General features: G+C 45.9%; 40 protein-coding genes and 3 pseudogenes (1 of these 43 running past the window's edge). 21 read left to right on the forward strand and 22 right to left on the reverse strand.

Features of this window, described 5'->3' with window-relative positions; all coding sequences use genetic code 11:
• The 6 genes from QUA57_RS08700 to QUA57_RS08725 form a co-directional block, all read right to left on the reverse strand.
• Positions 1-1662, reverse strand: the 5' portion of a protein-coding gene (locus QUA57_RS08700; RefSeq protein ID WP_333060325.1) for a PAS domain S-box protein. It extends 1647 nt beyond the left edge of the window; 1662 of the gene's 3309 nt are visible here — the first part of the coding sequence; its start codon is at positions 1660-1662; the stop codon falls past the left edge of the window.
• Positions 1663-2039: 377 nt separating this feature from the next.
• Positions 2040-5159 (reverse strand): AAA family ATPase, encoded by a 3120-nt coding sequence (locus QUA57_RS08705; RefSeq protein ID WP_333060326.1) that lies wholly within the window; start codon positions 5157-5159, stop codon positions 2040-2042.
• Positions 5160-5223: 64 nt separating this feature from the next.
• The gene (locus tag QUA57_RS08710; protein ID WP_333060327.1) at positions 5224-5565 is read right to left on the reverse strand and encodes a type II toxin-antitoxin system PemK/MazF family toxin; all 342 of its coding nucleotides are present in this window, start codon (positions 5563-5565) and stop codon (positions 5224-5226) included.
• Positions 5558-5833 carry a hypothetical protein gene (locus tag QUA57_RS08715; RefSeq protein WP_333060328.1) on the reverse strand — a complete coding sequence of 92 codons (276 nt, stop codon included), beginning with the start codon at positions 5831-5833 and terminating at the stop codon, positions 5558-5560. Before QUA57_RS08715 ends, QUA57_RS08710 begins: the two co-directional genes overlap by 8 nt.
• 232 nt (positions 5834-6065) lie before the next feature.
• Positions 6066-7175: a hypothetical protein gene (locus QUA57_RS08720; protein ID WP_333060329.1), complete on the reverse strand. Its 1110-nt coding sequence runs from the start codon at positions 7173-7175 to the stop codon at positions 6066-6068.
• Between the two features lie 213 nt (positions 7176-7388).
• Positions 7389-7685, reverse strand: a complete 297-nt coding sequence (locus QUA57_RS08725; protein ID WP_333060330.1) for a hypothetical protein — start codon at positions 7683-7685, stop codon at positions 7389-7391.
• A gap of 148 nt (positions 7686-7833) precedes the next feature.
• Between QUA57_RS08725 and QUA57_RS08730 the strand changes: the two genes are divergently transcribed.
• Entirely contained in the window at positions 7834-8373 is a 540-nt protein-coding gene (locus tag QUA57_RS08730) for a cyclic nucleotide-binding domain-containing protein (RefSeq protein ID WP_333060331.1), read from the forward strand.
• A gap of 80 nt (positions 8374-8453) precedes the next feature.
• Here the strand turns inward: QUA57_RS08730 and QUA57_RS08735 are convergent, their stop codons facing one another.
• Both QUA57_RS08735 and QUA57_RS08740 read right to left on the reverse strand, forming a co-directional pair.
• The gene (locus QUA57_RS08735; protein WP_333060332.1) at positions 8454-8867 is read right to left on the reverse strand and encodes a hypothetical protein; all 414 of its coding nucleotides are present in this window, start codon (positions 8865-8867) and stop codon (positions 8454-8456) included.
• Between the two features lie 90 nt (positions 8868-8957).
• On the reverse strand, positions 8958-9818 hold the full coding sequence (locus QUA57_RS08740) for an FAD-binding domain-containing protein (RefSeq protein WP_333060333.1): 861 nt from the start codon (positions 9816-9818) through the stop codon (positions 8958-8960).
• Between the two features lie 193 nt (positions 9819-10011).
• Between QUA57_RS08740 and ribD the strand changes: the two genes are divergently transcribed.
• Together ribD and QUA57_RS08750 are read left to right on the forward strand one after the other, a co-directional pair.
• A complete protein-coding gene (gene ribD / locus QUA57_RS08745) occupies positions 10012-11187 on the forward strand; it encodes a bifunctional diaminohydroxyphosphoribosylaminopyrimidine deaminase/5-amino-6-(5-phosphoribosylamino)uracil reductase RibD (RefSeq protein ID WP_333060334.1) in 1176 nt (391 codons plus the stop codon).
• A 52-nt stretch (positions 11188-11239) separates the two neighbouring features.
• Positions 11240-11851 (forward strand): hypothetical protein, encoded by a 612-nt coding sequence (locus QUA57_RS08750; RefSeq protein ID WP_333060335.1) that lies wholly within the window; start codon positions 11240-11242, stop codon positions 11849-11851.
• Between the two features lie 183 nt (positions 11852-12034).
• Here the strand turns inward: QUA57_RS08750 and QUA57_RS08755 are convergent, their stop codons facing one another.
• On the reverse strand, positions 12035-12949 hold the full coding sequence (locus tag QUA57_RS08755; protein WP_333060336.1) for a PPC domain-containing protein: 915 nt from the start codon (positions 12947-12949) through the stop codon (positions 12035-12037).
• Positions 12950-13042: 93 nt separating this feature from the next.
• On the opposite strand from QUA57_RS08755, the gene QUA57_RS08760 reads away from it, so the two are divergent.
• The 3 genes from QUA57_RS08760 to QUA57_RS08770 all read left to right on the forward strand — a co-directional run bounded on the left by QUA57_RS08760 (position 13043) and on the right by QUA57_RS08770 (position 17073).
• On the forward strand, positions 13043-14746 hold the full coding sequence (locus tag QUA57_RS08760; RefSeq protein ID WP_333060337.1) for an NAD(P)/FAD-dependent oxidoreductase: 1704 nt from the start codon (positions 13043-13045) through the stop codon (positions 14744-14746).
• 618 nt (positions 14747-15364) lie between these two features.
• On the forward strand, positions 15365-16189 hold the full coding sequence (locus tag QUA57_RS08765; RefSeq protein WP_333060338.1) for an SbmA/BacA-like family transporter: 825 nt from the start codon (positions 15365-15367) through the stop codon (positions 16187-16189).
• A gap of 62 nt (positions 16190-16251) precedes the next feature.
• Positions 16252-17073, forward strand: a complete 822-nt coding sequence (locus QUA57_RS08770) for an ATP-binding cassette domain-containing protein (protein WP_333060339.1) — start codon at positions 16252-16254, stop codon at positions 17071-17073.
• Positions 17074-17405: 332 nt separating this feature from the next.
• Here QUA57_RS08770 and QUA57_RS08775 read toward each other — a convergent pair whose 3' ends face one another.
• Positions 17406-17597, reverse strand: coding sequence for a tyrosine-type recombinase/integrase (locus QUA57_RS08775; RefSeq protein ID WP_333060340.1), 192 nt, complete (start codon positions 17595-17597; stop codon positions 17406-17408).
• Positions 17598-17830: 233 nt separating this feature from the next.
• On the opposite strand from QUA57_RS08775, the gene QUA57_RS08780 reads away from it, so the two are divergent.
• A complete protein-coding gene (locus tag QUA57_RS08780; protein ID WP_333060341.1) occupies positions 17831-18271 on the forward strand; it encodes an FxLYD domain-containing protein in 441 nt (146 codons plus the stop codon).
• Positions 18272-18570: 299 nt separating this feature from the next.
• The gene (locus QUA57_RS08785) at positions 18571-20298 is read left to right on the forward strand and encodes an ABC transporter ATP-binding protein (protein WP_333060342.1); all 1728 of its coding nucleotides are present in this window, start codon (positions 18571-18573) and stop codon (positions 20296-20298) included.
• A gap of 197 nt (positions 20299-20495) precedes the next feature.
• Here the strand turns inward: QUA57_RS08785 and QUA57_RS08790 are convergent, their stop codons facing one another.
• From QUA57_RS08790 to QUA57_RS08800, 3 genes are read right to left on the reverse strand one after another with little or no spacing between them, the layout of a single operon-like run.
• Positions 20496-20918 carry a PIN domain-containing protein gene (locus tag QUA57_RS08790; protein WP_333060343.1) on the reverse strand — a complete coding sequence of 141 codons (423 nt, stop codon included), beginning with the start codon at positions 20916-20918 and terminating at the stop codon, positions 20496-20498.
• On the reverse strand, positions 20906-21145 hold the full coding sequence (locus QUA57_RS08795; protein ID WP_333060344.1) for a hypothetical protein: 240 nt from the start codon (positions 21143-21145) through the stop codon (positions 20906-20908). Before QUA57_RS08795 ends, QUA57_RS08790 begins: the two co-directional genes overlap by 13 nt.
• Positions 21146-21164: 19 nt before the next feature.
• Positions 21165-25622, reverse strand: a complete 4458-nt coding sequence (locus QUA57_RS08800) for a WD40 domain-containing protein (RefSeq protein ID WP_333060345.1) — start codon at positions 25620-25622, stop codon at positions 21165-21167.
• Between the two features lie 483 nt (positions 25623-26105).
• Between QUA57_RS08800 and QUA57_RS08805 the strand changes: the two genes are divergently transcribed.
• Complete coding sequence (locus QUA57_RS08805) at positions 26106-26462, forward strand: hypothetical protein (protein WP_006631047.1); 357 nt, start codon at positions 26106-26108, stop codon at positions 26460-26462.
• A gap of 43 nt (positions 26463-26505) precedes the next feature.
• On the opposite strand, the gene QUA57_RS08810 is transcribed toward QUA57_RS08805, so the two are convergent.
• The 3 genes from QUA57_RS08810 to QUA57_RS08820 form a co-directional block, all read right to left on the reverse strand.
• Positions 26506-27483 (reverse strand): YegS/Rv2252/BmrU family lipid kinase, encoded by a 978-nt coding sequence (locus QUA57_RS08810; RefSeq protein WP_333060346.1) that lies wholly within the window; start codon positions 27481-27483, stop codon positions 26506-26508.
• Between the two features lie 180 nt (positions 27484-27663).
• A complete protein-coding gene (locus tag QUA57_RS08815) occupies positions 27664-28392 on the reverse strand; it encodes a DUF3891 family protein (RefSeq protein WP_333060347.1) in 729 nt (242 codons plus the stop codon).
• Positions 28393-28537: 145 nt separating this feature from the next.
• A complete protein-coding gene (locus tag QUA57_RS08820) occupies positions 28538-30142 on the reverse strand; it encodes a metallophosphoesterase (RefSeq protein WP_333060348.1) in 1605 nt (534 codons plus the stop codon).
• Between the two features lie 315 nt (positions 30143-30457).
• On the opposite strand from QUA57_RS08820, the gene QUA57_RS08825 reads away from it, so the two are divergent.
• Positions 30458-30655, forward strand: a complete 198-nt coding sequence (locus QUA57_RS08825; protein WP_333060349.1) for a hypothetical protein — start codon at positions 30458-30460, stop codon at positions 30653-30655.
• A gap of 249 nt (positions 30656-30904) precedes the next feature.
• Positions 30905-31084, forward strand: a pseudogene (locus QUA57_RS28655) (N-6 DNA methylase); the annotation flags it as partial.
• A gap of 317 nt (positions 31085-31401) precedes the next feature.
• Here QUA57_RS28655 and QUA57_RS08830 read toward each other — a convergent pair.
• The gene (locus QUA57_RS08830) at positions 31402-32457 is read right to left on the reverse strand and encodes an alpha/beta fold hydrolase (RefSeq protein WP_333060350.1); all 1056 of its coding nucleotides are present in this window, start codon (positions 32455-32457) and stop codon (positions 31402-31404) included.
• A gap of 383 nt (positions 32458-32840) precedes the next feature.
• Here QUA57_RS08830 and QUA57_RS08835 point away from each other — a divergent pair.
• A pseudogene (locus QUA57_RS08835) lies at positions 32841-34015 on the forward strand (DNA cytosine methyltransferase).
• Here the strand turns inward: QUA57_RS08835 and QUA57_RS08840 are convergent.
• Together QUA57_RS08840 and QUA57_RS08845 are read right to left on the reverse strand one after the other, a co-directional pair.
• The gene (locus tag QUA57_RS08840; protein ID WP_333060351.1) at positions 33981-34205 is read right to left on the reverse strand and encodes a type II toxin-antitoxin system HicB family antitoxin; all 225 of its coding nucleotides are present in this window, start codon (positions 34203-34205) and stop codon (positions 33981-33983) included. The pseudogene QUA57_RS08835 and the gene QUA57_RS08840 overlap by 35 nt on opposite strands.
• 78 nt (positions 34206-34283) lie before the next feature.
• Positions 34284-35456 carry a hypothetical protein gene (locus tag QUA57_RS08845; RefSeq protein ID WP_333060352.1) on the reverse strand — a complete coding sequence of 391 codons (1173 nt, stop codon included), beginning with the start codon at positions 35454-35456 and terminating at the stop codon, positions 34284-34286.
• A gap of 281 nt (positions 35457-35737) precedes the next feature.
• Between QUA57_RS08845 and purB the strand changes: the two genes are divergently transcribed.
• Both purB and QUA57_RS08855 read left to right on the forward strand, forming a co-directional pair.
• Positions 35738-37033, forward strand: a complete 1296-nt coding sequence (purB, locus tag QUA57_RS08850) for an adenylosuccinate lyase (RefSeq protein WP_333060353.1) — start codon at positions 35738-35740, stop codon at positions 37031-37033.
• Positions 37034-37333: 300 nt separating this feature from the next.
• Positions 37334-38059, forward strand: coding sequence for a M15 family metallopeptidase (locus QUA57_RS08855; protein WP_333060354.1), 726 nt, complete (start codon positions 37334-37336; stop codon positions 38057-38059).
• 74 nt (positions 38060-38133) lie between these two features.
• Here QUA57_RS08855 and QUA57_RS08860 read toward each other — a convergent pair whose 3' ends face one another.
• Positions 38134-38976: an SH3 domain-containing protein gene (locus QUA57_RS08860; RefSeq protein WP_333060355.1), complete on the reverse strand. Its 843-nt coding sequence runs from the start codon at positions 38974-38976 to the stop codon at positions 38134-38136.
• Between the two features lie 247 nt (positions 38977-39223).
• On the opposite strand from QUA57_RS08860, the gene QUA57_RS08865 reads away from it, so the two are divergent.
• From QUA57_RS08865 to QUA57_RS08885, 5 genes are all read left to right on the forward strand, one after another.
• The gene (locus tag QUA57_RS08865; protein ID WP_333060356.1) at positions 39224-40591 is read left to right on the forward strand and encodes an NACHT domain-containing protein; all 1368 of its coding nucleotides are present in this window, start codon (positions 39224-39226) and stop codon (positions 40589-40591) included.
• Between the two features lie 152 nt (positions 40592-40743).
• Positions 40744-41727, forward strand: coding sequence for an alpha-ketoacid dehydrogenase subunit beta (locus QUA57_RS08870; protein ID WP_006631063.1), 984 nt, complete (start codon positions 40744-40746; stop codon positions 41725-41727).
• Positions 41728-41878: 151 nt separating this feature from the next.
• The gene (gene secD, locus QUA57_RS08875; protein WP_333060357.1) at positions 41879-43276 is read left to right on the forward strand and encodes a protein translocase subunit SecD; all 1398 of its coding nucleotides are present in this window, start codon (positions 41879-41881) and stop codon (positions 43274-43276) included.
• 142 nt (positions 43277-43418) lie between these two features.
• Positions 43419-44387, forward strand: coding sequence for a protein translocase subunit SecF (secF, locus tag QUA57_RS08880; protein ID WP_333039293.1), 969 nt, complete (start codon positions 43419-43421; stop codon positions 44385-44387).
• 109 nt (positions 44388-44496) lie between these two features.
• A complete protein-coding gene (locus QUA57_RS08885; protein WP_333060358.1) occupies positions 44497-44877 on the forward strand; it encodes a hypothetical protein in 381 nt (126 codons plus the stop codon).
• Positions 44878-45163: 286 nt separating this feature from the next.
• On the opposite strand, the pseudogene QUA57_RS08890 reads toward QUA57_RS08885, so the two are convergent.
• Positions 45164-45868 (reverse strand): annotated as a pseudogene (locus tag QUA57_RS08890) (ISAs1 family transposase).
• 39 nt (positions 45869-45907) lie between these two features.
• Positions 45908-46051 (reverse strand): hypothetical protein, encoded by a 144-nt coding sequence (locus tag QUA57_RS28660; RefSeq protein WP_445304465.1) that lies wholly within the window; start codon positions 46049-46051, stop codon positions 45908-45910.
• Positions 46052-46140: 89 nt separating this feature from the next.
• Here QUA57_RS28660 and QUA57_RS08895 point away from each other — a divergent pair, with 89 nt between their 5' ends.
• Together QUA57_RS08895 and QUA57_RS08900 are read left to right on the forward strand one after the other, a co-directional pair.
• Complete coding sequence (locus QUA57_RS08895; RefSeq protein ID WP_333060359.1) at positions 46141-46356, forward strand: hypothetical protein; 216 nt, start codon at positions 46141-46143, stop codon at positions 46354-46356.
• A gap of 296 nt (positions 46357-46652) precedes the next feature.
• The gene (locus QUA57_RS08900; RefSeq protein ID WP_333060360.1) at positions 46653-46919 is read left to right on the forward strand and encodes a hypothetical protein; all 267 of its coding nucleotides are present in this window, start codon (positions 46653-46655) and stop codon (positions 46917-46919) included.
• The last annotated feature ends 179 nt before the right edge of the window (positions 46920-47098 follow it).

Here is a 47098-nt window from a genome sequence, read left to right on the forward strand (position 1 = left end):
GATTACCGACCACAGCATTTTTTTGGAGGTTTCCAAGGCTTCCGTGCGTTCTAGGACGCGCTTTTCAAGTTCTTGATTGGCTTGTTGCAGGGCCATTTTTGATTCGCTGAGGGCGATTTCTGCTAGCTTGCGATGGCTGATGTCGATTGTCACCCCTTCCCACAGTATATCGCCCCCCGGTTGCAGTTCGGGGCGGGCAATACCGCGAATCCATTTCAGTTTTCCAGATGCGGTTACGATCCGCCATTCATATATCCACGGTTTTAAAGTTTGGCCGGAAATGGCGAGAGATTCTAACAGAACTTTTAGGTCTTCTGGATGCACCGTTGACCATACTAAATCCGAGTTTTTTTGAACTTTTTCTGGATCTAATTCGTAGAGTTCCCAACAGCATGAACTGACATAAATGAATTCATCGGAACCGTCGGGATGCAGCAAGTATTGATAAATCATTCCCGGCACGTTGGCGGCCATTTTTTGGAATCTGGCTTCGCTTTGCTGCAGTGCTGATTCTGCAAGTTTGCGATCGCTAATGTCAATCAACAACCCGTCCCAAATAATGTTACCTTTTTCGCCCGGTTCTGGCCGGGAAGCCCCGCTAACCCACTTAATCCGATCGCCCGGAAAAACAAATTTGCCTTCCCACCGCCAAGGCTCTAAAGTTTTAGCTGAGATAGCAACAGATTCCTGGAAGCTTGGCGCATCGTCTGGATGAATCATTTCGATCGCGGGAATAGCTGAGTTTTGGAGTACATCTGGTTCTAATTCCCAGAGTTCGCGGCAGCCGGAACTCACGTAGGGGAATGACATAGTGCCGTCTGCTGCTAACTGAAATTGATAAATCATTCCCGGAACGTTGGCAACGAGTTTTTGAAACCTCGCTTCGCTTTGCCGTAGCGCTGTTTCTGCTTCTACGCGATCGGTAATATCGTAAAATGCGGATAAAATTGCGGCTTCGCCATTAAAATTAATCGCTCGCATCGACATTTTTACCCAAAAAAAACTGCCATTTGCTTTCTTGAGGCAGATTTCTTCGCGGTCGGCCAAGCCGTTTTGTTTTACTAATTCTATCAATTGACTGCGGTCTTTGATATTGGCATAAAGTTCATTTTTTTTGCGTCCGATAAGTTGTTCGGGACTCAAACCTAAAGTTTCTCCGAGGGCAGGATTTGCATACAAAATTACGCTATCTTCTAGGCGCGTAATTGACATGGGAACGGGAGTCACAGTGGCGATCGCCCGCAATCTTTCTTCGCTTTCTTCCCTGGCTGTTTCGGCTGCTACTCTTTTGCTAATATCGTTCTGAACTCCGATAAAATGAGTTAATTTTCCCTCATTGTCTAGGATGGGGGAAACCATTAATTCGTTCCAAAAAGGAGTTTTGTCTTTGCGATAATTTTTGAGAACTACCTGAATTTCCGTTCCCGCTTCCAAGCTGCGGCGGAGTTTATTTAATTGGGTCTGATCGGTATCGGGGCCCTGCAAAAATCGGCAGTTGCGTCCAATAACTTCTTCGGCACTGTAACCGGTCAGTTTCTCAAAAGCAGGATTGCAGTAGATAATAGGTATGTCAGGCTTGCGAGCATCCGCGATGAGGATGCTGTTGCTCGACGCTGCGATCGCCCGCTCTAGGAGAGACAGGTTGAAAGAGTCTGTTGTCATCTGTGGCAATATCCAAATTCCCAGGGAGGGGACAGAACAATAAAAATTTATAAATAGCTTGAGCCATTCTTATTGTATAATTTTATTTTCAATTTAGCTTTTTTAACAAAGTCAGCAGCCCAAAAAAGCCGACGTGGGAGACGACTAATACCATTTTAGATTTTAGATTTTAGATTGGCAATGACTGATTCCATTATGGTTTGGGGCACGGGCATACAGTTGCCTCCTGGTTTAAAAGTAGTACCACCGAAGGAATTTGGTAATTATCCAGAAAACAGAAGGTGAAAATACCGAATGCGGCAAGAAAACAGAAGGTGAAAATACTGATATTTTCAACTTTTTTTCTTCTTTTCCTTCCATCCGGCCCGTCAACCCTTTTAAATTGACAAGCTGAGGGAAGAACCCTGAGCGGTTTTGCTTACTTCAATCCTGGCTTGAAAAGCTTCTTTCAGGTGGGGCATATGGGTAACGGTGAGGATGCAGGCGAAGTCGGAGGCGATCGCATTAATTGCAGCAATCAGTCGATCGCACCCTTCCGCATCCTGAGTCCCGAATCCCTCATCAATAATCAACATTTGCAAAGCCGTACCCGCCCGCTGAGACAGCAGTCTCGCCAGCGCCAGCCGAATCGCAAAATTAATCCGAAAAGCTTCACCGCCAGAGTAAGTTTCGTAGGCGCGAGTACCGCGTGCATCAGCAATTAAAATGTCTAAGGTGTCAATCAATTTAGTGGCTTTTTTAGAAGCAGCAGCCCGCTGAGTAATAAATTGAACGTGCAATTGATTCGCGCTCAATCTCGACAATATCTGATTTGTTTCAGCTTCGAGTTGAGGCAAAACATTTTCAATCATTAAAGCTTGAATGCCGTTTTTACCAAAGGCTTGACCCAACTCTTGATAAACTCGCTGCTGGCGTTTTGCAACTTGCATTTGCTCTTTTTGAGCTACTAACTGAACTTGCAGATTTTCCAAATTTTGCTGCTGCTGCTGGAGGCGTCCGAGACTTCCCAAATGTTGGTCTAGCTGCTGGCGGCGGCGACTGATTTGCTGTTCGATCGCACTTATGCGGGCTGTGGGATCGGGATGTTCTTGTAATTGCTGGTTCATCGCGGCAGTTTGAGCGCTGACAGCTTGCAAATCTCGATCGCGCACTGCGATGGAATTTGCTATTTCATTAACCCGCTGCTGCACTTGCGGGTACTGCACAGTTGCTGAGCGCAATTTTTCGGCGCGGGCGATCCAAAACTGCGATCGGCGCATTTCGCTCCGCACGTGTTCGTGCTGTTCCAAATTATAGCCAACTTCCGCAATGTATCTATCTAAAGACAGAATTTGCTGCTGTATTTCCGAGCTATTTTTTTGCTGTTCTAACTGTTGCTGTACTGTGGCTAATTGAGTTTGCAAATCCGGGCGGCGCGCATTAATTTTATTCAGTTTCTGCTGAGCGTCTTTGATTTGAGCTTGCTTAATTTCCGCCCACCGCAAGCGCTTTTCATCGCTGCGGGCGAGGGAGTGGCTGCGATCGCTGTAATTGAGCTGTTGCAGTTGCTGTTCGATTTGCTGGAGTTCGCCCAAATCATCGGCTGCATACTCGCCGGTGCGTAGCAACCGCTCTATTTCTGCAGCGTCTTGACGCATACTTTGCAGTCGGTTTTCATCTTGGCCCAGGCTATCTAATTGTGCTTGTAAATGACTGCGGCGTTCCCGCAATTCTTGGTAGGGCGCTAATTCCTCTTCTAGTTCGCGGTATTCATGTCTGAGAACTTGAATTTCGCGCTCGGAGACGGCCAACTGTTCGCGGACAACCCACAGTTGGTTCCAAATTTCCTGCTGTTGGGTGTGGTGTTTTGCGACTACCAAATTCCAGTAGTGTTCGTCTAAAGGTCGATCGCACAAAGGACAATTGCCAAAATTTGCATCCCGCACCATTAAAGGCGAATTCGATGGCTCGTTTTCCGCAAAATTCGAGGCTTTATCTTCGCCTGCGGTTTTTTCTCCTTCATGTTTCCGCAGCAGTTGCAGTTTTTGGTCGATCTCGGCGAGTCTGGTTTGATAGTCGCGGCTTTTGGCTTGCAGGTTTCCTAGAAAGTCGTGCCTTTCTTGACCTTTTTCGCGGACTCGCTGCTGATAAACTCGCTTGTTTTCCAACTGCAAAATTTGATTGGCGATGGCCGAGATTTCCTGCTGTAATTGCGGCTGTCGCTGCTGCTGCTGAACTTGCACCTGTCGGTTGATTTCCTCTAAGCGGGCGGTTAAACCGGCGCGGGCGCGATCGAGCTTTTGTTGCTTTTGCTGCTGCTGTTGTAGCAGCGGCGAAACTTGCAGTTGCAGTTGCTCTAGTTCGTTGAGGCGCGATCGAACTGCTTGCAACTGTGCGAGTCCTTTATCAACCTCCGGCTGCTGTTTGAGAATTTCCAGAACATCTTTTTCATCTTGTTCTAAAACCTCTAATTGAGCTTGCAACTGCTGAATTTTGTTTTGCAAAAAGCTCAGTTCTTGCCGTTGCTGTTCTTGCAATTGCTGACGCTGATTTTGGGCTTGTTGGTTTGCCTTAAATTTGCCAGCCAGAGTTTCTTCTGTCGCTTGCAAGCTGTGGAAATAGGCGATGCCTGCTGTTATTTCCTTTTCTTGCCCTAGGAGGGCTTGTAGCTCATTTTGCTGCTGTTTGGCTGCGCTGAGTTCTTGCTGCAAGCGGCGGCATTCTTGAGTGATATTGTAGTGCTGTTGCTGGTGGCCTGCGAGGAGTTTTTGCCAAGTTTGGCGGTTGTGGTGCTGGAGTTGCAGTTGCTGCAACTCGGTTGTGTCGGCTTGCTGCTGCTGCTGGAGCAAATCTGTTGCTTGCTGCAATTGAGTTTGTTCGGAGGCGATCGTCTCTTTTTGTTGCAGTTGCTCTTGTACGGTTTGCAAACTCTGTTTGAGTACATCGACTTGAGCTTTAAATTGTTTGGACGTATCTTTGGCTTGTTCGGATAAAGTATCGTAGGAGTCGAGCTTGAGCAGGTTGGCTAAAACTTGTTTGCGTTCGATCGGCTTTTTGAGCATAAATTCATCAGCTCGCCCCTGCCGCAAATACGCCGAGTTGATGAAAGTATCGTAATCTAGTTTGATGTGTTCGAGGATTTTTTGCTGAGTTGTTCTCAGGCCCTTGTCTGTGAGCGTGCGAAAATTAAGTTTTTCCTCAGTCACGGCCGAATTCAAGCTGACTTGAAACTCCACACTTCCCGAGTGTCCGCGGCGGCGGTTGCGAATCACCCGGTAGATTTGGCCGCCGATGGAGAAAGTGAAATCAACGCGCACATCAATTTCGCCGATGTGGATGATATTGTCTTCCGTATCGCTGCGACAACAGCCCCAAAGTGCCCAGGCGATCGCTTCTAAGAGGGAGGATTTGCCAGCACCGTTAGGCCCGCAAATGCAAGCGGTGTGCAGGCCGCGAAAGTCTAAAGCAGCTTCGCGATAGCTGAGAAAATTTTTGAGTGTAAGTTGTATAGGAATCATTTAGGCCATCGCGCCATACAATCTATCTATAAATAGCACTATTTGTACGCTGTTGCCTAGTTATTCAATCCAGATCCAGAACAATTGTCAGTGCTTCTGCAATTTCTTCCATAATTGTCTCGGACAGGGTTCCGAGTTGTCGGACAAATCTTTGTTGCGAGACGGAACGGACTTGAAAAGTATCAGCGGCGGAGAGTTTCGCCAAGCCATTTTCTGATGTCGGTTCGAGCTGCACCATCCAATCAAGCGGGGAAAAAAGATCGTTCCATGCTGTAATTGGAACAATTACTTTGAGCCGCAAATTTCCCACTTCATCATCGCTGACAACCACAACAGGTCTAGTTTTGCCAATTTCATCTCCCACCGTTGGATCTAGTCTGACAAGCCACACTTCGCCCTTACGCATTAGTCTCTACCCCTGCGCTCAGGTATTCTTCCTCGGAATCGAAATACGGTTCGCTGTCGGGCGACCACAAATCGTGCAGCGGCCCTCCTGGTTCATACAAAGGAACCGCTGCTTCTGCTGCGGCTCTGAGTCTCCGCTTTCTCTCAGCTTTGCGCTGGGCTTTTTCTTCTATTTCTTCGCGCATCATCCGCGAAGCTGCTTCGATGATTTCTAGGCGTTCTTCTGCTGTCAGATTTTTGAGTGCTGCTAAGATTTCTGTTTTGGTCACGGTTTTTTCGGGTGGTGGGTGAGAAAGTGCGATCGCACCATCATTATATCTTTCACAAAAATCAATATCGCCGCTCTGTGTTGATGACGCACCCTACATTACCGGTCTGTGCTGATGGCCCACCCTACATGGATCGCATTAACAGATTTTCCATCATCAAAAAGGGTTGACTGTATTCCTACAGCCAACCCCGCACATATTTATTTGTCCTGCGTTTGCTCAAACAGCAACACTACCTAACAAGATTCGGGAACGTATAGCCGACACCGACTAACAATCCCACGTCAGCTCCGTCAACAAAACCAATATTCAATCCCGCTGTTGCTGTTAAATTTGTCGTCAGCGGCACATCTACACCCCCCGAAATCAGGAAGCCAAAATTACCGTCATCCCCGGTAGTAACTATCACGCCAGCACCTGCATAGGGAGCAGCACTAATCACAAAATCCTCGCTGACTTCGACGGTCTCTTGAGATACAAAATCGAAGGTAACGGGAACTAGAAGAGTTAAGTTGTCGCGCAACAAAACAGTCGGTCTCACCGACAAATTGTTCGTCAAACCGATTTTGCTAATAATCGCAAATGAACCGTCGCCTAAGGCTGAATCTCCGCCAAAACCTACATTGCCGCCAATGCCGATGTAGCTGGGCCCAGAACGGGTAGCTCGGCCTGGTCGGATTTGAGTTCCCTGAGCCACTTTTTCAGTTGCTTCGGAGACAGTTGCAGGTTTTTCAGCAACCTTCGGTTGGTTTGTCAAAGCTGAGGCGGAAGTGCTGACAGGATTGCTCAACAATTCTTGTGCTGTTTGGACTTCTTTTTCTTCCTTCGTTGCTGTTACTTCAAGATTATTGCTCTCGGCAACAATTGAGGTAGGTCGCTCGCTCTTTTTGGCAGTCTCGACTGTTGACTGCACTTTGACACCATTATCAGCAATTTTAGCGGTTTCTTCCGAATTTTCAGTCTCAGCAGCAATGGATGTATTTGGCGCTGTTTCTATCTCAGCAATTTCAGATGTTGCTGCTTCCGATTTTTCGGGTTCAGCAATAGATACTTGCAAGTTGGCGTCCGGTTCGGAGGCTGCTGGCTCTGCTGCTTCTGTTAGTTCGCTCCAACTGATAGAATCAATTTTTTTATTACTAGCCGTTGTTTCTGCGTCGGGTTTAACTGCGGAAGTTGCCGTCGGCTCAGAAATTTGGTCAATATTTTGAGCGGCTATTGTTGCAGTTGTAGCGACATCGGGCAAGTTGCCAGTTTCAGCTTTCGCTGACATGGTACTGCAACAAACAGCTAAAGCTGCAAGATTTATTAACGCAAAAGTAGACTTGGAAAATAGACTATTCATAGAAACTCCTCAATGAAGGGTGTGTTAAAAGTGTAAGTGTTTGAGGGCGACCGTCGAGAGCTTTGCTAAAAAAAGACACAAATATGAGTTGTGTTGTTCCTAGATTGGCATTTTACCGTTGAATAGTCAACTCTCAAGCTGATTAGATTCAAGAACGGACGGTTGGTTTAGAGGCTAATTTTAATTTACAGATCGATCAGCAAAAAATCAATCCTAGGGATGATTGCACCCTTGCTCCTGTTTAATTGAGGGGTCGATCGCGCGCCTCGCTTGCATTCTACAAGACTGTACTTGGGGGCGCTGCACTGGCAGCCACGCCGGAAAAACCCGGTTTTTGAGGGCGCACCAGCTCGAAACCAAAAGACAACAAGCTTTCAAAACAGTTTTGGCAGCCCCGCCGTCCACAGCAAGTGCAGTTAATACAACGAGATCGGCTGCTGCACAGTCCATGACAATTAATGTAGAATAATACCACCGATCCGAGAAATATTTGTGGGTCGCTCGTGTCAAAATTAATGAATATTATGAAAATTGTGTAAAATTTAGTGTTCTATTTGTAAAGTTTAGCCTTCGCTTTCGCTCAGGGTCTGACCATCTCACAACAGCACGCAAGTAAACAAGTAAAAAAATACAAATTATCTGATCTCAACCTGACTTTATGAGCAAAGTTCTAGTCATATTAGGCGAATTGAGCGATCGCGACATCGATTGGATGCTCGCCAACGGCACCCGCACCCAAGTCCTCCCCGGCACAACTCTGATCACCGAAGGGAAGCCCTTAGACGCCCTGTACATAGTTCTGGAGGGAACTTTGAGCGTTGCTGTATCATCTTTAGGCGGCAAAGAAATTGGAAAAATTATTTCCGGCGAAGTGTTAGGCGAAATGTCTTTTGTAGACGGGAGGCTTCCTTCTGCTAGCGTCACGGCAATTGAAGAGTGCCTCATCCTGTCAATTCCCCGACGGCTGCTAACTGAAAAACTCGAGCAAGACGTGCTTTTTTCCCTGCGGTTTTATCGGGCGATTACCAAATTTCTGTCGTCGAGACTGCGGGGTACAGTCAAACGCTTTGGCGATGATAGTGATGGTTTAATATATGAAGAGCCCGACGACGAGGACGCCATCCCGCAAAATGTCGAAAATCCAGATTTGGCTGAATCGAGATTTCAATGGCTGTTGGAGCGTTTGAAGGGGAGTTGAAGTTCGGCAACGAGCAGTGTACATGATTTAATGGATTTAACACCAATTTCTAGTTACCCTTTCCCAATCCCAATTTCCCATTAGAAAACATATTTTTCAGCGACGCGCCAATAGCGAGAAAAACGCTTCAAATCAATATAACCATCGTAGCGGACAAAGGCTTCCGGCGGCAAAACTTCTACTGGGTGCGATCGATTAATTTCCCGGCAAATATCCTGAAACCGAGGACTGGGACTTTCCGCAGTCACCACTTGATTCGCGCCGGATTCTTTAGCAAAAGCTATAACTTCCCCAGCCACATCGCCCCGCCGAATAACTACCGGCAACTCCAGCAAACATTCGTAAATAAACACCATTCGTTTGAGACTTAACTGCCATTCATCAATCAGCGCATCATCCCAAACCCAGATTGCCGGTGCCTCTGGATGCGCTTTAAAAGCCGGGCCTTCAGGACTCAAGCAGTCACCGTGCAGCCAAATAATCGGATTGTTCATAAATTGGTAATTGGTAATTGGTAATTGAGAATTGAGAATGGGTGTTAAATCCGTTAAATCCGAATAAAGCGAATCGGTTGCCGAACTTCCTTAATTTTTCCGGCGCTTTTGAAAGTCTTGCCAACTTTTAGAACCGCCGCTACGATCGACCTTTTCTCCATGAGGAAACAACTGCCCTTCCAAATATTCGTAAGTTCCCTCAAAATCGCATTGCCCATAAAAAGGACAATCGCGACAATAAACCGCCTTAGTGTAACGCTCCAAATTTTCCCGATTAAAAAAATAAGGTTTGTGACTAAAAGTGCTTGCTACCCACTGCCAAGAAAGATTATTGCTCGCCGGATCTCCATCTAGCAAATGTTGCAAAAACCAGCGAGCTCCGGCTTGCCAGCGCACGCGACGCCAGTGTACGAGATAAGCGGCAGTCCACATCCGCTGGTGATTGTGCAAATAACCAGTTTCTCGCAACTGGCGACTGAAACTGTCGATGCAAACCAAACCAGTCGTGCCTTGGACGACATCCTGTGGCAGAGTTTCGCTGTAATCTTTAGCAGTGTAACCAGTTTTGTAGGGTTCCCGGTCTTGCCAAATCCCGTTGCCCAATTCGACGTACAGTCGCTGCCAATAATCCCGCCAACCCAACTCGTTGACAAGTTTCACTGCCTCTTCTGGATGCCGCACCTTCTCCAGCACGGCATCCCGGACTTCGGCAAGACTCAAAACGCCGTAGCGCAAATAGGGCGACAAGCGCGTTACCGCACCGTTGAGGAAATTGCGGGTTGAGGCGTACTTGCCGGGGTCAATTTGTTGCAGGGCTGTCTCGGCTGCTTTGCGCCCGCCTAGGATCGGGGGTACGCTGCTGTCCCGGGCGGCGGCTTCGGGGAACTGTTGACGCACGTAGGCTATTAATTCGTCGCGGCTGGCAAATTCCCGCTCCATGTCCTGACTCATTCTTTTCTCAAGCACCTGCTATTGTTTCTTAATGTTAAAGCTATTTGTTCGGGCCTGCGGGGTCGATCACCCTAAATTGCCCGCTTGATCCTGGTAACGTACAGTTTGCCCCAGCAGCAATTGATCGTCGGTTCGCAGCTAAAATTAGCATCAAAGTCAGTACACTCAGGGATAGATATCATACCAAAATCTCATGGAAACTTTTCCGGCGGACGCTAAAGCGATCGCCAGCTTAGCTAACGGACAGCAGCAAGGTACAAAACAACTGGAAAACAGCGAAGTTCAAGAGTTCGATCGAGCCATGATGCGCCGCTGCATAGAATTGGCTCGCCGTGCTCTGGGCAAAACCGCACCCAACCCCCTTGTCGGTTCTGTAATTGTCCGAGACGGCAAGATTGTCGGCGAAGGGTTTCATCCCGGTGTCGGTCAACCTCACGCCGAAGTTTTTGCGCTCCGGGAAGCGGGGGAACTCGCCGCAGGAGCGACCGTCTACGTGAACCTGGAACCATGCAACCACTACGGCCGGACTCCCCCCTGTTCTGAAGCTTTAGTTAAGGCCAAGGTGGCAAAAGTAGTGGCTGGCATGGTCGATCCGAATCCTTTGGTAGCTGGAACTGGGCTAGCTCGGTTGCGAGAGGCTGGCATTGAAGTGGTGGCGGGAGTGGAAGGGGAAGCTTGCCAGAAACTCAACGAGGCTTTTGTGCACCGGATTTTGTACCGCCGGCCTTTTGGCATTTTGAAATATGCAATGACTTTGGACGGTAAAATTGCTACCAGTAGCGGCCACAGCGCTTGGGTGACAGGCGAGGAGGCTCGGAGCGAGGTACACCGGGTGCGCGTCGGCTGCGATGCTGTGATTGTTGGGGGAAATACGGTGCGTCTAGACAATCCCCTACTGACGAGTCACAAGCCTGATAGGAATAATCCCTTGCGGGTGGTGATGAGCCGCACTTTGGATTTGCCGAAGTCGGCTTGGTTGTGGGAAACCTCTGTGGCGGCTACTTTGGTGCTGACTGAGCCTGGGGTTAACCCGGAATTTCAGGAATTTTTGATTGCCAAAGGGGTGGAAGTTGTGGAACTCTCGCCTCTGACACCGGCAAATGTTATGGCTTATTTGTACGATCGATCTTTTCTTTCTGTACTCTGGGAGTGCGGTGGCACTTTAGCCGCTCAGGCAATTGCTGAGGGTGCCGTTCAAAAAATTATGGCTTTTATTGCTCCTAAAATTGTCGGTGGTCAAGGTGCTCCAACTCCTGTAGGAGATTTGGGCTTTTCCGCAATGACTGATGCTTTGACTTTAGAGCGGGTTTCTTGGCGCACAGTGGGTGCAGATTGTGTGGTGGAAGGCTATTTAAAAATTAAAGATTGAAAGTTAAAAGCGAGTCTTTTGAGTTTTTGATTTTTAACTTTTAACTCCTTTTATGGTTGAAATTCTGATTTGGAGTTTGATGATTGGCAGTCTCGGCTTAGAGGCTGCGCTTGTGGGTCTTTTGGTGAGCCACGAGCAATTAGATGCGGGGCAAAAATGCGATGAGGAGGAGGAAGTTTTGACTCGGTACGAATCTCAAGAGGATAATTTTAATGCACCTGAAAATGCGCGCTCCAAGGGCAATCTTAAATCTGATCCCACTTCTGTTGATTTGACGGTTTGGGAGTACAAGATTGTGCGGGCTAGCAACGATTTGTTCCGCAATCCGGCGATTTTTCACAAGCTGTGCGGGGAAGAGGCGGAAGCTGGCTGGATTTTGCTCGAAAAACTCGACGACAGGCGGGTGCGGTTCAAACGTCCGATCGCGCTGCGGGACGCCCCGAGGCAGAATTTACCAACGTTTGACCCTTACCGCACTCATTACGGCCCGATCTCGAATGCGATGACTTGGGCTGCGGGGATCGTGTTTCTGAGTGCGATCGTGCTTCCTGCTGTTTTGGGCTATGCTTTGGTGTCTACTACTCTCACCAGAAGTCGCTCTAATTGGCCTCCGACACCTGTTCAATCTTTGCCTTCTCCCAGCGGGCCAGCAACTAATAAGTGAAACCTGGGCAAATTGGCGCTCGCCCTTTTTGCAACCTGTTTTATAGCAAGTCTAAATCATTTGTAAACCCGATGTTTTTTTACGAACCGCGAAGGCGCAAAGACCGCGAAGGAAGAGAGGAGAAGTGAGGAGAAGTCTGGGTTAGTTTGGGTAATTTAGGCTTGCTATATACGTTATTTTGATTTAAAATTGGGGCGGTATTACTGAGGGAGCTGCTAGCAATCTCAAGTCATAATTTGTATCGCCTTGAAATTGAGAAACGCGGACAAAATAAGTCCCCGCAGGTAAAGCCCCATTGCTGACAATTGTTTCTGAAGCCGTGCCTAAATTGTTAGACGAAGCAATAAGATCATCTAATCCAACTGCGCCGTTGCCGTTGAGATCTTGAATTAATTCAACATCAACATCTGCACTCAAACCGTCTACAGTTACACTGAAAAGGCTAGGAGTATTGAGGATGAAACTGTAAATGTCGGCTGGTTCAGCAGCTCCCACAAAATCGCTCGCAGTTTGAATTTCTGTCAGAATGCCCAGGCTTTTTGCTGCGTTCAAATTGTCGGCGGGATCGGGGAGAGTGCTCAACAGTCCTTCTTGTTGACCGAATTGAATGTAATGGTCGATCGCACTTTTAACTGCGCCACTATTGACTGCTGCTGCTACCAGCGGATATTTTTCTAGATAAAAGCTGGGATCGAAGAAAACGCTGGCTTTGCGGTTTTCTAATTGACCGGCTTTGAAGTAGTGTTCAAAAGGGGTAAATTGATTTGTTTGGACTGCTGTCTGCACGTCGGGGTTGCTTGCTAAATAGAAACCAACATCGAAGAAAGGGTTGGGGTTGCGTCGTTCAAATTGACCGAATCTAATAAAGTGATCGGCTGCTGAAAAGCCATTGAGTTTGGCTGATACCGCTACATCTGTATTGGTGTCTAAATAATAGCTGGCGTCGAACAGGGCATTCGGGTCGCGATTTTCAAATTTGCCAATTTTTCGGTAGTGATCGAAGGGACTCGATACCGTGCCTCTGGCAACTGCTACGGCCACATCTGGGTTGTTTTCGAGATAAAATTTGCTGTCGAACAGTGTTCTGAGGGTTAGCATTATTAAAAAAATCTCTCTGGACTTTAGTCTGGAAATTGCACGATCGAGAATCCAGTTTACATCAAAGTTTTGTTTTGTGAGGATGTCTTAATTATGGCTAAATCTGGACTGATGGCAATGCTGCGCCGCGCTGCGAGTATTGCTCAGAAATCAAGGGAAACGGGCATTCCGGCTGATGAACTGCTGGGGATGCTGAGCGCTGGCATTCCCAATTCTCCCATATCTCGGCGCCGCTTGCTGCACGGAGGTTTAGCTGCTGCGGGGGCTGTCGCTGCTGCGACTTTTACCAGGGAGGGAGGGGGAGCTTTTGCTCAACAGGGCGGACGATCGCCGATTTTGGTTGTGGGTGCGGGGATTGCGGGTTTGACGGCGGCCTATCGCTTGCGCCAAGCGGGTGTGCGCGCCGATATAATCGAGGCAACTAACCGCGTGGGGGGGCGGATTCGCACTATTCCCAAGGTGGCTGGAACGCTGATTCCGGCGGATCTGGGGGGAGAATTTATTGACACCGGCCACACTAATTTAATCTCGCTGGCGACGGAATTGGGTTTGCGGGCGATCGACTTAGCCCAAGTGCAGAGTGGACTGGTGAAGGATACTTTTTTCTTTCAAGGGCGCCGCTTTTCTCTTGAGCAAATAATCGCTGATTTTGCGCCGCTAGCAAGTAAAATTACTGCTGATTTGGAGGCGGTTGGCGATGAAATTAGCTATCAAGATTTTACAGAAGCAGCGGAAAGATTGGACAATCTTTCGATCGCTGAATATGTAGACCAAGCTGAGACTAGCACGATTGTCCGGCAGCTACTCCGCATTGCTTACACGACGGAATACGGTCGAGATCCTGAAGAACAGTCGGCGTTAAATCTGCTGTTTTTAATCGGTTCTGAACCGGGCAGTTTTGAATTGTACGGCAACAGCGATGAGCGTTATCAAATTGACGGCGGTAATAGTCAAATTATCAACCGTTTGGCGGGTCAATTGTCTGGTTCGATCGAGGCGGGGACGGTTTTGGAAGCGATTACTCTTTTGCCGGATGGCCGCTATCGGGTAAATTTGCGATCGGGACAAAGCGCCTTCGAGCGCACTTACGAGCGAGTTTTGTTAACTTTACCGTTTAGCACTCTGCGAGACGTTAGAATTAACGTACCTTTGCCCCAACCAAAGCGCAGGGCGATCGAGCAGTTGGGTTACGGTACTAATTCTAAGTTAATTACCGGCTACCGCAGCCGAATTTGGCGGGAACCTTATCGATCGACTGCTTCTGTTTATAGCGATTTAGGATTCCAGAATACCTGGGAAGCTACGCCTTTTGCTCCTACTCCTAACGGTTTAGTTACTAATTTTACAGGAGGAAAGCAGGGTTTGTCGATCGGTGCGGGAACTCCCGAAGACCAAGCACAAAGATTTTTGAACCAATTTGAAAGAGTTTTTCCCGGAGTGAGAAATTTGCGATCGGGCAAAGCTGTGCGAGCTTATTGGCCGGGAGAACGCTTTTCTAAAGGTTCTTATTCCTGCTATTTAGTCGGACAGTGGACGCAAATGTACGGGGTTGAAGGCGAACGAGTTGGCAATTTATATTTTGCCGGGGAACACACTTCGCTGGAAAATCAAGGTTACATGGAAGGCGGTTGCGAAACTGGACAAAGGGCGGCTGTTGAAATTTTGCAAGACTTGGGTTTGATACCTTCTGCTGATGCTTTGAATGCTCGAACTGCGAGTAATTTGAACAATCGCCGTCCCAGCCGGAAAGTTCCCGGAGCGCAGAATCTTAGGAATAGGAAGCCGAGTATTAGATAATCTCGCCAGGTGCGTATTTAATGCTTGTTTGCCGTTGCTCCTAGCCCGTGCATCTAATTCTTGTGGGGTGGGCTTCTAGCCCGCCCAAAAATACAATTTAGATGCCCAACAGCTTAAAGCCATTTTACTGATTTTAAATCGCAACTTACCCCCTGCGGGGGTAGTTCTGGGGGCTGTATTCTTTGTCCCGTCTCGGCTTTAGCGACTTGACTGCCGACAAACCGTAGTCATGTATTTAAGATTTTCTCAATATTTAGGGCGAGAGTATTGTTCTATAAATGATGAATTTAAGCAAAAACCCAGCCACATAAGGGTTGTAAGAGATTGTAGTCATGTAAAAGACTTGGAGGCTCCGGGCAAGTCTCACCTCGCAATGGTTTCAGACGGAACTTACCCCGCACACGGGGTAAGTTCCGTTAACTCAGCAAAATTACTGATGTTTAAGATGTGTCATCTACCTTAAGATAGAAATCCTGAAGTTATCCGAGCATCATTAGGGAAGTACCACGGGAGCATCACCCATAGCAGGTGTCGCTGATGGACAAGAACGATGAGAATTGCCCCATCCGCTACAGGTAGTTTCCACCAAAGCACAATTTTTCCTACCCATCAGAAAAGATGAATCAATTGAAGCAGTCGGTAAAGCTGTTTTGGTCGATCGCAAACCCCTACTTCTTTTCCAGAGAAAAATGGGGAGCTAGGGGGTTGTTCGCCCTCATAATGTTATTAATGCTAGGTTTCAATGCTGTGGGCATAGTCCAGAGCTATATTATGCGGGACTTGATGAATGCAGTCACGGGAAAGAATGTTTCAGACTTCTATAAGATGTGGCTGATGCTATTGGGTCTGTTTGCCATATTCACGCCCATTATGGTTTTCTTCTTATATTCGCAAAATGTACTGCAACTCTACTGGCGAAAGTGGCTAACGAATCACTTACTGAAGAAATATTTTAGCAATCAAGGTTTCTACAAAATTAAGTTCAATGATAAGGTTGATAATCCCGATCAGCGTTTAGCTGAAGACGTTAATTTGTTTGTTAAGCAAAATATTGATATTTGGGGATTATTATTCAACCAAGTTGTCACAATAATTTCTTTTCTCGGCGTTCTCTTTACAATTGACAAGGCACTGACTTTAGTTGTATTTATACTGGCTGCTTTTAGAACTGTTTTCACTATCTTGATAGGTAAGATATTAAGTAGATTAAAGTTCAATCAGTTACAACGAGAAGCAAATTTTCGCTATAGTTTGGTTCATCTTCGAGACCACAGTGAATCCATTGCATTTTACCGAGGTGAAGAGCGTGAATTTAGTGCAGTATCACAGCGATTTAATGAGGTCTTGAATAATTTTAATAACCTGATTGTCTTGCAGCGTAACCTTGGTTTGTTTACCCAAGGAACCGGGATGATATTTACAAATTTACCTATAGTTTTTTAGCTCCTCGATACTTTGCGGGTCAGATAGATTTTGGGCAGGTAACGCAAGCTTCTGGAGCGTTTGTGTCTATTTTAAGTGCCCTGGGCTTTATTGCCGAGCATTTTGATATGCTAACTAACTTTACCACTCAGATTAATCGTTTAGGAACATTTGATCGGGTTCTGTCCGAGCAAATGGCAGCACCTCGAGCCGGCATGGCAACGATTGATGTTGTGGAAGAGCACTATCTAGCCCTCCAACGGGTTACCTTAGAGACGCCTAACTATGAGCGAATCTTAGTTAGAGATTTATCTTTCAAGGTGGGGCCGGGTGAAAGCGTCTTGATTGTTGGACCTTCTGGCGCTGGCAAGAGTTCGTTAATGCGAGCGATCGCAGGATTGTGGAATGGGGGTACGGGTTGCATTGTCCGTCCTAAACCGGAGGAAACGCTGTTTTTGCCCCAACGGCCTTATATGTTGCTAGGGGACTTACGCAGCCAATTGCTATATCCCAACACCAGGGGTCAAGTTACTGATGAACAACTGCACGAAGTACTCGAACAAGTCAATCTTTCCCATTTGCCAGAACGGGTAGGTGGATTTGATGTGGAATTGGAATGGGCTGATGTTTTGTCACTAGGAGAACAACAACGGTTAGCATTTGCACGCCTACTGCTGACTAAACCTCGCTACGCTATTTTGGATGAATCAACGAGTGCATTGGATGTGGCTAACGAGAGACGGCTCTATCAGTTGCTCAAAGAAACAGGAACTGCCTTTATCAGTGTCGGTCACCGTCCGACTTTGGTACAGTATCACGAGCAGGTCTTAAGGCTAGTTGGTAATACCAATTGGCATCTGATATCGGCTAAAGATTACAGCCCCGATCTCGCCGAGTTTGCTTGAAAAATGCAATTGCCGAACTGCAAGTAATGGTCTTTACCGTATCCGCCTCAAAATTCCAGGCGTGCGATCGGGTAGAACAGAGTAACTTTTGACCGTACCCGTCCATCACTTCCCTTTTAGGAGTTTTTCAATAGCGTGTTGCCATAGCATTGACATCACTTGAAAGCAGTTGATGAAGACTCCAACGCACAGTATACTGATAGCGATCGCCCTGTTTGAAAAGATGTAGTGGAGAAAGCAGTTATAGTTCTGCTGCCCTAGTCCTACACCAGCAGATGCAACCCGCTACTATCAGCAGGGTGCGCGTGAAGATAGCGACCCGTCGTCTCAATTTAGCTGTGTCCCAATGTTGCTTGCACCAAGTTGATGGGCACACCCCTCTTCAATGCCTGACTGGCGGGAGAATGCCTTAGCCAGTGCGGCGAAACTTTCCCCTCAACCTCGGCCCGCTTGCCGGCAGTCGCTACAATTGTGAGAACGTGGGATGAGGTCAAGTGCTCTCCTTTCCTGCTCAAGAACACCACAATCTGTTCTAACGTTTTTGTCCTGGGTTATCTTGAGTAACGACCATGACTTTACTTTACTTTCTAAAGTTTGATGTCTTATTATAGCACTATGCAGCGTGAGTGCGACGCCCCCTAAATATAGATATGCTAGCCTAAATTTTAGCTGTATTGTATTGTAGCAATTAATTTCCTAACTTGCCTAAAAAAGCATGATTTATTTACATTTAACAGTAGCTTTCTCTAGTTTACTAATGTCCCCGATATCAGCTAGCCCTTTGATTGCAGACGCTACAAATACAATTGCTCAAAACTCCGAAATTGACGAGCCGTTTTGCTACATGAAAACCCCCGACGGCAAAACAGTAGACTTAGGCAAGTTATGCGAGAAACAGCCATCTTTAGGAAATTCCCAAACTTGCATTCCCGGTTCCAACATTGCTGCGAAAGTGTCTATTGCGGTGACTAATTACGACGGCAACTTTTTCAGCGGTCAAGTCCTTAATCAAGGCTGCAAAATCATCAAGAATGTCAAAGTCAATTATGAAGTTTTGGACGAGTCAGGCAATTTAATTGACAACGGATTTATCTACGCTGAACCAGTTACTCTTGCACCCGGACAGTCAGCCGCCTTTCGGGGCGAAGTTGTCGCGGGGGCTAAAGTACAGGCTACTCATGCCGACGGTCAAGAATGATTTTAGATTTTAGATTTTAGATTGAAGAATTGGACAGTTAACCCACGGATGAATCCGGGGGCTTTGTATCCCGGATGCTTTCGGTGAAGAATGATTGTTGAGATTTGCACGATCGCTGTTATCATGTTTTGGCTCAGATATCTCTATGACTTACGCAGAGATCCCCCTAAATCCCCCTTCAAAAGGGGGACTGTGAATAATAATCTTGTGCCACCCTTGGTAAGGGGGGTTAGGGGGGAGCGAAGTTTGAATATTCTTGCAGAGATCCCCAAAAACAGAATTTGCGAGGGCAAAATATCTTGAAAACTCGATCGACATACTGGCAAATCTTACCCTACCTCCGTCCCCAAAAACAAACCATCGGTAAAGCATTAGCTTGTACCGTAGTATTTACCATATTTTGGCCGATTATAGCGTGGCTGGTTGGCGAAACAGCCAAATTTATAGGTAAAGGAGATTTACAAGGGTTCGCTCAAATTGCCGCACTCAGCGCCATTATATTTCTACTTCGCGGTACAGCCCAGTACGGTCAAGATACACTGATGGCAAAAGCAGCTTTGACTATTGCTTTAGAAATCCGCAAAAAAGTCTACTCCCACCTGCAAAAACTAAATCTCGGCTACTTTGAAACTGCCAAAACCGGAGATTTATCCTACCGCCTCACCGAAGATATTGACCGCATTGGCGAAGTCGTAAATAAATTTTTTCATCAGTTTATCCCTTGTGTTTTGCAGCTAATTGCGGTTCTGGGATATATGATTTATCTCAACTGGCAATTAACTTTAGGTGCATTAATTATTGCACCGCTGATGGCTATCTTAATTGGCTGGTTTGGCGAAAGACTGCTGAGTTACTCGCGCCAAAGTCAAAATCGCATTTCTGATTTATCCGCTTTGCTGACAGAAGTATTCAGCGGCATTCGCTTAATCAAAGCATTTGTGGCTGAAGACTACGAAATTGCCCGCTTTGCAGAAGAAGCAGAACAAAACCGGCGCGCTAAGTATTTGTCAGAAAGAATAAAAGCACTTCAGTTCGTTGTAGTTGGCTTTCTGGAAGCGATGAGCGTGATTTTGCTCTTTTTCCTGGGAGGTTGGCAAATTTCTCAAGGAAATCTCACAGGTACTCAATTTATTAGTTATATCGCAGGGGTGGCACTTTTAATTGACCCCATTGCTATTACAACTGCTAATTACGGAGATTTTAAGCAGGGAGAAGCTTCTAGCGATCGCATTTTTGAACTATTAGCAATTGAACCCGCTGTAGTCGAAAAATCGGGTGCCATTGAACTGCCCCACGTTACCGGAAAAGTCGAATACCGCAATATTAATTTTGCCTATAACTCAGAGACACCCATTCTGCAAAACATGAGTTTGTTGGTGCTTCCCGGAGAAATGATTGCTCTCGTGGGTGCATCCGGTGCGGGTAAAACTACTTTAGTAAACTTGTTACCGAGATTTTACGATCCGCAAGCGGGACAAATTTTAATTGATGGGATTGATATTCAAGATGTGACATTAAATACGCTGCGTCGGCAAATCGGCATTGTGCCACAAGAAACTATTTTATTTTCGGGTACAATTGCTCAAAATATTGCTTTTGGGCGATCTTATTATGAACTGAAAGATGTGCAAAAAGCTGCGGAGATTGCTAACGCTCATCAATTCATTAGTGAGTTTCCCGACGGTTATCAAACTTGGGTAGGAGAAAGGGGTGTAAATTTATCTGGGGGACAGAAACAAAGAATTGCGATCGCCCGTGCAGTTTTGCTCGATCCCAGAATATTGATTTTGGATGAAGCGACATCGGCGCTGGATTCGGAGTCCGAAGGTTTAGTGCAGGAAGCGCTGGAAAGATTGATGCGCGATCGCACTGTGTTTATTATCGCGCACCGCTTGGCTACTGTGCGGAGAGCCGATCGCATTTTAGTTTTGGAAAAAGGCAGAATTGTCGAATCTGGGACGCACGAGGAGTTGCTGGAAAAGGGATCTCGCTACGCAGGCTACTACGCTCAACAGTTTAGTCAGTAGGCTACATTAGAAACCGGGTTTTTAGCCGTTTCTGCTGGCCTCAACGAAGTATTCTCGTAAAAAACCCGGTTTCTGGCTACCCGTGGGTTCTGGACTGAACCCCTACAGCTTTGAGCATGGCTTTTTTACATTCCATTAAACCCATAACACCCGTGATATTCATGCGATCGCCTATGATTATGATGCCAAAACATGACTCAGGATGACAACAGATAGATTTGGAACATTACGAAAGCCATTGTCATTGGTGAGAAACAGCGTACAGCCTTCAGTGATGGCTGTCGCAGCATAATAGCATAAGGGGTTTTGAGATTGGTATTAGCCCTTAAATTAGCTGCTGTTATCAGTACAGATTGAGTTATGGGAACTAGCTGTATCTCTGAGGATAATAATAGTTGTTCGTAGTCACGGAATAAGATAGTGTTAGCATTTTTTAGAGGGAAAACTAAGGTTTCCAGCAACGTCAATTCACTGGTCATCAGTTCAATTTCACCTGCTTGAAACTTCAGCCACAAGGGTAGAAGAAGCGAATAGTAATTCTGGTTGGCTTCAACGGTGTAAATAATGACTTGTGTATCCAAGTAAATTGTAGCAGAGGATGGTAGGTTTAGTTGTCCCATGAGTTTTTTTCTTCTTGAAGTTCCCGATCGATTTCTTCAACTGTTCTGGAGACATTACGGCTACGGATTTCTGTAAGCAATTCCAACACCTTACGCCGCCCGCCTTGAGGCTTTTTTGGTATAATCACAAACACTTCTACTTCTTCACCCACAGATCCAGGCGGCACTTGAATTTCAAGTTTATTTCCTGCCATAACTGTGGTGGTAATCCGTATTGCTGACTGCATACTTCCTCCTTTGCGATGATTAATTTTCCACAGCCCCTAAAGCTTTGAGCGTGGATTTTTCAACTTCCGTTAAACCCGTCACACCCTTGATATTCATGTGTTCATAAGGTCTGTCACTTTTGAGTATTTTGAGGCACTCACCAGTCTCAATATCCCAAATCATAATTGTGCCATCCCGACTGCAAATAGCAATCAGTTTACCATCATAATTGAAGGCGAATGAGTTAATTCTACTGGTGTTATATTGGAAAATTTTTCGACACTCACCTGTACGAATATCCCATAATCTTACCGTGTGATCGACACTTCCACTAGCAACTAATTCACCCGAATAACTAAAAGCAACTGAACGTATCCAATCAGTATGCCCGTGAAAAATCTTGAGGCATTCACCGCTGTTGATATCCCATAGTCTTACTGTTTGATCCACACTTCCACTGGCAAGTATTTCACCGTTCTGGCTAAAGGCAATCGCGCGTGCCCAACCGGTATGCCCCTGCAAGATTTGGAGGCATTCACCAGTATGGATATCCCACAGCCTCACCCTTCCGTCATAACCTGTACTGGCAAATATCTCGCCCAAAGGACTGAAGGCAACCGAGTATAATGAACAGTTATGCCCTTGCCAGGTTTTGAGGCATTCACCACTGCGGATATCCCACAGCCTCACCGTTTGGTCATAACTACCACTGGCAAGTATTTCACCCGAAGGACTAAAGGCGATCGACCGTACTTCTTTTCCATCCTCTGGCAAAATATGGAGGCATTCACCAGTTTTGACATCCCACAGCCTCAGCGTTTGGTCATAACTTCCGCTAGCAAGTATTTCACCGTTTGGATGGAAGGCAACTAAATGTACCCGATCGAGATGACCCTGCAAGATTTGGAGGCATTCACCAGTGTTGGCATCCCACAGCCTAACAGTTTGTTCGTCATCGCCGCTGGCAAGAATTTCACCGTTTGGACTAAAGGCTACTGACCTTACTTGAGTGCTATGGCCTTGCAGCGTATTCAAGCATTCACCGCTGTTAATAGCCCACAGCCTCAGTGTTTGGTCATAACTACCGCTAACAAGTATTTCACCCGCAGGATGGAAAGCCACTGACCCTACTTGATTACAATGCCCTTGCAAAGTATTCAAGCATTCACCGCTGTTAATAGCCCAGAGTTTCGCTGTTTGATCGTAACTTCCACTTGCGAGTATTTCGCCATTTGGACTGAAGGCTACTGACCGGACTTGATCCAAATGTCCCTCCAAAGTTTTGAGACATTCACCGCTACCGATATTCCACAGCCTCACTGTTTTGTCGCCGCTGCCACTAGCAAGTATTTCACCAGCAGAATGGAAAGCAACTGAAAACACACTTTTAGTATGACCTTGCAAAGTTTTGACACATTCACCAGTACCGATATTCCATAGCCTCACTGTTTTGTCGCCGCTGCCACTGGCAAGTATGTCGCCAGCAGGATGGAAAGCAACTGAAAATACAACTTTAGTATGGTGTTGCAAAGTTTTGAGGCATTCACCCCTGCGGGTATCCCATAACCTTACTGTGCGATCGAAACTCCCACTAGCAAGTAGATTTCCATCAGAATTGAAGGTGACAAACATTACTGATTCGGTATGTCCCCGCAAAACTTTTAAACATTCACCAGTCTTGACATCCCATAACTTAATTGTTTTGTCATAACTCCCGCTAGCAAGTATCTCGCCGTCTGGACTGAAGGCGACAGACTCCAGCACGTTGGTATGTCCTTTACAGGTCAATATTTCTCTGCCACTGCTAGCTTCCCACAGGCGAACTACGCCATCACTATCACCTGTAGCTAACAGTTTGCCATCTGGACTAAATACTACTGAGCGAACACTGCCGAAGATTTTAGTAAAAGCTGAATTAGCCAAATTCGCTTCAGCCAAATTGACGTGGCGCAGCGTCGCATTTGTAAAATCTGCACCTAAAATAACTGCACTAGAGAGGTCTTTACCTTCTAAAGCAGTCTTGTCCTTTTTTAACAACAGAGTTGCCGCATTCCCTCCCACGTAGCCTACTTCGGTTTCAGTTTTACCTCGCGTTGCTGCCAGAATTTCTAGAAGAGGCAAAACCCCGGTTTCAGAAACCATCGGCAACAACAAGTCCATGACTGCTTTCGTCAGTGGTGCTTGTCCGAAACTCTGAAGAAGTTGATCTAAATCTTCAGCAACAAATCCCTTCAAAGGCGCGATAAGTTCGTTCTTATTTCTCTTATGGGCCTGAAGCCGACAATAATTAGACCAAGTGTATGATTGAGGCGCTGCATCATTGACACAAGACTGTTCAGGCGCAACTAATTCGGTAAAGTCGGCAGCCAAAACTCCCAATTCCGCTGCAAATTTATAAGCGACAAAAAACTCTAATAACGAACGATGCGCCGGAGTATAATCCCCATCTGCATTGCGGATTAGCATCGTTTGACCCATCATGTCGTAGTGCCAGTGGTCTAAGTCTTTTTCCTCCTGCACGACGGAACCAAACAAGCTGCGAATACGATCGGGAAAACCGCGATAATTGAGACTCATTTGGTCGGTAGACAGCATTTCCCAAGACAGTTCGCACAAAAAGTAAAGCTTATCTGCTAAAGAAGTAAAAGTGCGTTCTGCTTTGATATCTCTCTCTATCTTCCGCCGGACCGCATACAGATAAATCCGCGACATATCGACGGGTTTTCCAGCTTCAATATCCGGCAATGCTTCCAAAATTAACTCTGTCATCACCGGGCGACGCGCTAAATCCAATAGCTGCGGGTTTCCCATCACTTTTTCTACAGTCGCCGCTTCTGTTTGAAATGACAGGGCTTGCCCAATTTGCTCGTCGTTAAATTTCTCTAATTCTAATACTTCAAATTGGGGAGTTTCACCTGTTAAAATGGTTGTTGATGCTTGCAGTTCTGCATTTAACAATGCCCGTCCTTCCTTGGCTTCAGGAAAGTATTCAGTACGGCAAGTGAGGATGACTTTTGCGCCGGGAACGACGGTTTTTGCTAATTCCCAAAAGTTGTTAATCATTTCCTGCCGATCGCACTTAGCGGCCATTTCATCAAAACCATCGAAAATTAGCAGAAATTTGCCCATGCGATTCAGTTGTTCAAAGGCCGAATAACCCGCCAAAGGTATCTCGTGCTTGCGAAAGAAAAACTCGGAAAATAGCGACTCGACGCTAACTGCTTTCGCGTAATCTCGCAAAGGAATTACTAACGGCAAACGCGGACGTTCTAAGCCGCGCTTTTGAGCATCTCGGTAGCGTTGCAGCGCCATCCAAGCATAGTGCATCGCAAACCAAGTTTTCCCGGTTCCAAATTCTCCTAAAACTGAAATATGTTCTTTTACTGGGTCATTCAACCACAGGTCAATATAACCTTCGATCCAGCCATCTCGCCCGTCATAATGACTCACGCCTATCTTGCGGTGAGTATCGGGGTCAATTTCTTCTTTCGTACAGGCTAGCGGCACATATTTGGTATCAATTTCTCGGCGAGTAATTTCTGTTTCTAGCCAATCCAGATAAGCGGTGAAATCGGCATCTTGGTCGAGTAATTCATCAAAAGTATAGCAAGCTAAATTAAGATTTTCGGCTTTCTCTACCTCATCTCGCGCGGCGCGACTGATGCGGCGGGCTGTGACTAACCACCCTTCATCGGTGCGCTGTCTTTCCACCGACTCGCGCAAAGCTGAGATGTCTCTGAGTCCCGCTTCTCCGGCAATTCCGCGCACTAAAATGCGATCGTACCGATTGCGTCTGACGGGAACATTGATAATCCATTCAAAATAGTTATCTTCCCAAATTTCATATTTCTCAAACCGATAACTTAATGTTTCAAACCAACCTCGAACTTGTTGCGATAAAATAAAAACTTTAGACTTTTGAATATTAGTTGATGCTGCAGCGGGAAGTGCGGGATAATCTTCAGCTTCCAGTCGTGCAAATTCGGTGCGAATTCCTTCGATAGTGGGGAGGCGTTCGATGCGATCCATTACCATAGATAGGCGTTTTTGCAAAGAGGCGAGCGCATTTCCCACCATCACATCTCCCAGCGTCCGCGTCCGCTTTGCTACTTCCATAAACACGGCGGCAAATGCCATGAATTCCCGTCGGGGGTCAATGCCTAAATCTCGAATTTCTTTGCCTAAAGCACTCTCATTCAGATATTCATCGCCTGCTTGAATTAAAATGGCTGGGCTATCGGACTCGAAAGCTTTGCGAAATGCTGATTCAATCTCTTTTTGGCGAAACAGTTCTAAAATCTGCTTCGGTTTACCAGCGCCGTATTCTACTAAAGTATAAACATAAACTCCGCTAAAATCTGCGGGCGGAGCATCCGGATCGAGGTTAAATCTTTTTAATAATTTGATAACAGCTTCGTTGCGCTGAAGCTTGTCTTTGATAGTGCCGAAGGGAATTGCCGTCAGGAGGCTGATAACTAAGTCGAGACTAATTGGCATGATTTAGGCTTTCCTGTTTTTCCGTGGAAGTAATGCTCAAATCTAGAATCGGTAGGCTATGTCCCTGAAATGCGCTGCGGGCGATCGCAAACTGCTCTAATTTTATGTTAACCCATCAGCCAACTGTCGCGCACTGACAGTCCGAGATTCGCACAATCCGAGATTTGCCATCTTCCTACAGTAATCTAACAGTGCGAGATTTGCCATCTTCCTACAGTCCGTCAGGGGTTGAAACCCCGATCGTGCTGTCGGATTATGCGAATATTTTAACCCCGGCCGTACTGTCGGATTATGCGAATATTTTAACCCCGGCCGCAGCATGGGAATATAGTAAAAAATATTAGCATTTTTTAATTTAGATGACCACTATAATTTTGAGAAAAAACCGACATATCTTGTAGTAAATATAGCTCTGATATTAGTTGTAATTTCCAATTTTTAAGAGTTAAAATGTAGATAACTAACAAATAAAATTTGCTATCTATGAAAATACAATCTTCTGTCTTAGTCCACCTAGGATTTGGCAAATATGTACGCTCCGACCGAGTAACAGCAGTAATACCAATTGAAGAAGAACGGGGGCCCGGTCGGCGCACTTTCGTGCACGTAGACGGCGAAGCAGACCCGATCGTTGCTTCGCGCGCCGAAGATACCATTGTTCGCGATTTGGTGCAGGAACCGCGCGAAATAACTCAAGCTCGGCAGCAACAAGAAATCCTCCAAGATTTGCTGGCCGATTTGAGCAATGTTAACGTCACCGTGCGCCGCATCAGCCGCGATGAAGGCGGACTCGATCTCGAACGTTTGGAGCGCCGCATTCGCCAAATCTTAGACGCCTAAAAATAAAAGACCGCCCGCGCGGTCTTTCTTATTGTTTGTATCGCTAAAAATTTTCATCTAAGGGTTTCAATGTAATTTCGATGTCCGCTAAACCGGTGAGTTTTTCTACCACGGGATCTTCTTCAACTCGCGGTACAAAAATAGTTAAACCTCCCGGAACGCACTCAATAGAAACCGGAGTCATGCCGATGATTTCGCCGTCTACAACCACTTTTTGAGGCGGATCGGCACTAATTGTTACTTTTTTTGCCCGCAAATAACCGATGTCGTCGCGATCCGTAGCATTGCCGCTCAAAGCTGTTTGCAATAGGTGATAAGAAGCTGCGATCGCCCCAGCTTTATTCTGAGGCGCCACCAGCGTCACGTCCAGCAAGCCGTCATCAAAAATAATTCCTGCCGGGCCTTGAGCTAAAATGGAAGTAGGTGGCGCTGCATTCGCCACGGTGACGGCCACAGCAGTAAGGCTGATAATTCTATCTTCGGTTTCGATTTCCGCTTCAAATCTTTCTAAATTGTTTAACTGTTTAATTCCTGAAAGAATGTAAGCCAGCATTCCCCAGCGATTCTTCATTTCGCGATCGGCAAGTTCGACGGTTTCCGCCTCAAAACCCACTCCAGCTAACAAAACCATCGGCATTTCACCGTTGCAAATCGCCGCATCCACCACCCGCGTCAACCCTCCCAAAATATTTTCGCAGGCGGTTTCAATTGTATTCGGAATCTCTAAAGCATTAGCAAAAGCATTAGCCGTTCCCCGCGAAATAATTCCTAAAGGAATATTTGTGCCGACAATCGCCCCAGCAACTGCGGATAATGTGCCGTCGCCCCCGCAAGCAATAATTGCCTCAACTCCTCTATCAACTGCTTCGCGGGCGATTTGATCTGCGTCTAATTCGGGGGTTGTCAGCCGAATGTCTAAGTCAATAAGAGGCTCTAAAAGTTCCTGAATTTTAGCTAAGTCTTGGTCGGGGTCGCTGTTACCGGCGACGGGATTGAAAATTAGGCAAGCTGAACGTTTCATCTTTGGTAATTGGTAAGGGGTAATTGATAATTGGTAATTGCTCATTGATAATATTATGTCCGGTCAATTGGCAACAATCAAATTGGTTTGTAGTGAGAACTCCAGTCCTCATCAAACTCGCTGGGACTTAAGTTCTCGCTACAAACCTAGAACGGTGCAGTATTTGTGGTAGAGCTTTAATTAAGACTTGACAAAAGTCCACTCTAAGACTTCGCGCGGAGCTTTGTGCAGCGCTTCCTTGATTTCCTTGTTGCTGTCGAACTTGACTTTATCCAAAAGGCACGCTTCGACGTTCACCGTAAACTTATCTTCTTCAAAAGGCCAAGGAGTTACAGTCACGAGTTCGTTGCTGTGCTGTACAATATCGTAGCGCTTGCCGTCCGGGCCGACACTAATTTCTAAAGCTCGTTCTCCGGCGGGTAACTCGCGGCTGCAAAGAATTAATGAGAGCCGATCGCACCACTGGAAAAAAGCATAAGCTGACTTAGCATCTTCCTGAGAAATATTCAACTCTTTTTGCCATGTTTTTTGATTTTCCAGTTGTTCGTCCAAAAACTCGTCGAGTTCCTTCGACTCTCCCCGCTTTCCTTCATTGAGATAGCTCATGTGCATAGAAATCAGCATTGCTACCCACCTACCACGATATAAGGAATTCTCCGTCATGGCTTTAATTTTCGGCAGAGAAGTTTCCGTCTGCAACGTAAAATCAAAGGGCGCGCCCGCTTCAGTCAAAATATTTTCTTCCCACTCTTTCTCCAAATCATCGTGATGCGAAATCGCGGCTATGGTTTCGTACAAGCGAAGCGGAGATTTCGAGCGCTTCCACTGTCCTCCAAGTTGGGCCGCGAGCAAAGCATGGGCGCGGTGGTAAATAATTTCCCAGCCGGTAGCGGTTAAGTTAGCAATCATTGAATTTTTGTCCTGAACTAAATTGATACAAGTATTTTGTGCGAGCATTCGGCTCTCGATCGCCTCTAACCTTAAAAAAGGGGGAACCGGAATCTGTCAAAGTCCACCTTTTTAAGGGCGATCGAGACTTACAGAAAAACGAAAGTTAAATCACAAAAGGTTCGATCAAGATCTCCTGCCATTTCCCCTCAAATCGTTCCACAACCATAGGTCGGATGCGGAACTTCGGGGGACACCCGTCGAGAACATCAATCCGCAAACACGAATAAGGACGGCGTTTGTGGGAACCTTGACCGCTGCGGCCGACAAATAGCAAAGATTCCGCTATCCGCCGAGCGGCTTTTTCCGATCGCCCGCCCTCACGCGCCAAGCGATAAGCTTCTGGACTCAATGGTTCCTGCAACATCGGCCCTTCCGGGCGCTGGCGGCGGAGACTGTGGCCGCTTCCCCCGCAGACAATCCAATTAATCCCGGAGTCGCCGTGTCCGGTATCCCCAGTCCGCAGGTATTCCAAACAGTGAGCGTGGCCTGTCAGCACCAAATCTACTAGCGGACGACCCCGCGCCACATCCCCAACAGCATCGGCCACCCCGTCGAGCACCTCGCGCAATCGCAACCGAACCGCCAAAGTTTGAGCTTGATTCCACTTTGTCGCCTCAGTCACGTAGGGGGGGTGGTGCAGGTAAATTACCCGCCCCCGCACCTCGGAATCGCGCCAAGAGTCAATCAGCCTTTTTTTCAGCCATTCGAGCTGTTCAACGTCGGTGGCGGCTGTTTTGTCGGGCGACAGTTGTTTGTCAATATCCATCAACATTTCGTCAACTTGCTCTAACTTGGCGGCTAAGTCGTCTAGCTGTTCGGCTTCCTCGGGAATTTGGGGGTTGAGCCGATCGCACATTTCGATCATTGCCAATTTTTCTTGTTCCAACTTCTGGCGATCGAGTTCCAAATTCTGGCGGCGAATGTCGCCCTGTTTGGTTTTCGGGATCGGTAAGGGCTCGTTGAAGGTGTTGGAGTCGAGGGCGAAGAAGTCAATGCCGCCGCTGCGGAAGGTGTAGTAGCGGTTGGGTAAGCGGGTAAAGCGTCCGGGTTGGTAGCGGATGCAGCGGCCTGTGCTGGTGCTGGCGGTGTAGTGGGCGTCTAGGTGGCGATCGAGCTCTCCCGGCATTTTATGAGCTTGCAGGTAGTCGAGAAACGCTTTGGCGTAGGTATTTCCGCGATCGGAACCGTGCCAGCCGACATCGAGATCCAACTTGGAACCCAACAGCCGGCGCAACGGCAAAGCTGTCGCCGACAGAATGCCGTAGACTATCGGCAAGTCGTAATAGTCGTGGTTTCCCGGTACGGGCAAAAACGGAAAGTTAAACACCATGCGATCGTAGGCAATCCGAGAGGGATGCTCGCCGCCGACGATAAATTCTCGGTAGGGGCGAATAAAGTTTTGCAAGTAATATTCGCTGGAACCGACGAGATAAACGACATCGCCCGTGTGGAGGACGAAACGGCAACTTTCGCGCTCGGAGACCATCTGTTCGGCAATCTGCCGCTGGGGATTGTAGCCGCGGTGATTGCCCGTGCCGCTGTCACCTATGACTAAAAACGAAAACTCTGGAGAGTCGGTGGTTTGAGATTCTAAAACCATCCGAGTTTGGTCGATTCCCCGATGGATGATCGACTGTTCTTGCCACCGCACCCGCTCGTTCATTTTGCGGATTTTGACTTTTATTTGCGGGTCGGAAACGAATTTCAATTCACCTCTTCTCCAAAATTGCTGAGTTCCTAGTTAATAGTGTAGCGATCGGGGGACTTTTTACCTCTCTCTAAAAGCTGAAAATCGACGCGCGGGCAGTCAGAAACAGGGTTTTGGACGACTATACAGCATTACAACTCACATCTTGCGCCATTCTCTTTAACCCGCCGGGGGTTTCAGCCCCCGTCTGACAGCTTTTCAGTCGGTTTTAACCGACTGAAAAGCTGAGAGGCAAAAGCTTTTAGTCCTATGCAAGAGGACTTTCGCTGTGAGACAGGGGTTTCAACCCCTGGCGGTTATTGGAAGTGGTGCAAGATGTCAGTTACCACCGATAGCAACGGCAAAAAACCTGGTTTCTTTGGTTTTGATGCGATCGCCCCGTGTCTAAACTCCAATAAGGGTTTGTACGAGCCGGTGCTGTTTGTTGTTGCCGAAGACGATGGAATCTATCAACGACGTGGGAAGATAACACTAACAATGCCAGCAAACTACAACGAACTCCAAATTATTTGATCGATCGCCCGGAAGCAGAGGATATTGGCGGGGCGATTAATGCGGCCATGAAGGCGATCGCAGGGCGAGAATGAGGAACTCGGCGGCGCTTTGCCTAGAAATTACAACAGCTTGGAAAAACCGATTTTGCGGGAGTTGTTTAAAATCTTAAATCGGATTCCCAGAGCAAATATTACTGAGGATGTGTCTGGGGGAAATTCTCAGTATTTCCTGGGGAATTTTGCTTAGGAAGAACGGCCCAAAGGCGGAGAGTTTTTTACTCCAATTTCACTGGTAAAGCTGATTGTCGATATAATAGAGCCGAATTACGGGCGAATTTTAGACCCGGCTTGTGATGGGGGAATGCTGTTTTCGAGTGGCTCAATAAAAATTTGGGTTAAGAAAAAGGCCTTACGAGAGAGTAATTCTCGCAATTTGCGATTTGATTAGATTGAGAGTTGGAGCTTTAGTTTTACCTAGTTAATAGCTGACACAATAATCAAAAAAACGAATAAATTAATCGATATTTATTCACCACTTTTTAACTATAATTGCTTCTAATCCTTATGCTGGCGTCACATCGAGGTTAAGTCAACTGGCTGTGCAAATTATGCACAATTGTGTCCCAGTAAGCCAGTCAGCTTTTGCCCCGATGTCTAGTGTTTTTGCGAAATAGTTTTAAGGTTCTGGACTGGAGGGATTAAACCCTCTAATCCTTTCATCCCCGCAACTATTGCCGAAGAGTGTTCAAGTTTTATTTTATAATTTTAATCCACACTCAAGGCATCGAACCACTGTAAAATCCGATTCCATGCCCACCACCGATCGCTATCAGCAAATTGATGCTGACAACGTTTACTACTGATATGCCCAACATGACCGCCGTAGGCTGTCACCACTAATTCTAAGGCAGGATTGTTCGCGCTAATGGCTTGCAACTCAGGGACAAGCACCGGGTCAAACATCGGATCGTCGGCTGCATAAAGGATGTAAGTGGGTTTTTTGAGGTGAGGCAAAATGTTTAGAGCGCTGCTAGCGTCATAGTATTCTTCCACAGAGGAGAAACCTAACGGGCCAATTACCAATTCATGGTCAAAGCCCCAAATGCTGTTGGCGCGTTCAATAGCTGCAGGATCGATCGCCCCTGGATGCGTTTTAGCGATGTTTTTTGCTAGTTTTTTTAACTGTCGCGCGATCGCTTTTTCTAAAAATTTCCCCCACTCATCTTTAACTAGATAAGACAGAGAACGGTTCGAGTCCAAGCTGGGGCAAATCACCGCCGCGCCTGCTAGTTCTGACTCTTCGATCCCTAAGTCAGGCCCCCAATCTGCGATCGTCTGAGCTGATTTTACGGCCCACAAGGCTAATTGTCCGCCCAGGGAATAACCCGTGAACCAAAAAGGCGCCGGACATCCCATTTCTTTAGCAGCGGCAGCAATCCGAACGAAATCTTCGCCTTCGTATAGGCCATCAGAAGTGAGGGTGGGAGAGAGTTGGGCAGTTTTGCCGTGAGCTCGCCAGTCAAATAATACCACTGCACAGCCTTGGGCATAGGCTTTACGCCCTAGTAGCTTCAGATACCATTGATTATCCAGATCGCCAGTAATGCCGTAAGTGCCGACAATGGTATATCGGGGATTTTCGGGGATTGCCACCCAGCCGAAAATGGGGACTCCACAGGCGCCAGTAAAAATGTGTTCTCGGTAAGGGGGTTCTGGGTAAGGGATCGTCTTTTCCCAACCGCGACTAGCCCTTAATGCGGTGTACAACGTCATTAATATGCCGTTGTTCAGCAGCCAAGGTGGAGTATAGGCAATGGTCATAAGCGAATGTCGGAAATGTCTGTCTCGTGAGTGGGATTTTTTTACTTGACAGGTTGGCTATTTTAGCGAATAACCCTGAAAACCGCAATACTTTTTGAGTAAATGCACTCAAGGGCGAAGTCAAGCCAAAATATTAATGGCTATTCATTTGGAACCATTTATTGGCGAATAGAAAAGAATGCCAGCTAACGAGGTTTAGCATATTGTAGCGGGTCGCCCAAACTACAAAAACCTGGTTGCTTTCAGAAACAGGGTTTCTGAGTCTTTCATCCCCGCGCAGATGTACAATAGGACGATCGCACTCTCCGACTCCAAGCGCGATCGATCCCTACACCCTGCCCGAAAAGGGCAACATCAGATAGAACGCAGTAAAAAAATATAAAATGCAAGCAATACAACTGTCTTTATTCTCAAATGAGTCAGGACCAATTCCTGTCAAAAAGCAGAAGAAAGCAAAATTAGGGCGTTACGAACGCATCCAACGCGAACTAGAAGCAAATGACTGCGACCCTACAACATATTCATTGATATTGAATCTCAGTCACTGCCAAAATCAGACTATACATTTGTCGATCTTTTTTGCGGTGCTGGCGGCATGACCCAAGGTTTATTGCAAGCAGGCTTTCGACCAGTAGCAAGCGTTGAAATTAATCCTATCGCCTCGGCAACTCACACAAAAAACTTTCCCGATTGCCATCACTTGTGCGACGATATAAAAAACTTAAATCCCCAAAAGTTGCTCGCTGAAATTGGTTCGCCAGAAGTTCATTTTGTTGTAGGCGGGCCGCCGTGTCAAGGCTTCTCAGTTGCAGGAAAATGCGACCCCAACGACCCTCGAAATCGCTTATTTAGAGAGTTTGTCCGCGTTGTCTCTGAAATACGTCCTTGGTATGTTGTCATGGAAAACGTACCCGGAATATTGACCATACAAAAAGGAGCTGTTAAGCAAGCCATTTGCGAGGCTTTTGAGGAAATTGGCTATCCCCATATGTCCGTTGCTGTTCTGGAATCAGCCGCCTATGGAGTCCCGCAAATCCGGCCGCGAGCTATTTTTATTGCCAATAGATTTGGGATGCAAAATCCCTATCCGAAGCCGCAATTGTTGCCGGAACAATACAAAGCGATTGAGTCAGCAATTGAGGATTTACCAGAGTATACTCCCATACCAAAAATTAACCACCAATGGACTCGTCATTCTGTTGAGTACATGGAAAGACTTGCTAAAGTCCCACCAGGCGGTTCTTTGTATGAAAGCTACGCCGATGCTTTCAAGCGACAGTATCCGGGAAAACCGAGCATGACTGTTAAAGAAAATCACGGTGGCACTCATATTCATCCTTATCTCAATCGCGTGATTTCAGCTCGCGAAATGGCTAGATTGCAAAGTTTCCCGGATTCATTTATTTTTGAAGGTTCAATGAAAAAGGCAATGTGGCAAATTGGAAATGCCCTGCCGCCCCGTTTAGCAGAGTGTATCGGTTTTGCACTTATTCCATATTTGACTGATATTGCTGTGAACAAATTTAAGCAGCCTGAAATAATCGTTCTAGCTTCTTAGTTGCTGGTAATGGTTTACCTTCAACTTGACAACTCTCGATTAGTAACTCCAGTACCTCTCGCGCATTGTAGATAGCTTCTTCATAAGAATCTCCGTGAGTTACTGGTTGCATTACATCCTCAAATTCAGGCAAAAACACGACAAAGCACCGATCTTCTTCTGACCATTGGATAACAACTGTATATTTCACGGTTCTGTCTCCTCTGCTTCGATTTGCCTTAAAGCCTCAAGTGTTTCGTTGACTAACTTCTCTAAATATAGTTTACCATCATTTCAGTTTATAACTATTTCTTAGGTCATCCAAATCTTCATTTTTGATAATTAAAGTTGATGGACGGTGATTCGGGCAGTCTACTATGTAGCTAGTATTTTCACGGAGATGAGACTTACAAATTACGCTTTTATCGCAAACCAAAGAACTAGCTCCTGACTGATTGTATTCTATGGGAAATAAAAAATTGCAATTAAATCTAGAAGTAATCTCTATAGGAACGTCAGAAACCATAGATTCGATTTCTTTCTGAGAGAAGTATTTATAGCAGGGTGTTATTCTATAATCTTTATACTCATCTATAGGAAATTCAGTATATATATATGAAGGAACCCCATCTCGATTTAAAGGCTTGGGTTTCTTACTCATCGAAAGCGTAAAGACCACTAGCAGATCATTGATATAGATTAGCTTATAAGCTTTTCCTACTAAATCTAGTTTGGGGTTACTACTTTCACAGTTTGAAACAGACCATTGAAAATAAGTTAGGTTATTAAGTTTCTCAAAGATCCCTTTTTTGCTTAGGGTAGCAATCTCAAATGAGCCTCCATAACCCGATTTTATGTTATCAAAATCTTTAGCTAATAAGGCTGCACAAATAGTTAGCGATGCTTGAACAGCTTCGTCGAATTCACTGTGTTTTTTAGGTAGGTCGGGATTTCTTGGTTGAACTACTTCTTCTAATAGATGTATTAGGTCCTTACTACCAGAACCTGCTATTAATGTATTCCCATACGGGGGTATTGTTTTTTGATTGATTTCTGCTCCGTTAAAAGAATACTTAAATTGTTTTATGCAGTCATCATCAATAATATATCCTATAAAACCAACCTCAAGCTTTGCAATCCACTCTTTTGTTTCGTCATTTTCAAAAAAGGATTTTAAAGATTTTTCTGTGAACTTTTCTTCGTCAGAACGGGCTTTAATTTCTTGTAAAATTGTCTGTGCAGCGTACATATCTCCGCACCAGGCGATCATTAGATTCGAGCTGATAACATTAACTTTTTGGCGAAGTTTCGGAATTCCGAGCCATAAATCTTCAGGAGCAGATTCTTTTAGAGTTTCATTAGTAGGGATATTAATACGCTCAGAGGGGTCTAGACAACTTATTAATACATCTCCTATTAGTACAGGATGATTGTTGATGTAGAAGGCAGCTATTAATGTCATTTAACAAATCCTTAAATTTATTGATAGCTTTAATATAACAAAAATAGATTTTTTGGGAAAGAGAAATTAATCTCGGCAGTTGCTTTACGAGATGACCTAAAGCACGCAGAATCTTCTGTTTCGATCGACTCATCTGCCAATTTTCAGTCTCTGCGGACGATCGGTCTACGGACGATGTGTCACATATCTGGAAAGTTCGATCGCCCGAAATTCCCCATCCCGACTGAAGACGGAGGCCTCGCAGAGGTACAATAGGACGATCGCATTCCCCAACTCCCACCGTGATAGAGCGCTACACTTTGCCCGAAATGGGCAACATCTGGACTGAAACCGCCAAACTGAAAAGCTGGCTGCAAGTAGAAATCGCTGTCTGCGAAGCTCAAGCCGAACTCGGCTACATCCCCGCCGCCGCAGTCGAAGAAATCAAAGCTAAGGCTAATTTTGACCCCAAACGAGTCCTCGAAATTGAAGCCGAAGTCCGCCACGACATGATCGCTTTCTTGACAAATGTCAACGAATATGTAGGCGATGCCGGCCGCTACATTCACCTCGGCTTAACCAGTTCCGACGTGCTCGATACCGCTTTGGCGCTGCAATTAGTCGCTAGCGTCAATATTTTGTTAGAACGTGTCGAAGAATTGAGTCAAGCTATTCGCTATCAGGCTCAACAACATCGCAATACCGTCATGGTTGGTCGATCGCACGGAATTCACGCCGAACCCATCACCTTTGGCTTTAAACTAGCAGGATGGCTGGCAGAAGTCTTTCGCAACCGCGCCCGATTGGTGAATTTGCGATCGTCCATTGCAGTCGGCAAAATCTCCGGCGCAGTCGGAACCTATGCTAATATCGATCCGCGAATAGAAGCGATCGCCTGTCAAAACCTGGGACTCGAACCCGATTGTGCATCGACTCAAGTTATTTCGCGCGATCGACACGCCGAATACGTCCAAACCTTAGCACTCTTAGCAGCATCGATCGAGCGTTTTGCAGTAGAAATCCGCAACCTGCAGCGCACCGACGTACTCGAAGTCGAAGAATTCTTTTCCAAAGGGCAAAAAGGCTCATCCGCCATGCCCCACAAACGCAACCCGATTCGATCGGAAAGACTCACAGGGATGGCGAGAATCGTCCGCGCCAACGCCGTCGCAGCCTTAGAAAACGTTGCGCTTTGGCACGAACGAGACATCTCTCACAGTTCCGTAGAACGGATGATTTTGCCCGACAGTTCTACAGTAACTCACTTCATGTTAGTAGAAACCACAGACTTAGTAAAACACCTGCTAGTCTATCCCGAAAACATGAAACAAAACATGAACCTTTACGGCGGAGTCATCTTCAGCCAGCGCGTCATGTTAGCCTTAGTAGAAAAAGGCACGAGTCGCGAAGACGCCTACAAAATTGTGCAATCTTGTGCTCACGAAGCTTGGAACAAACCGGGCGGCAATTTCTACAATTTAATTGCTAAGGACGAGCGCGTAACAGCTAAAATGACGACCAAAGAAATTGATGATTGTTTCGATCCGCAGTATCAATTGAGGCACTTAGATTTAGTGTATCAGCGCTTGGGAATTTGAGGACAATTAACAATTAAAAATGACTCAGAGAGAAAAGAGAGCGAGCGTTCTCGCGCTTGTCCCACAGTCCGCCGGGGGTTAAAACCCCCGTCTCATAGCTAAAGTCGGTTAAAACCGACTGAAAGACTCATAAAATAAAAGTTTTAGAGAAATATTTCAGTCCTCTTCAGAGGACTTTAGCTATGAGACAGGGGTTTCAACCCCTGTCGGTCTGGCTGGCTGGCAGACAACACGAAAAGCGCGAAAATTCCCCAAAATATGAAATGTAAAAACTCTATTAAATATCCACTTAACAGAGCTATGAAATTCAACCGATTTACAAAATATTTAATTGTATTCGCTCTAATATTACTATCTACAACCCTACTGAATTATACAAGGTCGATTCGCGCCCAGGAGCCGCCACAAGTGCAAATTACCCAACCAGAACCAAACCCAGTAGTACCTGAAAATATTTTCATGAGTCAACTTCCCCCTTCGGCACGACTCGTTGACATCCGCACCGTAAATCCCAACATTCGCCTCGATATCCGATACGCCACTACTAACAATTTCTTGAAACGAAAGCTTTACCCTATATCGAAATGCGCTTTGAGAAATTCTGTTGCTCAACAGTTAGGGCTAGTTCAAACAGATTTGGAAAAAATCGGATTGGGTTTGAAAGTTTACGATTGCTACAGACCTTTCTCTGTCACTAAGCAAATGTGGCAAGCTTGGCCAGATCCCCGCTATGTTGCTAATCCTGCTAGGGGTTCGCGGCACAATCGCGGTGCTGCTATAGATTTGACTTTAGTCGATCGCACTGGCAAAGAATTAGAAATGCCCACACCTTACGATGATTTTACCGAAAAAGCTCACGCAGATTATCAAGGCGGCAGCGCGGAATCTCGGAAAAATCGTCAAGTGCTTAAGGACGCGATGAAAAAACACGGATTTATCGGTATAACAACTGAATGGTGGCACTTTGACTCTGAAGATTGGCAGAAATTTGCGATTCTTGATATATCGCTTGGAACGATTCCTTAATTATACTATTTATTAAAAGTCGCCGATCCGGGTAGGGACACGGCACTGCCGTGTCCCTAAATATGTCATAAAAGTCATTGCAGTTTTACCGAAAATTCGTATTCGTATCCTCGGAAATTAGAGTCTAATTGTAATGTGTAACTGCCTGTTACTGGGACTTTTCCAGTCCACTCTGTTTCATTTTCGTGATAAGTATCTCCGGCTAAAAGTTTGCCACCGGGAGTTATAATTTGCGGGAAAACTTCTTGCCGATTCCTAACAGTCATTGTTTGACCTTTTCTGGCGCGAATCCGGTAAGAATGGCTGCCGCCGCCGATGATTCGGCCTTTAACAATTGCTTCATCTCCTCCCGGCAGAAAATTAATCTGCTGGTTGAGGTTAGAACAACTGCTTTCGGTGCGTCTTTTCGCAACCCAACCGGGAACTGGATCGGTAATTCGCAGCCAACCGTTTTGTTCTTCGGCGACTGAAACAAAGGTATTATTTTTGAGTTTTCCTACTATTTGGCTGCCGCTTACTTGCGGGATCGATCGCACATTTAGCGGTGGATTCGGATCGCTGACTACAGCCATACTGATTTTGCAACCCGAATTTGGCGGTGTGACAACTACTGGCTCAACTTTTCGCGGGGAGACTCCTGCAACTAGCGAGGATTGAACAGCCGGGGTTTTTGCAGGTTGGGGTTGGGATTTCGGAGATTCTGCAGCCTGGGTTTGTGCTTGCAGAGATTTTGGTTGCCGAGATTCAGGGTTGTTCGTCGGCCCTGCAATCTGGTTTCTGGTGGATGCCGGGGGTTCTGCAAGGGGAAGATCGGATTGTTTCATCGCACCCGACTGTATAGTTGCAACAGCCACTCCCACCGCTGTTGCCAGTCCTGCTAAGCTTACTGTGATGATTTGACCCTTAGTAAATGACATAAAAAACCCTCTCTGTATCTATACTAATAATTTTTGTTTGGGAGTTGGGGCGATCGCCAGTTAATTTATGTGGAAATACCTAGTGCGGGCCACAGGGTCAGGATTTTTATATAAAATTTCCGATCCATAAGTGCCGCAATAATTTGAGTCAATAATATATACTGGACGCCTATACTGATGGTAATCTTGCTCTGGGTTATTTGGGCGCAAATTTGCGGAGGTAAGCGTTCAGCGCGAGGTACATAAAATGTCAAAATTGATTTTTCAGAGATTACAAGCGCCCCGCGATCGATTGTTGGAGGAGGTGAAGCAGGAAGTCCAAGCAGGACGATCGCAGTCTTTACACGCCGCTGTGCTGGCCAACCTCAGCCAAGACTCGGCGCCTCTTGGTGTTAACCGCTGTTGGGATGTGGAAGTGAAAGCCGGCAACCGTCCGAGTTTTCGGCTTCCTCCCAAAGCAAGCATTGCTAAAGTGTTCGATCGCAGCAGCGGCAAATTGGTAATTTTGGGAGCGACGGGTGCAGGCAAAACTACGACGCTGCTAGAATTAGCTCGGGTGTTAATTTCCCGCGCCCAAAAAGATGCTAGTTTGCCAGTACCAGTGCTGTTTGAACTCGGATCGTGGAAAGCAGAATCCGGGGCGATCGCAGATTGGTTAATTGCTCAACTTCAGTTCAAATACGGCATCTCTCCTGGTGTCGGCAAAAAATGGCTTGCCGAACAAAAATTGCTGCCTCTCCTCGACGGCTTGGACGAAGTAGAAACCCACCGCCAAAATATCTGTATTCAAGCAATCAATCAGTTTGTTGAAAGCGAATTTAAACCCAAACATTTAGTAGCTTGCAGCAGTTTTGAAGCTTACAAAAACTGCGAAACGAGATTTCGCCTGCAAGCAGCAGTTTTATTGAAACCTTTAACAGAAACTCAAATTCAAAATTATCTGCAAGAAGCCAGAAGTCGCGAACTTTGGTACAGCATTGAGCGCGAGCCGGAGTTGTTGAAAATAGCAAAAGTTCCCTTGCTTTTGAGCATGATGGCTCTGGCTTACGACGATATTTTAATCGAAGCTTGGAAGCGGCTAACTTCCGCAGAAGAACAGCGCAAATATCTGTTAACTGCCTATATTCGCCACCAAATGACCGGACAAGTCAAGCAGTATCCCAGAGGTAAGGAACTGCGGCCGGAACAAATTCGCCACTGGCTGGGATGGTTGGCCAGAAGAATGGAACAGCAAGGAATTCAAGAATTTTACCTCGATCGCATACCGTCTAGCTGGCTGCAAACAGCCGATGAACGGCGTAAGTATCAGTTTGGAGTTAAGCTGGTTGGCGGGCTGATTTGGGTGATTTTGGGATTAATTGCCAGCCTAGTCTCCGGGTCAATTTGGGGATTAATTGCGGGTGCTGTTGCTGCGGTAATTAGTGCTTTTTTGCCGGGAATTCCGGGGATTGAAAGTTTTATATTGCGCCTGGTGCTGTGGTCGAACGGCTACATTCCTTGGGATTACAAGCGTTTTCTCGATGCTGCGACCGATCGCCTGCTGCTGCAAAAAACGGGCGATCGGCGTTATCGATTTATTCACGATTTATTGCAGAAACATTTTTCAGAGATATAAATGCCGACACTTGACAAAATTAAATAATTATGATATGTGTCTTGCCAACCGTCCACGGTTCAATTGCCGAATTTGCGATCGACTCCTAGATCGACACCCCCAAAAGGTTAAGATTCTAATCTGACCCTCCTGCAATCATTGCTTCACCTCCTATGGCAGAAACCTTATTGTTCAACGCCCTCCGCGAGGCGTTAGACGAAGAAATGGCCCGCGACTCCGCCGTATTCGTACTCGGCGAAGACGTAGGTCAATACGGCGGTTCCTATAAAGTCACCAAAGACCTCTACAACAAATACGGCGAACTTAGAGTGCTCGACACCCCGATCGCCGAAAATAGCTTTACAGGTCTGGCAGTAGGCGCAGCAATGACGGGACTGCGGCCGGTCATCGAAGGCATGAACATGGGCTTTTTGCTGCTGGCATTCAACCAAATTTCCAACAATGCCGGAATGCTGCGCTACACATCCGGTGGCAACTTCAAAATGCCAATGGTAATTCGCGGGCCCGGCGGCGTGGGCCGGCAACTCGGCGCGGAACACTCCCAGCGCTTAGAAGCATATTTCCAAGCAGTACCGGGTTTGAAAATAGTCGCCTGTTCGACTCCCTACAACGCCAAAGGACTCTTAAAATCAGCCATCCGCGACGATAACCCCGTTCTGTTTTTCGAGCACGTTCTTCTTTACAACCTCAAAGAAAATTTGCCAGAAACAGAATATTTAGTGCCGCTGGACAAAGCAGAAATTGTGCGATCGGGCAAAGATGTCACAATCGTGACTTACTCCCGGATGCGACACCACGTCATGCAAGCCGTGCCCGCCCTGGTAAAAGAAGGTTACGATCCAGAAGTAATCGACCTGATTTCTCTCAAACCCCTGGACATGGAGACGATCGGCGCATCCATTCGCAAAACTCACAAAGTAATTATTGTAGAGGAGTGCATGAAAACAGGAGGCATTGGTGCCGAACTAATTGCTTCGATTAGCGATCGATTTTTTGACGAACTCGACGCACCGGTTTTGCGCCTGTCTTCACAAGATATTCCCACACCTTACAACGGCAATTTGGAAAGACTGACAATTGTCCAGCCCACTCAAATTGTAGAAGCAGTCCAAAAAATGGTAGCTTTGCGAGTATAAATAGTGATTAGTCAGTAGTCATTGGTTGACTGTTGACTGTTGACTGATGACTGTTGACGGATGACTGATGACCGATGACTGTTGACTAAAATCTGCCAACCGCCAACTGCCAACTGACAACTGCCAACTGACCAATGACTAATAATTAAATATGCAAAAACAACGTTCCATATTAGCCCTAATTTTTGTTTTAATCATCGCCGCCATTACTGTAATAGTAACAATTCCGACGCGGCTGGGATTAGACTTGCAAGGAGGGTCGCAACTCACAATTCAAGTAAAAACTACCCCCACAATTCCCAAAATTGACCAGGGAATGTTAGAAGCAGTGCGGCGGATTGTCGAAAACCGGGTTAACGGTTTGGGAGTTTCCGAAGCATTAGTCCAAACAGTAGGAGAAGACCAAATTCTCGTGCAGTTGCCCGGAGTAAATGACCCGCAGCAAGCTGAACGAGTTTTGGGCGGCACGGCAAAACTAGAATTTCTGGAACAACTGCCCGGAACAGAAGCACAATTAGCCATTGAGAGGCAGTTGCAGCAAGAATTGCTGGTCAAACAAGAAGAATTGAAACGTAGCAACAATGAGGCAGCAATTAAAGAAAATCAGGCTGCTTTGAAAAGAAGCAATGAGGCGATCGCCAAACTCTTCAAAAGCACCGGCCTCGGTGGCGAAAACCTCAAAGACGCTCAACCTCAACCCTTGGCTGCTGGGAACAACTGGAACGTTGCTCTTGTTTTCGATACCAAAGGAGGCGAACTATTTGCCCAACTCACTAAAAATTTAGCCGGCACCGGACGCAGTATCGGTATTTTCCTAGACGAAAGAATGATCAGTTCTCCAGTCGTCGGCGTTGAATTTGCCCAAGCAGGAATTACTGGTGGAAGTGCCGTAATTCAAGGCAACTTTACAACGCAAGAAGCCAACGATTTGGCAGTGCAATTGCGGGGCGGTGCTTTGCCGGTGCCTGTCGAAATTGTAGAAAACCGCACGATCGGCGCTAGCTTGGGTAAAGACAGCATTCAAAGCAGTATTAACGCAGGTATAGGCGGCTTAGTTTTAGTCTTGATTTTCATGGTTGCCTACTATCGACTCCCCGGCGTAATTGCCAATATTGCGCTGTTAATTTATGCTCTGTTAACTTGGGCAGCTTTTGTGCTTTTGGGAGTGACATTAACGCTGCCGGGAATAGCTGGTTTTGTGCTCAGCATCGGGATGGCCGTGGATGCTAACGTGCTGATTTTTGAGCGCACGCGGGAAGAGTTGCGGGCGGGGAAATCGCTTTATCGATCGGTCGAATCGGGTTTTTACCGCGCTTTTTCCAGCATTTTAGATGGCAACGTCACAACGGTTATTGCTTGTGTTGCTTTGTTCTGGTTGGGCGCTGGTTTAGTTAAAGGGTTTGCTGTAACTCTGGGATTGGGCGTAGTAGTGAGTATGTTTTCTGCTATTACTTGCAGCCGCACTCTACTTTTGGTAGTGTTAAGCTTTCCGGCGCTGCGAAAACCTCAGTGGTTCTGTCCCAATTTGTCGAAAACTGCTAATAGTTAACCGTTGTTATTAGTTATTAGTTATTAGTTATGTGTTAGTTAGCTGCTACTAATAACCAATAACTAATAACTACTGACTTCTTCCTTCAATCCGTTACATCCGTTACACAATCCGTTGCCGAACTTCCCTCTTCCTTCAAATTATGAAATTCAGTGTTATCAAACAGCGATCGCTCTGGTGGAGTATTTCCGCCGCTATAATCCTTGCAGGTATAGTGTCGATGGCGATTTCTTGGACTCGTCCCGACATCCGCGCACCGCTGCGCCCCAGTTTGGACTTTATCGGTGGCACTCGCCTGCAATTTGAACTCGACTGCACGAAACCGGAAAATTGTAAACCCATCGATATTGCTGCTGTCCGCGAAGTCCTGGACGCCCAAGGTTTGGCAGGCAGCAGCATTCAAGTTATCGGCCAAGAACAGCGAGGTTTGTCGCTGCGAACGAAAACTTTGGATGTCGAACAGCGGACGAATTTACAAACAGCTTTGAGCGAAAAGATAGGCGCTTTTGCTCCTCAATCTACTCAAATTGATACGGTTGGGCCTACCCTCGGTAAACAATTATTTACTTCGGGATTGTTGGCTTTATTTCTTTCGTTTGCTGGAATTACGGTTTATCTAACGTTCCGCTTTCAGTTGGATTACGCCTTTTTTGCTTTCGTTGCTCTGTTCCATGACGTGTTGGTTACTCTTGGTGTTTTCTCGTTTTTGGGTTTAGTTCAAGGAGTGGAAGTTGACAGTTTATTTGTGGTCGCGCTCTTGACAATCATCGGTTTTTCTGTTAATGATACAGTGGTAATTTACGATCGCGTGCGAGAAATAATCAAGCTAAATCCGGGACAGTCGATCAATCAAATTGTCGATGATGCTGTTATGCAGACCATGGGAAGGTCAATTAACACGACTTTTGCTACTCTCCTGACACTGTTTTCCATCTTTTTGTTTGGCGGCGAAACCCTCAAATACTTTGCTTTAGCTTTGATTGTCGGTTTTATTGCGGGTGCGTATTCGAGTATTTTCATTGCCAGTACGCTGCTAGCTTGGTGGCGCAGTCGCCCGGGCCAGTCTATCCCCGTCCCCGCAGAAGGAATCAACCAGTCAGAGGAAGTTTAATTGACTGTTGACGGTTAACTGTTGACGGTTAACTGTTGACGGTTAACTGTTGACTGACTAATAATAAATCATCAATAATCAATCACCAATGATAAATGACAAATAACAAATGACTACTGACCCAACTTTTCAAATTGAAGTCCAAAGGCTTCACAAACTAACAGTTTACGGTCGCTGGCTAACTGTGATATTGCTGTGGACTAGCATCGGTTCTTTGAGCATTTGGAGTTTGCGCCGCGAAATCGCTTTGTGGTTAGAACACTTCACTTGGGCGGCGGTGCGCTACGGTTTATCTTTTCATCGCTGGCCGACTCTGGGTTTGGGTTTGTGCTTGGGAATGACTTTAGCTGTGCTAACTTGGCAAAGTCGCAATATGGTGCGAGGATTGCCCCTGCGGGAAAAACAGGGTTTGGAACAACAAGTTCGCCGCATTCGCCAACAGGGGCCGAGTCATCCTTTGTGGAAATGGGTTTGCAAAGGTTCGCGGTAGCCGACGGGCTTTATTCTTTAGTCTCAAGCCAGAGGAACGAAAGTTTGACCAGAAGCGGTTTCAACCAGGGTAAACGCATCTAAATTAATTTGACAAAAACGTGAATTTGTGCATTCATAACTAACTAAAAAAACCTTCTTAAAATTCTTAATTTTAACCCGACTTGAGCAGATTAAATCACAACCTTAAGATTTTCTGAACTTCTTAAAGCCGGATAATTTTCCTTCTTAGATTGCTATTATATTTCGAGTATTAACTGGCAGAGTTTAAAATTTTAACTAAATAATTACTGTCCATTGCTACTCGATACCATTTCATTTTTAGACTTAGTTTTGAAATCTTTTCTTGTCTCAGTAAGTTTATAGCACTCGCGACGTAGAAGTGCAAAATTTTCGGGAGAGTTCTGTTTCCGAATTCGGCTTTCATCTTCACAAAATGTAACGTCTAGCGTCCAATGTAAGCTATTTTCAATGCCCCAGTGACTGCGGAGCGCCCCAGCAATTGTCTCAGCATTACTGCTTAAACTACTCAAGTAAAAACGAGCTTCTGTCGTGGTTTTATTCCACATCCGTCGTTCCCTAACTATCATGACAACCGTTTTTAATCCCGTCCCTAATTCTTGATTATGCAGAGATGGTAACTCGGATACATCAATAGTCCAGACTTGTCTTTTTTTCAATCTATGATCTCCCGCTTCTACTCGCTCCTAATAATTTTAATTATTGCATAAATAATCTTCTTTGTTCGCTACCTCAAACCACTCTTTCACAGCTTTGTAGAGGATTTTTTGATTGCCTTTTAAAGCTAAAACATAATCCCCTTTTTTCTGGACAATCAAAGAGGCTATGTCTTTTTGGCATACCATAGCATCTATAGTTATTACACGACCCACCAGTTCTAACATTTCTATTAATGCCGAAATTGCTGTTAGCTCATTAGATTGTCTATGGGCTTGTTTTGTCCTAAAACTAATTGATGATATGAATACCAGGCAGTAACTATATGTAGCGCTTTTTGCTGGTCATTTCGGTCATAAGATCGTTTTGCCATCAATGGCAATCACGTTTAGTTCTAATTCCCAGACTATCGCATTTACCCAACTCAAAAAATCTTCTTGAAACTGCTGCTGTTCAATTCTGGCAAACACTCGACTAAACCTGTCATGAGATGGTATACGATTGGGTAATTCTAGAAAGCTTTTTAATCATTCATATTTAGCCTTACCATAGGCTTCTATTCCGGATCTACCCCTCTGCACCGCTGATGATAGCTAGAATCGCAATTGATCTAATATCTTTGAGCAAATGTTCTTTACTTCTTTCTATTATTGGGTCTTTCAAATTGGCAAAGCCTTCTCAAAAACTGGCATTTAAAATATTCAGGGAAGGCAATGAATCTATTGGTTTTTGTTGGGAAGTTACAGCTTTAGTAAAACCTCTTGCCATTGATAGCACCACCACACTACAAGAAAATATATAGAAAATTAGTCGGCTATAACTGTAGCATATTTTGGCTTAAAGTTAAGATGCGTTTACCTTGCGGTTTCAACAGTAGGATATCGGATTGATCGTCGGTAATTGGCCGTTTGCCGGAAGTAAGGGAAAACACGCAGAATATAAATTCCGTGCGATCGCGGATGGCAGTGCTGTAAAAATAGGGCAAACTGATAGATAGGTGAAATAAGAATGAGCGAAATAAACAAGGTCGCTGGCAGTTTCAGAAGCTCTAAATCCAAGGCTGTATCTACCGCTAAACTCACTTTTGGAGGACGCAATATGTTGACTTCTTTAAGGGAAACGACTCGCGCCTCGGAATACGCAAATTCCCCATCCAAAAGCTTTGGATTCAAGGACTCCAGCATCAATGAATGTGGATATTTTGTTCCCATAATTTTGGCGGGGGAATCTGAGTGCATCGAAAAAATTACCTCGGCACTTCAAAAATATGCCTCTATTCTTAGAGAGATTGATAAAGTTCGCATAACTTCTAACGGTCGCTCGAACCAACTGCAATTAGGCTCTGTTATCCTCCGTTCAGATTAGCTCGATCCATACAAAAGTCAATTGCAAAAATAGCATATTCATCACATACGCTTGATAAGATAACTCCGGGGTGTATCTACTAATAATGCCCTTAATGGAGTATCCAATATGAGTTCTACATTCGCTCAAGTTAACTCAAAATCTGCTTGGGAAAAAATGCCACCGCGCTGCTTAGTCTT

The sequence above is a fragment of the Microcoleus sp. Pol7_B2 genome (genome assembly GCF_036701035.1).
Classification (GTDB): domain Bacteria; phylum Cyanobacteriota; class Cyanobacteriia; order Cyanobacteriales; family Microcoleaceae; genus Microcoleus.

Coding starts and splice junctions, on each gene's coding strand:
- QUA57_RS08705 (WP_333060326.1), bottom strand. CDS start 5,159: ATGATTCCTATACAACTTACACTCAAAAATTTTCTCAGCTATCGCGAA.
- QUA57_RS08710 (WP_333060327.1), bottom strand. CDS start 5,565: ATGCGTAAGGGCGAAGTGTGGCTTGTCAGACTAGATCCAACGGTGGGA.
- QUA57_RS08720 (WP_333060329.1), bottom strand. CDS start 7,175: ATGAATAGTCTATTTTCCAAGTCTACTTTTGCGTTAATAAATCTTGCA.
- QUA57_RS08730 (WP_333060331.1), top strand. CDS start 7,834: ATGAGCAAAGTTCTAGTCATATTAGGCGAATTGAGCGATCGCGACATC.
- QUA57_RS08735 (WP_333060332.1), bottom strand. CDS start 8,867: ATGAACAATCCGATTATTTGGCTGCACGGTGACTGCTTGAGTCCTGAA.
- QUA57_RS08740 (WP_333060333.1), bottom strand. CDS start 9,818: ATGAGTCAGGACATGGAGCGGGAATTTGCCAGCCGCGACGAATTAATA.
- ribD (WP_333060334.1), top strand. CDS start 10,012: ATGGAAACTTTTCCGGCGGACGCTAAAGCGATCGCCAGCTTAGCTAAC.
- QUA57_RS08750 (WP_333060335.1), top strand. CDS start 11,240: ATGGTTGAAATTCTGATTTGGAGTTTGATGATTGGCAGTCTCGGCTTA.
- QUA57_RS08755 (WP_333060336.1), bottom strand. CDS start 12,949: ATGCTAACCCTCAGAACACTGTTCGACAGCAAATTTTATCTCGAAAAC.
- QUA57_RS08760 (WP_333060337.1), top strand. CDS start 13,043: ATGGCTAAATCTGGACTGATGGCAATGCTGCGCCGCGCTGCGAGTATT.
- QUA57_RS08765 (WP_333060338.1), top strand. CDS start 15,365: ATGAATCAATTGAAGCAGTCGGTAAAGCTGTTTTGGTCGATCGCAAAC.
- QUA57_RS08780 (WP_333060341.1), top strand. CDS start 17,831: ATGTCCCCGATATCAGCTAGCCCTTTGATTGCAGACGCTACAAATACA.
- QUA57_RS08790 (WP_333060343.1), bottom strand. CDS start 20,918: ATGGGACAACTAAACCTACCATCCTCTGCTACAATTTACTTGGATACA.
- QUA57_RS08795 (WP_333060344.1), bottom strand. CDS start 21,145: ATGCAGTCAGCAATACGGATTACCACCACAGTTATGGCAGGAAATAAA.
- QUA57_RS08800 (WP_333060345.1), bottom strand. CDS start 25,622: ATGCCAATTAGTCTCGACTTAGTTATCAGCCTCCTGACGGCAATTCCC.
- QUA57_RS08805 (WP_006631047.1), top strand. CDS start 26,106: ATGAAAATACAATCTTCTGTCTTAGTCCACCTAGGATTTGGCAAATAT.
- QUA57_RS08810 (WP_333060346.1), bottom strand. CDS start 27,483: ATGAAACGTTCAGCTTGCCTAATTTTCAATCCCGTCGCCGGTAACAGC.
- QUA57_RS08815 (WP_333060347.1), bottom strand. CDS start 28,392: ATGATTGCTAACTTAACCGCTACCGGCTGGGAAATTATTTACCACCGC.
- QUA57_RS08825 (WP_333060349.1), top strand. CDS start 30,458: ATGTCAGTTACCACCGATAGCAACGGCAAAAAACCTGGTTTCTTTGGT.
- QUA57_RS08830 (WP_333060350.1), bottom strand. CDS start 32,457: ATGACCATTGCCTATACTCCACCTTGGCTGCTGAACAACGGCATATTA.
- QUA57_RS08845 (WP_333060352.1), bottom strand. CDS start 35,456: ATGACATTAATAGCTGCCTTCTACATCAACAATCATCCTGTACTAATA.
- QUA57_RS08855 (WP_333060354.1), top strand. CDS start 37,334: ATGAAATTCAACCGATTTACAAAATATTTAATTGTATTCGCTCTAATA.
- QUA57_RS08860 (WP_333060355.1), bottom strand. CDS start 38,976: ATGTCATTTACTAAGGGTCAAATCATCACAGTAAGCTTAGCAGGACTG.
- QUA57_RS08865 (WP_333060356.1), top strand. CDS start 39,224: ATGTCAAAATTGATTTTTCAGAGATTACAAGCGCCCCGCGATCGATTG.
- QUA57_RS08870 (WP_006631063.1), top strand. CDS start 40,744: ATGGCAGAAACCTTATTGTTCAACGCCCTCCGCGAGGCGTTAGACGAA.
- secD (WP_333060357.1), top strand. CDS start 41,879: ATGCAAAAACAACGTTCCATATTAGCCCTAATTTTTGTTTTAATCATC.
- secF (WP_333039293.1), top strand. CDS start 43,419: ATGAAATTCAGTGTTATCAAACAGCGATCGCTCTGGTGGAGTATTTCC.
- QUA57_RS08885 (WP_333060358.1), top strand. CDS start 44,497: ATGACTACTGACCCAACTTTTCAAATTGAAGTCCAAAGGCTTCACAAA.
- QUA57_RS08895 (WP_333060359.1), top strand. CDS start 46,141: ATGATAGCTAGAATCGCAATTGATCTAATATCTTTGAGCAAATGTTCT.
- QUA57_RS08900 (WP_333060360.1), top strand. CDS start 46,653: ATGTTGACTTCTTTAAGGGAAACGACTCGCGCCTCGGAATACGCAAAT.